The organism is Pandoraea anhela, assembly GCF_902459655.1.
Taxonomy (GTDB): domain Bacteria; phylum Pseudomonadota; class Gammaproteobacteria; order Burkholderiales; family Burkholderiaceae; genus Pandoraea; species Pandoraea anhela.
This window is the reverse complement of record NZ_CABPSB010000002.1, coordinates 1-55326: the sequence shown is the minus strand read 5'-3', so window position 1 is coordinate 55326 and position 55326 is coordinate 1. Positions and strand designations below refer to the sequence as shown.

Here is a 55326-nt window from a genome sequence, read left to right as displayed (position 1 = left end):
GAGCCAGATGTCCACACGTCGCTCGTCGCCCGACTTGCGCGGCAGGCGCCTGAAGTGACGCGTCTCCACATAGCCCCTCGGCGTTTGCAGGGTCTCGCTGCCGACATACTGCACCGGCCACACCTCGCTGCTGTCCGTATCGGCCACCGTGAACTCGTGCGTCACGCCAACCTGGGTATAGCGCTCGGGGTTGCCCCGGGCGTAGCCCGCCAGTTGCATCATCACGCTGAAGCGGTCCTGCGCACCGGGGGCGAGCGGCACGGATTGCCCGGAGCGAGAGAAATGCAGCGTGGGGGCGGCGTCGCGCCGGAAGTCGGTGACGTATTCGGCGCGGCGTCCGCGCTTTTCCACATAACGGGACGGGGCGATGCCATTGGCGTCGTACCCGCCTTCGCTGATGAACTCGAACGTGCCGAAAAAGATGATCGGCACCGAAATGCGCAACTGGTAATGCCCGTTCTGGTTCACCCAATGCAGTTGTCCCGTCTGATTGCGCACGCCGTTCATGAGCGCGTCGTACGTCAACGTGACGGACGGCGGCGGGGCGAACTTGTCGCCGTTCGCCGCGGCGGCGGTGAGCGGAACACCCGGCGGCGCAGCGGCTTCGGAGGCCTTCGCACCGGCGGTGTCGCCCGCGCCCGCCACGGTCTCCGACGCCGCCTGCGGTCCGGGCGTGTCGGCGGTCGCCGGCGCGGCAAGCGTGTCGGGCGGGGCGGGCGGGGCGGTGACGGGGGGAGCAGGTTTGGGTGGACGCGGCTTGGCCACCGGCTTGGGCGTTGGCGGTGCAGGCGGGGAGGGCGGTGCGACCGGCGTGAGCGGGATGAGCGTGATCGGAATGCTCGGTATCGGCGTGTCGTCGAGCCTCGTCCGATGGCTCGCGACCCACAGCGCTAGGCACAGGTGCGCGATGATCACCGTCGTGAGCACGCCCGCCCGCAGCCCCCAGCGTCTGCCGGACCTCGCTCCCCGCGACGGCGTCGAGCGCTTCGGTGCGGGCGATCTGGGCGATCTCTGTGACGGGGGCGACGGGGGCGATGTGGGCAACGAGGGCAACCCGGGCGACGATGGCACCCCCGTCTCCGAAGCCCCGGGCGAAGCCGGGCCGACCGGGTTCGGCGGCGCGTCGGACGCGGCGTGGCGAGAGGAGTCGGGCGAGCTGGGCGGGCGCGAAGACACGAGAATCGATGGGTCAAAACGTCGGGACGTCAGGACGTCGGGACCTTCAGGATCGCACATTGAGATGAATTCGGTTCGACACCGCGCGTCCCGCGTCGTTCATCGCGCAGCGCGCGGCGTTGGGCCTCCCCGCGCAGCGCCCGATTCAGCGTGCGTTCCCGGGCGCGTGCGCATGCCCGAGATCGGCCGACAGATTTTGGGCGAGCGTGCGCAGTGCGGTGTCGATCGGGCCGCCCCAACTCGCATCGAATCGACTCTCCGGACCGAGCGCCATCAGGCCCATGACGAGTTGTCCCGTGGCGTCGAACACCGGCATGCAGAACGCGTTGACGGACGGCAGGACAGTGCCTTCCACGCGCGCGGCCCGGTGCGCCCGCACATCGTCGAGCACGGCCTCGTATTGCGCCCGCGTGGCAGGCAGATGGTGGCGCGACGCATGCTGAAGATCGGCCAGCGCCGCATCGATGAGCGGTGCCGTCTGACGCTCGGGGAGATAGGCGGCGAACAGGCGGCCGGCGGCGGATTCGAGCATGGGCATGACATCGCCCAGACGCAACGGCACACGCATCGGAAACGTCGATTCGAGCCAGTGCACGACGGTCGGTCCCTGATTGCCCCAGACAGCGAGGCCTACGGTCTGGTCGATGGCGTCGCGCAGTTCGGACAGGGCGAAGCGCGCGGCCTTGAAGGCATCGATGCGCGCGAGATGCGCGAGCCCCATGCGCAGCGTGAACGGGCCGAGGTCGTAACGTCCGCTGACCGGATCCTGCAAGATGAGACCGAGCCGCTGGAAGCTCACGAGATAACGGTGCGCCTTGGCGGGATTCATGCCCGCAGCATGCGCGAGGTCGCGCAGCATCATCGCATTGGATGCTTCGGTCAGCACTTCGATCAGACGAAAGCCCACTTCGATGGACTGAATGCCCGAGCGGGTTTTCTCCTCGTCCGGCGCTGCGGTGTGGGCGTCGCCGTCTTGTTCGCTATCGCGACGGGAATCGTTGTCGTGTTCAGGCGCTGTCATGTGTCTCTGTCGTTGTTATCGTGGCCGCTCGCTGCCCGCAACTGTCGCTGTGATTGTCGCCGGCCCGGCGTCTCCGGGCTGCCGACGATACCCTCGGGTAGAATTCCCGGCTTCAAGCGCCATTCTATCGGGCCTGCCTCGTCGGGTCCGGATCCTGAACCCGCTCGCAGACTCCATTGCCATGAAACTCGCTACCCGTAAGGACGGCACCCGCGACGGCCAGTTGATCGTCGTCTCGCGCGACCTGTCGACCGCCTGCATTGCCGACGCCATCGCTCCCACGCTGCAACGCGTGCTCGACGACTGGACGTTCTACGCGCCGCAACTGCATTCGCTCTACACCGAACTCAACCATGGCCGTGCGCGCAATACTTTCGCGTTCGACCCGGCCGAGTGCATGGCGCCGTTGCCGCGCGCGTACCAATGGGCCGACGGCTCGGCCTACGTGAATCATGTCGAACTGGTGCGAAAGGCGCGCGGCGCCGAAATGCCGCCCGAATTCTGGACCGATCCGCTCATGTATCAGGGCGGCAGCGACGACTTTATCGGGCCGACGGACGACATCGTCTGCGCTTCGGAAGACTTCGGCATCGACTTCGAAGCCGAGGTTGCGGTCGTGACATCGGATGTGCCGATGGGCGCGAGCCCGGCCCGCGCGCTCGAAGGCGTGCGTTTGCTGATGCTGGTCAACGATGTGAGCCTGCGTCACCTGATCCCGGCGGAACTGGCCAAGGGCTTCGGCTTCTTCCAGAGCAAGCCGGCCAGCGCCTTCTCGCCGGTGGCCGTCACGCCTGACGAGTTGGGCGACGCATGGCGCGATGGCCGCGTGCATCGTCCGCTCACGGTGAAGTGGAACGACAAGAAGTTCGGCGCGCCGGAGTGCGGCGAGGACATGGTGTTCGATTTCGGCCAGTTGGTGGCGCACGTATGCAAGACGCGCAATGCGCGTGCGGGGACCATCGTCGGCTCGGGCACGATCTCGAACAAGGACCGCAGCCGGGGCAGCGCCTGTATCGCCGAGAAGCGCATGCTGGAGACCCTCGAGACGGGCGCACCGCAGACGGCGTTCATGCGCTACGGCGACCGTGTGCGTATCGAGATGTTCGACGCGCAGGGCAAGACGATCTTCGGCGCGATCGATCAGGCGGTCGCCCCGTTGGACGAGTAAGCGGCGGCGTCCTGCGGCGTCGTGCGGCGCCCTCGTCATCATCGTTCCCCGACTTTCGTCGCCATCACCGTCCGGCGGTGCAAACGACCGACCGTCCGGACGGGAAAATGAACCGGGCCTAACGCCTTGTCCCGCAAGGCGTTGCGGGGTGCCGGACGGTGTCGTCATAGGGTGAACCCGGATATGGCGGGGAATTCCGGCTCCGCTATTCTTTGTCTCCTTGCGTCGGTGCGCACGCCTGGCAGGTTCGTGCACCGGCCCTAACTTTCGCCGGCGCGGCGCGAGGTGTCTGCCCTGAGACATCCGCGTCAGAGAACACCACCAGCGCAGGCCAGACCAGGAGATTTTCCATGCGAAACCCCGTGCGCACTGCCCTGCTGGGTGCGATGTTGCTGGCGTTGGCCGGCGGCGCTGCCGCTCAGGTCAAGATCGGTGTGAGCATTTCGCTCACCGGCCCCGCCGCTTCGCTCGGCCTTCCCGCGCGCGACACGATCAGCATGTTGCCGAAGGAAATCGGCGGCGAGAAGATCGACTACATCGTGCTGGACGACGCGTCCGACACCACGACCGCCGTTCAGAACACCAAGAAGCTCATCTCCGAGAACCGCGTCGACGCCATCATCGGCTCGTCGATCACGCCGAACACGCTGGCGATGCTCGACGTGATCGCCGCCGGCACCACGCCGACGATCTCGCTCGCCTCGTCCGCACGCATCATCGAACCGGTCGACGCCAAGCGTTACTGGATGTTCAAGACGCCGCAGACCGACGCACAGATGGCCTCCGCCATTGCCGAGCATGCGAGCCGTCACGGCGTGAAGACGATGGCGTTCATCGGTCAGGGCGACGCGCTGGGTGAGGCCTTCTACGAGGAAGTCGCCAAGTTCGCCGGCCTGCACAAGATCAAGATGGTCGCGAGCGAGCGCTTCGCCCGCACGGACCCGAGCGTGACCGGCCAGATCCTCAAGATCATGGCGCAGAACCCGGATGCGGTCGTGGTGGGCGCGGCGGGCACGCCGGCCGCCCTGCCGCCGAAGGCGCTCGCCGAGCGCGGCTACAAGGGGCTCGTGTATCACAACCACGGCGTGGGCAATAACGACTTCCTGCGCGTATGCGGCAAGGACTGCAACAACACGTATCTGCCGGCCAGTCCGGTGCTCGTGGCGGCGCAACTGCCGAATGATCACCCGGCCAAGGCCGTGGCGACGGACTACATCAAGAAGTTCGACGCCCGCTACGGTGCCGGCAAAGTGGCCGCTTTCGGCTCGTACGCCTGGGATGCCGGCATTCTGCTGCAACGCGCGATTCCGATCGCGCTCAAGAGCGCCAAGCCTGGCACGCAGGAGTTCCGCAAGGCGCTGCGCGATGCGCTGGAGACGAGCAAGGACGTTCACGTCTCGAACGGCGTCGTCAACATGAGCCCGACCGATCACCTCGGCCTCGATCAGCGCGCCCGCGTGATGGTCAAGATCGACAACGGCAAGTGGGTGATCGCGCCGTAAGGTCGATGACGACAATTTGAATGCCGTAATGCGGGAAGGTCGTTAATGTCTCGCATCGACCTGTTGACCGTCGGCGGCGCTGGCCTTAGTCGGTGCCGCTGTTCCATCCCCGCCTGTGCGGGGATATTTTTTTGGAGCGGTAAGCCATGTCGCAAGACCCGTATCAACACTATCAGTCGCTGCAATTCAAGCGGCATCCGAACGGTGTGCTCGAACTCGTGATGGGCGCCGGTGCAAACAAGAGCGGCCTGTCGACCGCCGATCATCGCATGCATCAGGAATTGGCCGACGTGTGGCGCGACATCGACCGCGACACCGAGACGCGCGCTGTCGTGATTCGCGGCGAAGGCAAAGGGTTCTCGGGCGGCGGCGATCTGGCGCTCGTGGAGGACATGGCCGACGACTTCGCCGTGCGCGCCCGCGTGTGGCGTGAAGCACGCGATCTGGTCTACAACGTGATCAATTGCAGCAAGCCCATCGTCTCGGCGATGCACGGCCCGGCGGTCGGCGCGGGGCTGGTCGCGGGCCTGCTCGCGGATATCTCGATCGCGGCGAAGACCGCCCGCATCATCGACGGACATACGCGTCTTGGCGTGGCGGCGGGCGATCATGCCGCCATCGTCTGGCCGCTGCTGTGCGGCATGGCGAAGGCGAAGTACTACCTGCTGCTGTGCGAGCCGGTGACGGGCGAGGAGGCCGAGCGCATCGGACTCGTGTCGCTCACGGTCGACGAGGCGGACCTGCTGCCCAAGGCGTTCGAGGTGGCCGACAAACTCGCGCGCGGTTCGACGACGGCGATTCGCTGGACGAAGTATGCGCTCAACAACTGGCTGCGCAGTGCGGGACCGTCGTTCGACGCCTCGCTGGCGCTCGAATTCATGGGATTTGCGGGACCGGACGTGCGCGAAGGCATCGCCTCGCTGCGCGAGCGCCGCGCCCCGGACTTCGGCGGCGACGCGCCGTTCTGATGGCACGGCGCGGCATCGCGTGTGGGCGATCGCGACATCCCGGCGCGGGGCGTCCCTTTTTGACACACCACTGGCGCACGCTCGGCGTATGATCGATAGCCATACGCCCCGTGCGCGTGGCTTGACCGACGCGCCGTGCGTCCCCGACCGTGACTGGAGATCGTAATGAGCGATTCGACGAGTGCCATGCCGAACGGCTTCGACATTCTCAAGAAGATGTGGGAGGCGTTCAGCCCGCCCGCGACTTTCACCTCGCCGCTCACGCAGTTGATGCAGAGCGCCGCGCCGTTGCTCGATCCCAACGAAATCGAGAATCGTATCGCCGAGATGCGGGCTGTCGAACAGTGGCTCACGCTCAATCTGAACGTGCTGCGCTCGACCATTCAGGCGTTCGAAGTGCAGCGCGCAACTTACGCGACGCTGCGCGCGTTCGGCACGGGCAACTTCGGTGCGGCCGGCACGGCAGGCGAGACGCACACCGGCGCTGCCGATGCCGGGGATGCCGGAACCGCTCACTTCTGGCGCTCGCCGTTCGCCACGTCGGAGCCTGCGCAGGACGTCGAACCCGAGCCGCAGGCGAGCGCCGACGAGCCGGAGATGCCGCCTGACACCGCATCCGAGACGGACGCGGAGCCGCAAGGCGCCGCCGAGGGCGCAGGTGCGTCGGCGGCGCCCTTCGCGCAGGCGAGCAGCGCTTACGGTGCGCTGGACCCGTCGATGTGGTTCAACGCGATGCGCGCCCAGTTCGACCAGATTGCCGCCGCCGCGCAAGCCGCCGGGGTGTCGGCGGCGCAGATGACGGAAGCCGCCGCCGCGCATATGTCCGAAGCGGCCGCCAAGGCGACGCATGCCGCGACGGGCGCCGCGTCGTCGACGCCTGGCAAGGCGTCGGGGAAGACAGCGGGGAAGACAGCGGGGAATGCGGGAACGGGCGCCCGGAAAACCTCAGCGAAGACCGCCACGAAGACTGCCGCAAAGCGTGCCCCGGCGAGCAAGAAGACGCCGGCGAAATCGGCGGCTGTGAAGACGTCGGCCAAAACGTCCGCTAAAGCGTCGACGAAAACATCGGGCAATGCGAACGACAAGACGAACGACAAGACGGCCAGAGCGCCGGCAGCGACCGGCAAGCAGGCTGCCTGGAAATGGTAAGCCCGGCCCGGGAGCGACTGTCGTCGCAAGCCCGGTGAATCGAACGCCGAGCCGTGTGGGAGGGGTAGCGCAAGCGCCGTTTGACGGGCAGACGCCGGCGGCGTTGGCGCAGGGATTCGCCGACACGCCTGGCTGACGGGGCATCGAGCACAACGAGAACGAAGGCAGGAGGAGGCCCTCATGATCTCAGGCGAACGTACCGGTCTCGTCCTGATGGGCGGTGGCGCACGCGCGGCGTATCAGGTCGGCGTCCTCGCGGCGATTGCGGCGATTCAGCGCGAGGTCCTGCCGTCGCGGCGAGCGATCCCGTTTCCTGTCGTGTGCGGCACCTCTGCCGGGGCGATCAACGCCGCAGCGCTGGCCTCGCACGCAGACGACTTCCAGCACGGCGTGATGAAACTCGATGCCGTCTGGCGTCAGTTTCACGCCGGTCAGGTGTTCCGCGCCGACTCGTTGGGCATGGCCGGCACCGGCGCGCGCTGGCTCGCCGCCATCTCGCTGGGCTGGGCGTTGCGACGCTCGCCTCGCTCGTTGTTCGACTGGTCACCGCTGGCCGACATGCTGCGTCAGGCGATCCGTCTCGACCGGTTGCCGGACGTGTTCGCCTGCGGCGCGCTCGAAGCGTTATCGGTGACGGCGCTGTCGTACTCCTCCGGCAAACACGTCACGTTCTATCAAAGCGCCGAGCCGATTCAGGCATGGAAGCGCTCGTTGCGGCTGGCGCGTGCCGTGCCGCTGACGGTGGAGCACTTGCTGGCGTCGAGCGCGATTCCGTTCCTGTTCCCTGCCATCGAACTCGATCTCGACGGGCAGTCGGAGTATTTCGGCGACGGTTCGATGCGGCAGATCGCGCCGCTAAGCCCGCCGATTCACCTGGGCGCGACGCGCGTGCTGATTATCGGCGCCTCGCACGGACAGTACGGGCTCGACAGCAGCGGCGAGCGCATCGGCGGCTATCCGAGCCTTGCGCAGATCGGCGGTCAGGCGCTCGCGAGCGTGTTCATCGACGGCCTCTCGGCGGACCTGGAGCGCTTGCAGCACATCAACAACGTGTTACGTTACGTCCCCGAGGCGCAACGAGAGTCGAGCGGATGGCGTCCCATCGAGACATTACTGATTTCGCCGAGTCAGCGGCTGGAGCCGATCGCGGCGCGTCACCTCAAGCAGTTGCCGCGTGCGGTGCGCACGATGCTCGGGGCGATCGGCGCCGACGCCGAACGCGGCGCGGCGTTCGCCAGCTACTTGTTGTTCGAGTCGGCCTATACGCAGGAACTCATCGCGCTCGGTGAGGCGGATGCCTACGCGCAGCGCGATGCGATTGCCGCATGGCTCGTCGCCGAAGCGGACGGCACCAGCCCGCTCGACGACGTCGAAGCCGGTGCAGTGGGCGGCGCCGAGCCGCCGGCGAACTCGCCGCTGTCGATCGATCCGGCCGCAGCGGTGGCAGACACCGGAAAACCGGCGGCGTAACGCGCGGCGCCCGTTGCTTGCGGTTCGCGGCTCGCGGCTCGCTGCTCGTCACGGGCTTGTCACCCGCACGGCGCTTGCCGCCCGTCGTGCATCGTCTTATTGTTCGACAGGTTCACCGCGTTCGCTTCGCCGGTCGTGCCGGATTTCCCGCATGTCCCTTTAGTCGCGTTGATCCCGATTGTCCCGGTTATCCCGTTGCCGCCCTTGTTGTCATCGAATCCAGCGCCTATGCCGAAGTTCTCACGCGCCGTTGTCGAATGTCCGTACCCGTCGACGTTCTGGCGCGACCCGTCGCTCCCGTTTCTCGAAGCTCGCGAGGTGCGCGACGGGCGTCGTGTGTGCTACGCGCTGCACAGCCATGAGACCTTCTCCATCGGCGTGGTGACGGGCGGGCGCAGCACTTATCTCAATGGGCGCGCGCGGGAAACCGTGGGGCGCGGCAGCGTGGTCGTCATGAACCCCGACGCGGTGCACGCCTGTAATCCCATCGGCGACGAGGCGTGGGCCTATCGGATGCTGTTCGTCGATACGACGTGGTTGCGGGATTTGCAGCGCGAGCTGGGGTTCGGGCATGGGCAGGATCTGCATCTCTTCGATCCGATGTCATCGACCGATCCGGCACTTTACGGCGGGCTGAACCGGCTTTACGACGTATGCACCGATGCGTCGCACGACGGGCTGGCGCGGGAGAGTGCCGTGCAGCAATACTTCATCGACGTGCACGAGCGTTTGAACCCTGCGCCGAAGCCGATGCGGGACGACCCGCACAAGCTCGGCAAGGCGGCCGACTTCATCCGCGCCCATTGCTGCGAGGCGCTCACGCTCGCGCAGATTTGCGCGGCGGCGGGACTGTCGGCATCGTATCTCACGCGTGCGTTTCGCACGCAGTACGGCCTCACCCCGCACGCGTTTCTCATGAACCAGCGCATCCAGTACGCGAGAGCGCGCTTGCGTCGCGGGCACGCCATCGCGGAGGTGGCGCTCGATGCAGGCTTCGCCGATCAGGCGCATTTCCAGCGAACCTTCAAGCAACTGCTCGCCGCCACGCCCGGGCACTACCGCGAGACGCGCGCGACGTGACTGGTCCGCCAGCGCTTTCGCTGACATGCGCGCGGTCGCCGGCGTGCGGGCATCCGGGCGGTTCGCGCCGTGGGCTTTCGCTACGCCGCCACCAGATACACCGCGCTTGCCGCCAGCAGTGCGGCCATCCCCCGATTAAGATAACGCACGCGTTGCGGGTCCCGCATGCGATGCCGCAACATCGCCCCGGCTGCGGCCCAGCATCCCACCGATAACCAGCAGATCACGAAGTAGATCGCCGCGAACTGCCAGATGCGTGCGGGGTCGCCGCCGGTGTATGCCCCCATGCCGGCCAGCGCCGCGAGCCACGCCTTCGGGTTCAGCCATTGCATCACGGCGCCGTGCGACAGCGTGGGGCCACGTTGCGTGCGCGTGTCGCCGAGGTCGCCGTCATCGACTGCGAGCTTGTATGCCATGTACAGCAGGAACGCCACGCCGAACCACTGGATTGCGTGCATCAGCGCGGGCAGGCGTTGCAACAGTTCGTAGACGCCGAAGCCCACCGCGACGAGCAATGCCACGAATCCGACCGTCGCCCCGGTGACATGGCGCAGACTTGGCAAGAGACCATAGCGTGCGCCGGCGCCGAGTGCGACGACGTTGACGGGGCCGGGGGTGATGGAGGCGGCCAGCGCGAATGCGGCCATCGAATAGAAAAGGGTCATCGGAATCCTCGTGGAGGCACATCCGCAGCGTTGCGGCGAGTGCGAGGCGCCGACTGTAGATCGTTGGGCGTGACGCGTATTGAAGAAAACTGCCCTTGGCGCGCCGGAGTGCGCGGGTGCGTGCGGCGATGGTCGTGTGACGTTGCCTCAAGCGTGCGATCCGATCGCGGCGGCTCCTGATTGCCGGCGGGTGATGGTCCGGAGGGGGAGGCAGAAGGGGAGGCGGAGGGTGAGGCGGAGGGTGAGGCAGCGAGGGCGCCGAATCCGAACGTTGGGGAACGGCTGCCGCGAAAGGGGCCGCACAGAGCGTCGGCTGATTTCCGATTCGCCGGCCACGGCGGCCACGGCGGCCAAGGCGATTCACCCGCTCAGAGAAACAGCCGATGGCGCAGCAAACGTATCAGACGGCCGAGGACGGGAAGTTTCAGATAGAGGTCTTCGGTGGCGTCCCAATAGTCGCGCTGATACGCGACGCGCCCGTCCACCGCGAGTCGCAAATGTGACGCCCCGTGAATGACTTGCTCGTCGTCGAGCCAACGCTTCGTGTGGAAGTGGAGATTCCAGACAAGCAACGCCTGATTGTGCTGCAAGAGTTGCGCTGTTACCTCAACGTGCGGCACCTCCAGGCGGTCGAAGAGGCGAGTGAGGAGTCCTGCGGCCTCGGCGGCGCTGCGGACCTCGTGGAGCGGTGTCTTCACGTAGACGTTGGGCGTGTAGAACTCGCCCAGATTGCCGATGCTCTGACGGGTCAGGGTCTCGAAATAATGCGTGAGGCGCGTGAGCGCAGCCGTGTGGTCGATGTCCATAGGTGCGTCGGTCCGCAGGTCCATTGATCCGGTAGGTTCCGCGTGTGCTGCACGTCCGGCATGTTCAGGGCGTCGCGTCCTTCCCGCCTGCGCCCCGTCAGTCCCATCAGCCTCCTGGATCCGACGGCATGCGGATCCCCGGCGCGCCGCGCGGACGCTGCCGTTCGGCGTCAATGGCGTGCCGTCGTTCTGTCGTGCCACCGCGCCACCGTGCGGGCCGTTCGCCCGGCCGGCGCCGCCAACTCGCTCAACGCGCGTCGCTGATCAGTTCCGCGCGCAGGTCGGGGGCGCTGGTGCGCGGGTCCAACCAGATCGAGAAGAAGGCGCGGCCGAAAGCGTCGCCCGCAATCTGGCCAATGAGCTTGCCGTCCGAGAAGAACCGCGTGCCGTCGCCCGGCCGGAAGACGCCCGTGAGATGCTGCCCCGCCGAGACGTCCGGCAGAATGCGGGCGAGTTCGTCGGCCCAACGCTGCCGTTCGGCGTCCGTGCCCATTTGCAGCTTGCTCATCTCGACCAGACTGCGTTGCACGAGCGTATGCGACTTGAAGCTGCGCGCGTAGCGTACGTCGAGCACGAGCGGCTGCGCGCTCCAGTTCGCGCTCAGGCGCTCGGCAGCGGAGAACAGCGACGCGTCGTAGAGATGGAAACCTAATCGTGAGAACGAGCCTTGACCGACCAGATGGGCGGCCGGAATCTCCTGTGAGGCCAACTGGCCCACGTCGAATGCGTAAGCGCCAGGGGCCGTCGCCACCGCCATCCACAAACAGGCGGTACGCAGCCATGCGGCAAAGTCGGGACGAAAGGTGACGTTTGCGAAAGACGTCGGTCGTGCCCGGTTTGCCCGATGTGCTCGAAGTGCCATGCTCGGCTCCTTATCGGTCAAGGATCCAGTCGAGTCGGTAGGCCCGTTGGCGACGCCCGGCTCGTTCTGCCGTGGCGTCTGCCCGTCATACGTGTTGCGTAATTGCGACTGAGAACTATCCTCAAAGCGGGAAACCCACTGTCGGAAGGAGGCGTCGCAACTGCGGAACGATTGCTTTCAGGGTAGACCATCGGACGCTGCCCGCGCAGGCCCGTGGCACAAGGACATACCCTGACGCACCGCCCTGGGGCGTCCGGCACAAGGCGCATCGGACGACGGATCGGGCGAGCGTTCGGGGCGGTCTGCACGCGTGTGCGGAAAGGCCCGTCGCCCCTTGAGCTTAGGGGGTTTCCGTGACAATTTGACACGCGTCAAAATTACGACGCATTACCGTCACGTGAGTGTCAAACGTCACGGTAATGAAGGGGAATTGTGTTATGATTCAAGAGTTTGCCCATATTTTAGAAGGGTCGCTCTAAGCCATATCGCCAGGATGCGACCAGCTAACAGGCGTGAAATCGCCGTCCCGATGCGACGGCAGGGTTCAAGACGTGGAACCGGACGGCGGGGGCCGACCGCGACACGCTCACCGTTTTGTCTGTCGAAATTCGGCGTAAACTTTCACAATACTATCTTGAGTCCTGGTGTAAGGTCTCGCGACCTTGGGGGTAATTGAAATGACCGAAATGCTGTATCCCGAACTGTACAAGTCGCTGGAGGCAGTGCGTTGGAACATGGAAAGCGATATTCCGTGGGACAAGTTCGACGCGAGCCAACTCACCGACGATCAGGCGCGCACCATCAAGATGAATGCCATCACGGAATGGGCGGCGCTGCCGGCCACCGAGATGTTCTTGCGCGACAATCGTGACGACAGCGATTTTTCCGCGTTCATGAGCGTGTGGTTCTTCGAAGAGCAAAAGCATTCGCTGGTGCTCATGGAGTACCTGCGCCGCTTCCGCCCGGATCTCGTACCGACCGAGGCGGAACTGCACGCCGTGCGCTTCCCGTTCGACCCGGCCCCGCCGCTCGAGACGCTGATGCTGCACTTCTGCGGCGAAATCCGCCTGAACCACTGGTATCGCCGTGCCGCCGAATGGCACACCGAGCCGGTCATCAAGCATATCTACGAAGTCATCTCGCGCGACGAAGCGCGTCATGGCGGCGCTTATCTGCGTTACATGAAGAAGGCGCTCACGAACTTCGGCGACAACGCACGTGCCGCGTTCGCGAAGATCGGCGTGTTGATGGCTGCGGCGCGTCGCACCGAAAAGCCGCTGCACCCGACCAACCTGCACGTGAACAAGGAACTGTTCCCGAACGACACGGTGCAGTCGCGTCTGCCGGAGCCGGAGTGGCTCGAACACTGGCTCGACGAGCAGATCAAGTTCGACGACAGCTGGGAAAAGAAGGTGGTCGAGCGCATTCTGCACAACATGTCGCTGCTGTTCGAGCGCACGTTTGCGACGGCGCAGGATCTGAACCGTTACCGCAAGGAAATCACCGTCCGTCTGGCGGCGGTGGCCGCACCGGCGCCGGCCGTGGCAGCGTCGGCATAAGTCGACATAAGTCGGCTGCTAAAGTTACTTCGGCGACTTCGGCGACTTCGGCGGCAAGGGGTCGGTAACTGTCGGCGAGTCACTCGCGGTATGTACGAGAAAGGGGCTTCGGCCCCTTTTTTGTTGCGCCGAAGTATCGCTCTGCGCGCAACGGGCGGCGCTTGCGCGTGGGGGGCGTTGCAGGTGTCAGGTCGCCCCGGACGCGATGTCGACGCGATGCCGACGAGGTTTCGACCGGGGGGGCGACGAGGGGGCCCATCGACCCATATAGGGTCGTTCTCCGGCGCCTGACCGGTATCGGCCGTTGTCGCTGAATCGGTCCGCTGCGAATGGGTTGCCCGCGTGTCGTGTCGTGGGACAATAGCGGCCATCGGCGCGTCGGCAGCGAATCGCGCACTCACTTCGATCGATCGTCATGTCATCTTCCCAAGTCATTCCTCAGGCCGATTTCGAGGCCAAGATTCTTTCGCGCGAGGCGCTCGCGGCATTGGCGCCCACGCTGCCTCGTCCGCTGGTGTTCACCAACGGCGTGTTCGACATCCTGCATCGCGGCCATGTGACCTATCTTGCCCAGGCGCGCGCGCTGGGGGCATGTCTCGTCGTCGGTGTGAATACCGATGCTTCCGTGCGAACGCTCGGCAAGGGCGACGACCGCCCGATCAACAACGAGAACGACCGTGCGGCGTTGCTCGCAGCGCTGCAAAGCGTCGACTATGTGGTGACGTTCGGCGAATCGACCCCCGAAGCGCTGATTGCCGCGGTGCGTCCGGATATTCTCGTCAAGGGCGGCGACTACGACATGGACAAGCTGCCGGAGTCCGCGTTGGTTCGCGGCTGGGGCGGCAAGGCGCTGGCCATTCCGTTCGAGCATCAGCGCTCGACGACGTCGCTGCTCAAGAAAGTGCGTGCCCAATCATGACGCTCGCTCCGCTCGTTGAAGTCACGCGAGGTGCGAACGGTGTCGATACGGCCGAGTGCGTGCATTACGGTTCGGTCGCCGTCGTCGATGCGCAGGGGCGCTTGCGTTACGCCGCCGGCGACCCCGCGTTCCTGACGTTCTCGCGCTCCACGCTCAAGCCGTTTCAGGCCCTGCCGTTCGTCGAAGGCGACGGCGTCGCCCACTTCGGCCTGACGCAATCGGAACTGGCATTGCTGTGCGCGAGCCATTCGGGGGAATCGTTTCACGTCGACGGCGTGAAAAGCCTGCTGAGCAAGGCCGGGTGTGAGGAACACCATTTGCAATGCGGTTGCCATGTGCCGACGTTCTACTCGGCCACCGGCAAGCGTGCTCCGGCCGATCTGAAACCGACGCCGCTGCATCACAATTGCTCGGGCAAGCATGCGGGCTTCCTCGCCTATTGCGCTCAGCATGGATTGCCGCTCGACACTTATCTCGATCCCGCGCATCCGTTGCAGCAGAAGATTCGTGCACGGGTGGGCACTGTCGTCGGCGTCGATGGCGATGCGTTGCCGCTCGGTATCGACGGTTGCTCCGCCCCGAACTACGCGCTGCCGCTCGACAAGCTGGCCGCCGCCTATGCACGCCTCGCCGCCAGCGACGATGCGGCGCTCTCGACGCTCTTTGCCGCCATGACGCAACAGCCGGAAATGGTCTCGGGCACCGCCCGCAACGATCTGGCGTTCATGCGCATGGCGCCCGGCGACTGGGTGGCGAAGATCGGCGCAGACGGTGTGCAAACCATCGGCATACGTTCCGCCGGACTCGGTATCGCGATCAAGATCGTCGACGGCAACATGCGCGCGCTCTACACGGCGGCGGTGGCGGTCCTCAAGGGGCTTGGCCTCGTGGACACGCCCGAGGAAACGGGCCTCGCGCCGTGGGTGTCGCCCGTCGTGAAAAACGCGCGCGGTACGCGCACGGGCGTCGTGCGACCGGTGGTGGAACTGAAGCACGTCGGCTGAGATATCCCGGCCGGCCGGTGTCGCCCGCTCATGCGCATGGCGGGCGACGAATGCCGACGACTTGTATGGCGATGGATGCCATTGGCCCGCCGCATTTGGCGCATGCCGAGCCGCTTCAAAACTTCGGGCGAACGGGCGTAAGCCGCAAGACCCCGAGACCCCGAGACCCCGAGACCCCGAGAGACCCGCACGCGTCGCGGCATCCTGAACCCTGGTGCCGCCCTACCCCGAATGCCTCCTCAACGACTCGCCGCAGGCGGGCTGCCCGAGGGTGCCGGGCAAGCCTTGAGCAATTGTGCCGACCATTGTTGCGTCACTACGCCACGAACCTGCGTTGCCGCGTTCGCATTGATGCCGGCAATACGATAGACGATGCGGCTCTTTGCATTCGGCCGCTCGCTCAACTGCGGCGTGAGCCCTTTTTTCTGCGCGATCGCCATCAGACGCGTCGCACGATCCTTATCGTTGAACAGTCCGAGCGAGACGACCAGCGCCGGGCCTTCGTCGTTCACGAGGAAGTATTCCGTCACGCCCGCCGAGCGCAATTGCGCCACTTGCTTGTCGGCGGCGGCCTTGTTCGGTACCGGGTCGAGATGCACCCAGTAGCGCTTGTCGACGGCGATGGATTGAATGTCGCCCTGACCGGCCGGCAGGGCCGCGAGCAGCAGGCCGCGTGCCTGCTGGGCGTCGCTGGCGGCGAACGGACCGACATCGAGACAGCTCGATGCCGCGACAGCGGCGGCGGCTTGTGAGGCGGCAGCGTCGCCCGACACGGCGGCCGGGGCCGTGGCGGCAAGGGCCTGACTCGCGGCGGTGGCCGACGACGCTGGCGCCGACGAGGCGGGCGCCTCGCTTTCGGCGTGGCTTCCGCTGGCGCTGTCCGGCGTGTCGGCGGCGCTCGCGGCGGCACTCGCGGGCGTCGGGCGACTGATGTCTGCGCCGGTGAGGCGAATATGCGCAGGGTCGAGTTGTGTGTTGATGCGCGCCGGTTCGCGGCCGGTTTCCGGCAACACGTCGCGCCATTTCAGCCAGCCCAGATGCACAGCGGCCAATGCCGCGTTCGCCGCGAGAAACATGACGAGCAACAACGCACGCAACATCTCAGACTCCCTTTCGCGCATGTCCGGCAGCGCGCGATGCGCCTGCCGGGGTGTCGGTTGCTGCGGTGCCTGCCGCAGGTGTGTCGGGCGTGGTCGCCTCGTTTTCGCGAAGCGCCACTTCATACAAACCGGCGGGCACGAGTTGATCGTGTTCGGTAAAGGGCAACGTCAGCAGGTGCGCCAGCGCGTGACGCGCGCCACCCGAGAGCACACATCGCACCGGTGCGCCGAGCTGCGCTTCCAATTGCGCGTGACTCCGCTCCACGAGACCGGCCTGCGCAGCGGCGCATCCGCGAAGCATCGCTTCAGCGGTGCTGCGCGCGAATGTCTGTCCGCCCGAAGGCAGGGTGGCGTCGAGTGTCGGGAGTTGCGCGGTCCCCTGCGCAAGCGATTGCAGCATCAGCGCCGGTCCCGGTGCGATCAGTCCGCCGAGATAGTCGCCGTTTCCTTGCAGGGCCTCGACGGTCGTGGCCGTTCCCAGCGTGACGATCAGCAGATGTTCGCCGGGCCAGGCCGCGTGCGCGCCGATCAGACTCGCCCAGCGGTCGCTGCCCAGTTGGGTTGGCACACGATAGCCGTTGCGCACGCCTGCGCGCGCTTCGCCCGCACGCAGCACCTTGAGCCAGTCGGCCGACGCCATGCCCCACAGGGTTTGCAACGTCATGCGTACGGCTTGTTCGGCAGCGTCGCCGGCGACGTTGGTCAGCCAGACGCCGGCCGGCTGGGGGCAGATAAACCCGTCGCCCTGTCCGCCCTGACCGCCCTGACCGCCCTGACCGCCCTGGCCGCTATCACCGCCATGACCGAGGGCCAGCGGCGCGGCATTCGGCGCGAGGTGTCTGTCGCGGGCCGCGCCGGCGTCATAGGGGGGCTGCCCATCCCGGGTATCGCCCGCGTCCAGCGCCCACCAGCCTGCACGGATTTGCGTGGCGAGGGTACGCCATTGCGCGTGATCCACCGCGCCGCTGGCGAGAAAGGACGGCGAGGCGGCGCACCAGTGCGCGGGCCTTACCGCAGGCGCCAGCGCCCATTTGATCCGGCTGTTGCCCGCGTCGACCAGCAGCCATGGGGGAGCGACGCTCTCGGCAGCGTTCGTGGCGGTGGTCGCAGCGTTGCCTTTGCCTGCCGATATCGGCGGCGTTGATCGTGGTGACGATGCCGACGCGGTCGGCGAGGTTCGGCGGGATGCGACCATTAGCGGACTCCCTGCGCGCCGGCTGTCCCGCGCGCCGGCGGTGCGTCCAGTAAGCGCACCGACACTTCTCCGCTAGCGACGATGCGTTCGCCTTCGTCGGTCGCGATGCGCAGGCAGCCTTGCGAGTCCACGCCAAGCGCGACCCCGTGCAGCACGTCGCGTCCATGTTCGATCACGCGGATCGACGCGCCGCCATAGGCATGCATCGCCTCCCAGTCTTCGCGAAACGCGCCGAATCGCTGTTCTGCGAAGCGCGCCAGCATGGCGGCAAGCCGCTGTACCAGGGCGATGAGCACGGATGTCATGTCCGGGTCTACGAGAACCGTTTCGAGGGCGGCTGGCGGAGTAGCCGGCACGGCGGGCGCCGCTGATGCCTTCGTGTCGGCCCCCGCAGCCGTGGCGTCGTCGATGCGTGTGGCCACATCGCTTGCATGCCGCAGGTTCACGCCGATCCCGATCACGACGCCGATGCGTCCCGGTCCGGCGGGGACCGTCTCGATCAGAATGCCCGCGAGCTTGCCGCCGCGCAGCAGCACGTCGTTGGGCCATTTGAGACCGAGGGCTTGCGGCGCCGACAACGGCAGGTCGGATAAGCCCTCGACGACAGCGACGCCCGTGGCCAGCGACAGCCCGGCCAATTCTGCCGGACCGCCGGGCATCACGTAGGCCAGCGAGAAGGTGAGGCTGTCGCCCGGCAAGCTCTGCCAAGCCCGGCCGCGCTGACCGCGTCCGGCCGTCTGTTGCAGCGCGGCGCGCACGATGGGCGCACACGCGGCGTCTTCACGAAGGCGGGCGAGAAGGTCGAGATTCGTGGAGCCGGTCGTGTCGACGACATCGATCTGCCAGCCACGGCAGCCGGCGGCCAGACGCGACCGTACGCGATCACCGTCGAGCCGACGTGCAGGCGTGCCCGTCAATGGCGGGACGCCCGCGCCGGCTGGGCGTCCCGACGTATCGGAAGCCGTTGTGGCGAGAGGGTTGTCGGGCGGGAAAGGTGCGGCGTTATTCATGGCTGCTATTGTAGCGGCGAGGTCGATCCTGCGCCGCGCTGTCCCGCGTCTCGCCTTGTATTTCGGCATTATCTGAGCCGTGTGTCGGACAATTCCGGTAGGTTTTCGGTCTGCGCCGGGTTGTAATAGCCGGGTCGCGCCTGTACCGTACAATGACCGCGTTTTGCCATGCGTCTTGTATGGATTCATGCCGGATTCCGGCGGGTTTGTTGTCAGGAGAACCACCGTTTTGAACCTCGATGCCGTGCCCACTCTCGAGCTGACCACCTCGGCGCAAGGCCCTGTGGTCATGCTGCGCGGCCTGTGGACGGCGCTGGCGCTCTCGCAACGCAAGAAGACGCTGCTGGGGCTGGTCCGCGCGCTGCCGCGCGGCGAGCTTGCGTGGGACCTCACCTGCGTAGAGCGGCTCGATCACGTGGGGGCGCAGGCGTTGTGGCGGTACTGGCAACGTCGGTACCCCGAACGCGTCGCGCTCACACCGACCCAGCGGGCGCTGTTCGATCACCTTGCGGAATTCGACCGCACGCGCCAGAGCCCGGTGCCGGCGCGCCGCATCGATCCGATCAGCCGTCTGGGCAACTCGCTGTTTACGCTGGGCGAGCATTTGCGCGACGGCATCACGATGTTCGGTCGCTTTGTCATCGACCTCGGCCGGATCGTGCGCCATCCGTCGCGGGCGCCGTGGCTGGAAATGTCCGCGAACATATACAGCGCCGGCGCCAAAGCGCTCGGCATCACGGCGATGGTGGCGTTCCTGATCGGCATCGTGCTGTCCTATCTGTCCGCCCAGCAGTTGAAGCTATATGGGGCGAGCACGTTCATCGTGAACATTCTCGGGCTTTCCGTGATTCGCGAACTGGGGCCGGTGCTCTCCGCGATTCTCGTGGCCGGACGCTCGGGGTCGGCGATCACTGCGCAACTGGGCGTGATGCGCGTGACCGAAGAGCTCGACGCGATGCGCGTGATGGATATCCCGCACGGGCTGCGGCTCGTGTTGCCGAAGGTCATTGCGCTGGCGATCGCGATGCCGCTGCTCGTCATGTGGACGAACATCGTCGCGTTGCTCGGCGGCGCACTGGCGGCGAAATACGAACTTGGCATCGGCTTGCACTACTTCTTCACGACGCTGCCTAACGCCGTGCGCATCGCGAATCTGTGGATCGGTCTGGGCAAGGGCGTCGTCTTCGGCATGCTGATCGCGCTCGTGGCCTGTCATTTCGGCATGCGCGTCAAACCCAATACGCAGAGTCTCGGCGAAGGCACCACGCAGTCCGTGGTGACATCGATTACGGTCGTGATTCTGGCGGACGCCGTGTTTGCGATTCTGTTCCGCAATGTGGGGATCGGCTGATGAGCGACGCCATTGTGCGGGATGCCTCCAAATCCCTCGGAACGCCGCCTGCGTCTTCGCCCGGAAGCGACTTGCTGTCCGGGGCGCCGGCCGGATGTCCGCCGGTGTCCTCTACGCTGCCGGGCGAGGCGCAACCGGTGATCGAGGTGCGCGACCTCACCAAACGGTACGGTACGCACACCATCCACGAGCATCTGGATCTGACCGTGCGCCAGAGCGAGATCATTGCGCTCGTCGGCGGCTCGGGCTCGGGGAAGACGACACTGATCCGGCAGATCATCGGCCTGGAAGCGCCGACGAGCGGTCATGTCAGCATTTTCGGTCACGACATCACGATGATCGACCGGCGCACCGCGCACTTGCTGCGCCGCCGATCGGGCATGCTGTTCCAGCGCGGCGCGCTGTTCTCCGCGATGACGGTGTTCGACAACATTGCGCAACCGCTGCGCGAATTGCATACGCTGTCCGAGGATTTGATTCGCGATGTCGTGATGTACAAGCTCGAGATGGTCGGATTGTCGGGGCGGATGGCCAATCGCATGCCATCCGAGTTGTCGGGCGGGATGATCAAGCGCGTGGGTATCGCGCGGGCCATTGCGCTGGAACCCGAACTGCTCTTTCTCGACGAGCCGACCGCCGGTCTCGATCCGCAGGCCTCCGACGAATTCGTCGATATGATTCGTGGCCTGCATCGCTCGCTGGGGCTGACCGTGGTGATGGTCACGCACGATCTCGATACGGTGATGATGCTCGCCACGCGCGTTGCCGTGCTGGCCGATCGCAAGGTGCTCGTCAATGCACCGGTCGAAGACGTGGTGTGCGTGGATCACCCGTTTATTCACAGTTTCTTCCTCGGTGAGCGCGGTAGACGCGCGTTGCTGGCTTTGCCTGCGGCACGGCGCGCCAAGATTTCGGAGTTACTCGACGATGGAAAATAAATCGCACGCTTTCATGGCGGGCCTCTTCACGCTGGTGTTGCTCGCGGCGGTCGCCGCGGCGGTGTACTGGTTCAATCGCGATAACCGCGTGCGCGTGCCGTATGACCTGGTGTCCGGCACCAACGTGACCGGTCTCAACCCGGAGTCCGCCGTCAGGTATCGCGGCCTGAGTGTGGGCAAGGTGGAGTCGATCAAGTTCGATCCGCGCAAACCGGGGCAAATCCTCATTCGCATTCTCGTGAACGAAGGCACGCCGATGACCCGATCGACGTTCGCCACGCTGAGCTATCAGGGCGTGACCGGGCTCGCGTTCGTGCAACTCGACGACGATGGACACGACCGGACGTTGTTGCCGTCGTCGCCGACGCAGGTCGCGCAGTTGCGTTTGCGACCGAGCTTCGTCGATGAGCTACAGCGGCGGGGGAACAACCTCGTGCATCAACTCGAAGAGGTGACGTCGTCGGTCAACAAGCTGCTCGCGCCGGAGAATCGTCAGGCCATTCTCGATTCGATCAACAGTGTGAAGGCCGCGGCGCAGAGCGTGAATCGCGTTGCGACACAGCTCGAACCGGTGACGAAGCAGTTGCCCGAGACCGTGCGTGAATTGAACGGCACGCTTTCGGGAGCCAACCGGCTCACGAACCAGTTGACCGACCCGCAAGGGCCGCTCGTGCGCAATCTCGACAGTGTGGGACGTGCGGCGGATCAGGCGGCGTCGAGCCTCGCGGCGTTCCAGGGCACGATGCAGACGTTCGAAGGCTCGCTGCAACAGGAAGCGTTGCCGCGTCTGAACCGGCTCTCCGATGATCTGCGGTTCACGTCGCAGGCCGTGGGGCAGGCGGCAGAGACGATCAACCGCAATCCGCGCGCGCTGCTGTTCGGCACGTCGCCCCCGCCGCCGGGACCGGGTGAGGCCGGATTTGCCTGGCCGAACGGCACACGCGGGGCGGCGCAGTGAGGCGCGATAGCGGCATGCAACGGGAGAGCGAGATGACGGAACCGACCGGACGGGGCGAGGTGATACCAGTGACGCAGATGACAGAGACGGCGAAGGCAATGCGTGGCGCCCGCGACAACAACCGCGGCTTCGCGATGGCCTTGCGCCGCGCGGGACGTTCGGTGGACGGTGCGAGCACCTTGGGCACGCGTCTGGCCGCGACGCTGGGTGTGGCGCTCGGGGCGGCTGCCCTGGTGGCCGGGTGTGCGGCGCCTGCGCCGTCCGGTTCGCTGGCTCGCTTCGATCTCGGACCGCCGGTCATTCCTGCCGCCGCGCTCGCCGCAGCGGACAACGCAAGCGCCCCCAGCGCCCCAAGCGCCCCAGGTGTCATGAAAGGGTCTGCAGCACCGGCATCCGGAGTCGCTGCCGCCGGAGTACCGCACCAGTCGCCGCTCAAGGTCGTGGTCAACGCGCCTAGCTGGCTCGACTCCGACATGATCTATTACCGCCTGCCGGCCAGCGAAGGCGATCAGGCGCGCGTCTATGCGAACAGCCGCTGGCTGGCGTCGCCTGCAAGGTTGTTCGGGGATCGTCTGCGGGCGGCGTTGTCCGTGGACCGGGCGGTGCTCGCGGCGGGCGATCCGGCGGCAGCGCCTGCGCTGCGCGTCGAGATCGAAGAGTTTGCCCAGTACTTCGACAGCACGTCGGCGAGCCATGGCGTGGTGCAGGTGCGCGCGACGTTGTTCGACGGACCGAAGCTGCTCGCGCAGACCACCTTGCGAGCGCAGGCGCCTGCCGCCACGCTCGACGCTGCGGGCGGCGCAAAGGCGCTCGCCGCCGCCAGCGACGCGGTGCAGACCCAACTGATCCAGTGGCTGGCGGGACGCGTGCCGTCACCGTCCGCCACGACTCGCGCACCGGCGCAATCGCGTGCGTTGCCTGCCGCATCGGCGGCATCGGCGCGATAGCAGGTCGTCTCGCCGATGCCCGAGCAGGACATCAAACCCTGGCAACGACGCGCTTCTCCCCTTACGCGTCAGGCATTGCTGTGCCTGATTCTGCTGGTCGCTTATGCCAGTCTCTACCCGTTCGAGTTCCAGCGCGCGGCGGTCGGGCCGTTCGATTATCTGTTCGCGCCGCTCCCGCGTTGGATGACGACGTTCGATGTCGTCACCAATGTACTGGGCTACATACCGCTGGGCATGCTGACCGTACTGGCGCTGCATCCGGCCTGGCGGGGGACACGGGCCGTGCTCGCCGCGTTCGTTCTCGGCACATTGCTGTCGTGCGGGATGGAAGCGTTGCAGACGTACTTGCCCACGCGCGTCGCATCGAATGTCGATCTCGCGACGAATGCGCTCGGCGCGCTCATCGGCGGAGCGATTGCCGTGCCGCTCACCAGTCCGCTGCTCGATCGCGGGTGGCTCCGGCATTTGCGCTTCGCGTGGTTCGAGCGTCATGCGAGCGTGCTGCTGGTATTGCTGGCCCTGTGGCCTTGGGCGCAGGCATATCCGCAGCAATTCCTCTTCGGCGATGGGGATCTCGTGCGTCAGATCTGGCTTTGGCAGGACCCTGACGTCACGGATCTGGTGCTCGACTGGGTGCCGAAACTCGGACAGTTACAGGACTATCTGTCGGATCTCGATGCCGTCGCCAGCCATGCGTTGTGGGAGACGGTCGTGACGGCCAGCGGCACGATTCTGGCCGGCATGCTCGCCACGCTGGCGATGCGTCGATCGGCGCCGCGTGTGCCTTTGCTGTGCGCGATGTTCGTCAGCGCCTTCGCGATCAAGGCGATCGCCTCTGCGTGGCAGTTCTCGCCGGCGCAGGCGTTCGACTGGGTGACGGCCGGGGCGATCTACGGACTGGTCATCGGCGCAATCGTGCTCGTCGTGGCCGGGCGAGGGCCTCGTGCGCTGCGAGGGGCCGTGGCGTTGGCAGCGCTTGTCGTGCTGCTCGTCTTCGTCAATGTCCTGCCCGCGAATCCGTATTACGAGGCAGCGCTCCAGTCATGGCGGCAGGGGCAATATGTCCACTTCAACGTGCTGGCGCGCTGGCTCGCGTGGACGTGGCCGTACGTCGTGCTGATCTATCTGCTCGCGATGTTCGATCCGAGCCATCGCGGCCCCGCGCGCAGCGTGGGCAAGCAGAACTGACCTTCGCGCGATGTTGCGATGTCGGCCGGTCGTGGATGGCGCCCTTATGCGCAGAATTCCCGCTCAGGCCCGTCAGGCATGGATCTTCGGGCGAAATGATCGTCTCATTGTTGCCAATTTGGCAATAGCGTATTGGCCGTCGGCCCATTGGTGAGACGGCGCGCAAATTCTAAACTCTCATGTAAGGCACGCTGATACTTGGTGTGCCGCGACCGCCCGGCATCGACAGGCAGATCCCGGGCGGTTTTCATTGGGAGAAAAGATGAGCACCTGGGGATTGGCGTTTGCGCACAAGACGCGGCAGCGTGTGCTGATGGCCGTGATCGCGGCGGCCACGGGCATCGAAATGCTGGAGAACGGCATGTTCGTGTTCGCGTCGTCGCATATCGCGGGCGGTGTCGGCGCCGCGCCGGAAGAGTACGCGTTCGTCTCCACGCTGTATGCCGTCGCCGGCATTCTCGTCATCCTCAAGCAACGCTGGCTGGCCTCGCGCCTGGGCTATCGCATGTTCCTCGCCGGCGCCCTCACGCTCATGGCGTTCGGTGCATGGCTGTGCGGGATGGCGCATAACCCGACGCAACTCGCTGTGGCGCGTTTCGTGCTCGGGCTGGGCGCCGGCTCGCTGTTCACGGCGAGCCGCATCCTCATCAACCTGTGCTTTGCACCCGAACTGCGGCTGCGTGCGCTGCTTTTCTTCACCTATGGCTTCTTCGGCGCTCAGATATCGGCGCCCTTGCTCGCGAGCTATCTCGTCGATCACTTCCTGTGGTCGTCGGTGTTTTTCACGGTCGTGCCGATCGCGCTGGCGGGGGCGTTGGCGTCCTGGTTGTTCATCCCGGATTTTCGCGAACGGCTGCAAGACGAAGGTGAGTTCGAGATGCGCGGCATCGTGTTTTTCGCCGCCGGTGTGCTGATCGTCGAAGTGATGATGCAGCGCTCGCGTTTCGACTTCTTCTCGAATCCGCTGCATCTGCTAGAACTGTGTCTGGTCGGCGCGGTGTGCGCAATCGGCTACATGTGGCATCAATACTCGCATCACAAGCCGCTGATCGACTTTCGCGTGCTGGTGCGCAATCCCGTGTATGTCCTCGGGCTGGGCGGGTATGCCGTGTACTACTTCTTCTCGTACTCGACGTCGTATCTGTTCCCGATCTACATGCAGCAAGGGTTGCACTGGAGCGTCGAGCACACGGGCTATCTGCAAGCCGTCGCGTCGGTGACGAGTCTGGGGGTCGCCGTGGCGTACACGCTGGCGCGCCCGAAGTTCGTGCAGCTCAAGCCGTTCGTATTGCTCGGGTATCTGTGCCTGCTCGGCTATGCGTTCCTGCTCTCGCAAAGCTATCAGGGCGTGTCGAGCGGGTGGCTGATTTTGCCGATGGTGCTTAGCGGTCTCGGCGGCGTGTTCGCCATGATTCCCATCGCTGAGCTGACATTTCGCGGTATGGACGAGTATGTCTTCCAGCATGGCTATCAGACGAAGAACATTGTGCGTCAGTTGGTGAGTTCGATGTCGGTGTCGGTCATGGCCGTGCTGATGCAGGACCGTCAGGCGGTGTTCATGCATCAACTCACGCCCGCGATGACGCCGCTCAACCCGGCCTACAACGCAGCGGTTTCGCAGGCGCAGCAGGCGTTCTCGGCAAGTGTCGATCCGGTGACGGCGGCACATATGGCGTCGGCGTGGGTGGGCAGCCTCGCCTCGCAGCAGGCGCTGGTGCTCTCGTGTGTCAACGTGTTCTTCGGGTTCGCCTGCCTTGCGGCCTTCTGTGCCGTGTTCATGGCGGTGCAGCGGCGTCTGCGCTGAACTTCCGCGCGTTCCGGAGCTTCACGTTCTCACGTTCGGCGTCCCGGAATCCGTGTTTTGGCATCCGCGTCGCCCGATGCCCTCGCCCGGCCATCGGGCGCGCCCGCAATGGCGGGGCAGGTCGGTTAGAATGGCTCGCAACACGCCCGAAGCCGGGCTTTCGGCTGCCAAATCCCCCATAAAACACCGACATGGCTACCCCGTCGCAGTACTACAAGCATCACGTTTTTTTCTGCCTCAACCAGCGCGAAGCCGGTGCCGAGCGTCCCTCGTGCGCCAACTGCAATGCGCAGTCGATGCAGGAATACGCCAAGAAAAAGGTCAAGGAACTCGGTCTCGCCGGTCCCGGCAAGGTTCGCGTGAACAAGGCCGGATGCCTCGATCGGTGCGAACAGGGGCCGGTCGTCGTGATCTATCCCGAAGGGACCTGGTACACCTATGTCGACGAGACCGACATCGACGAGATCGTCGAGAAGCATCTGGCGCAAGGCGAGATCGTCGAGCGTCTGCTGATCGACTGATCGGGTCGGCGCAACGGTCCCACGATTTTTCGTCGGCCGCGCGTGGCGTCCGGGCGCGATCGCCCGAATCGCATGCTTGCGGCACTTCAGCCTAACATCGCACATGAACGCTCAGACTGAACGCTTCACCATCGACGGCCCGGTCGGCGCCATCGAAATCGCCATCGACCGGCCCGCAGGCGCGCCGCGCGGTATCACGCTCGTCGCACATCCGCATCCGCTGTTCGGTGGCTCGCTCGACAACAAGGTGGCGCAAACGCTCGCACGCGCCTTCGTCCAGCTCGGTTACGCCGTCGTGCGTCCGAATTTCCGTGGCGTGGGCAAGACCGAAGGCGAGCACGACAAGGGCATCGGCGAGCGCGACGACCTGCTCGCCGTCATCGCCTGGATGCGTCGGCAGCCGGGCTGGGAAAGCCTGCCGCTCGCGCTTGCGGGATTTTCGTTCGGCACGTTCGTGCTCTCGCACGTCGCCAAGACACTGGAAGCCGCCGGCACGCCTGCGCAGCGCCTCGTGTTCGTCGGCACCGCCGCGAGCAATTGGGACGTGGCTACGGTGCCGGCCGACACGCTCGTCATCCATGGCGAGCAAGACGAGACGGTGCCGCTGCAATCGGTGCTCGACTGGGCGCGTCCGCAAACCTTGCCCGTCGTAGTCATCCCCGGTGGCGAACACTTTTTCCACGGGTTGTTGCCTCTGCTGAAACAGATCGTGGTTGACGCGTGGCGTCATTGAGACATCCGCCGCGAAATTTGCGTAATTTCGACAGCCAGCGCTCGCTTCGCTGGGGACGTCAAATCGTGACGGGTATAATTCGCGTCTGAACCATGTCGTGCCACGTCGGGTCTATGTTTCCGACGGGCATGGCCCAGGCGCTCCGGCGCCGCCGTCTTCTTCGCCGTGCCGCGCTCGCCAAAGCGTGGGTTGCACGGCGCTCCTTCAAGCGCAGATGCCTCTGAGTTTTCCTTCGCTCACTTCGTTTTTCTCATCGCCAATGAAATTCAACGCTTCGCTGTCCCGTGCCGCCGTCGCCGCGGCGATTGTCGCTTGTGGCTCGCTCGCTACGCTTCCCGCCCGCGCTCAACAGATCCCGCCGCCGCCGATGACGGCCAAGGCATGGACCATCGTCGACGTGACGAGCGGTCAGGTCCTCGCCGCCGGTGATCCGGATGCCCGCGTCGAGCCGGCGTCGCTCACGAAGATCATGACGACGTATCTGGTCTTCGAAGCGCTTCGCGACAAGCGTATTTCGTGGGAGCAGACCGTCATCCCGGGCGAATCGGTCCGTAAGGTGGGTCGCGACGAATCGCGCACGTTCATCGAAGCCGGCAAGCCGGTCTCGGTGCACGATCTCGTGTACGGCATGATCATCCAGTCGGGCAACGACGCCTCCATCGCGCTGGCCGAACTCGTCGGCGGCTCGCAGCCGGGGTTCGTCGAGCTGATGAACCGCGCCGCGCAGCGCATGGGCCTGAAGAACACCCACTACACGAACGTCGACGGTCTGACCGACCCGCAGCACTACACGACCGTGGCCGATATCGCCACGCTGTCGACGCGCATGATTCAGGACTTCCCCGAGTACTACAAGGTCTACTCGGAGAAGAGCTTCACCTACAACAACATCCGTCAGCCGAACCGTAACCGTCTGCTGTATCTCGATCCGACGGTCGACGGCCTGAAGACCGGCCACACGAAGGAGGCCGGCTACTGCCTCGTGTCGACGGCGTCGCGACCGCTGCCGGGCGCGCCCGGCGTGAACCGCCGTGTGCTGTCGGTGGTCGTCGGTGAGCCGTCCGAGCGCGCCCGCGTGCAGGACAGCCTCTCGGCGCTGAACTACGGCTATCAGAACTTCGACACGCTGCGCGTGTACGGCGCGAATCAGGTCGTGGCCACGCCCAAGGTCTGGAAGGGCAAGGACAGCGAGCTGAATATCGGTGTGAAGAAGGACACCTTCATTACCGTGCCGAAGGGCATGGCCGACAAGATCAAGCCGCAGCTTGAACTGCGCGAGCCGCTGATCGCGCCGATCGCCAACGGCGCGCAAGTGGGCACCGTGAAGGTCATGGCCGACGGCAAGCAACTGGCCGAGTTCCCGGTCGTGGCGCTGGGCGACGTGGCGCAGGCCAGCTTCATCGGCCGTGCATGGGACGCCCTGCGTCTGATGTTCGTGAAGAAATCGTAAAGACGTCAGCATCATGAATAACCCCACCGTCTGGCTCAATGGCGAACTGATCCCGCTCGCCGACGCCAAGATTTCGGTCCTCGACCGAGGCTTTCTCTTTGGCGACGGGATTTACGAAGTCGTGCCGGTCTATCGCGGCAAGCCGTTCCGTCTTGCCCGGCATCTCGACCGGCTGGAGCGCAGTCTCGCGGAGATCCGCATCGCGAACCCGTACACGCGAGCCGAATGGGAAGCGCTTTTCGCGCGTCTGTCGGCCACGTGTGCGGCCGATCCGCACAGCGTCTACGTGCAGGTCACGCGCGGGGTCGCGCCGCGTCAGCACACGTTCCCCAAGGACGTGACGCCGACCGTGTTCGGTATCGCCACGCCGCTCGCGTTGCCGAGCCGCGAGAAGGTGGAGCAAGGCGTGGGGGCGGTCACGCATGAAGACCGCCGCTGGCTGAACTGCCACATCAAGTCGACGTCGCTGCTGGGCAATGTGCTGATGGCGCAGTACGCGGCGGATCACGAGGTCCAGGAAACCATCCAGTTCCGCGACGGGCTGCTGACGGAGGCGTCGTCGAGCAACGTGTGGGTCGTCAAACGCGGTGCAATGGCTGCGCCGCAGCGCGATAATCGAATCCTCGAAGGTATCCGTTACGGCGCGCTCGAATCGCTGGCACAGGCGTGCGACATCGCATTCGAGGAGCGAGCCGTCAGCGAAGCGGAAGTGCGCGATGCCGACGAACTGCTCATCACGTCGGCCACGAAGGAAATCCTGGCGGTCGTCACGCTCGACGGCAAGCCGGTGGGCGACGGCAAGCCCGGCCCGGTCTTCCGCGCACTTTACGCCGCTTATCAACGCGCCAAGGAGGCACTATGACGACCGAAGAGAAGAAGAGTCTGATCGAGTTTCCTTGCGACTTCCCGATCAAGGTGATGGGGCACGCGCAAGACGGTTTTGCGCAAGCCATCGTCGAGTTGCTCCGTGAGTTCGACGCGCAGTTCGATGCCGCCAAGGTGGAAATGCGCCCGTCGAGCTCGGGCAAGTATCTCGGCCTGACCGTCACGGTGCGCGCGCACTCGCAGGCGCACCTCGACGATATCTACCGGAAGTTGACCAGCCACCCGATGGTCAAGGTGGTGCTGTAAACGCGGCGAGACGGTGCCTGCGCGCGCGAAGGTCACGCGTGCGTCGGTGCACCGTCGTCAGGCGGTGGCATTTTGGGGTCCAGCCCCAGTTGGGCGTGCGTCGTCATCTCTCCTGCCGTCGCGGCCATGCCGGCCGCCAGCGCGGCACGGCTCGGCTGCGTCGGACGCCGACGCGTGTCCTTCACCAGGTCGAACGCGGCGACCTCCTCCAGAAACCACGTCCGGAATGCCTGAACGCGCTGCGTCGCCAGCGCGGCGTGCGGGCATACGAAGAAGTAATCCCAGCCGCATGGCGTATCGACGTCGGACAGGCGCACGAGGCGACCGGCCATGATGTCGCCCACGGCCAGCGAGCGACGCACCAGCGCAACACCCTGACCGACGATCGCCGCCTGCGAGAGCATGCCCGAATCCTCGTACATCATCCCCTGCATCGGTTCCGGCAGATCGAAGCCGGCGGACGCGAACCAGGGGGCCCACGGTTCGTCCTGCGAGCGCAGCAGCGTGCTCGCGCGGAATTCCTCGGCGGTCTGTGGCAGCTTGCCGTCGTTGTACGTCGGGCTGCACGCGGGGAAGAACACGTCGTCGAGCACCTTCTCGATGTGCAGCCCCGGCCAGTTGCCGTTGCCCATGCGCAACGCGACGTCCACGTCGTCGTGTTCGAAGTCGGTCAACTGCGCGCTGCACCTCAATTCCACTTCCAGTTCCGGATGCCGGTCGATGAAGCGGCCGATGCGCGGCGTCAGCCAGCGGCTGGCGAACGACGGCATCGTGGTGAGCACCAGTCGTCGCTCACTGCGCGTGCCCGCTTGCAGCTTGCGCGTGGCCTGTGCAATGTCGGTGAGGGCGGTGCGGATCGACGCAGCGTACTGGCGTCCCGCAGGCGTGATGCTGATGCGCTTGCCGTTACGGGCGAAAAGCGTAGTGCCCAACTCCTGCTCCAGCGCGCGGATCTGATGGCTGATGGCGCCGTGCGTCACGAACAGCTCCTCGGCCGCACGTGAAAAGCTCTCCAGGCGGGCGGCCGCCTCGAAGGCGCGCAAGGCGCTCAGGTTGGGAAGTCTCCGAAGGTCCATGTGAGCTCTATTCGCAAGGCCGTGAAAATATGTCGTTTGGTGCGGCGCCTGCCAGTCCCTATGATTCAGTCATTGTCTCGCACTGCGTGGGGGTCGTAAAATGCAAAACCATTTGACAAAGGTTCAGTACGTCTACGGACTTCGTCCGGGCGAAGTCATCAGTCTCGATCTGCACCATGAGCATACGCTTGTCGCGCGCGGCGCGTCAGTCTGGGTGACGCGTGCGGGCGATCCGCGCGATTACTGGCTCGCGCCCGGCCAGCGTCTGGCCATCGAGCCGGGGCGCCGCTACTGGGTGTCGTCGGAAGCTTCCGGCGAAGCCGAACTGGAGCGCGAAGTCTCCCGTCGTTTCCCCCTCGCCCGAGTCCTTCGCCAGTGGCTGGCCGGTCGCCGGGCCGCCCGGGAAGCGAACTCCTGCACGGCCGCCGCCTGACGGTCGTTGAGGACTCCCGGGCGTTTGCCCACCCCGAATACACGCGCTCCACGGCGATGACCGCCAAAGAGCGCGTGTTGCATTTCGGGCGTGCCCCGTGTGGCGGATGGGCCATAGCGACAGGGCCTCGCGTGTGTCAATCGAATTCACAACAAGACGCGCAATAATCCAAGTCGGAACACCCTGATAACGCGTCGAAACAAGAGAAGTCGTTCCCCGATGAGCCAAGTCTCGCCCCCCGCACCGCTGTCATCCTGCGCCACGCCGAATCCCCACGCCGACGAACGCCTCGGTCGTTTGCTGATGGTTGCCGCCATGGTGATCTCGGGCACGATCGGCGTCTTTGTGCTGATGTCGGGGCAGCCCGCGTTGAACGTGGTGTTTTTCCGCTGCCTGATCGGCGCGCTCAGCCTGTGTGCATGGTGTGCGTGGCGGGGATACTGGCGCGGCTTGCGGATGACCCGCAGCCAAATCGTGAACGTCACGCTCGGGGCCGTGACGCTCGTCTCCAACTGGTATTTCCTGTTCACGGCCTACCGCATGACGTCCGTGGGCATCACGACCGTTGTCTACAACGTGCAGCCGTTTCTGCTGGTGCTCGCGAGCGTGATCGTCACGCGCGAGCGGCCGTCGCTTGCCACACTGGCGTGCCTTGGCACGGCGTTCGCCGGGCTGGTGATTCTGGCCGAACCGGGCGGCGTGCATGGCGCGGGCTATCTGCTGGGGGTGGCGAGCGCGCTGGCCGCCGCGTCGCTCTATGCCGCGACCACGCTGTTTACCAAGAAGCTCGCCGGGACGATCCGGCCCGAGATCATCGCCGCGTTGCATATGGTGATCGGCGCCGTCGTCTTCGTCTGGATGGCCGATTTCCAACACCTGCCGTCCGCGCCGCGCGAAGTGGGCGCCATTGTGACCCTGGGCCTCTTTCATACGACGTTCATGTACCTGTTGCTCTATGGCGCGTTTCAGAAGGCGTCGACCGCCAGCCTCGCGGTATTCGGCTTCGTCTATCCGGTGGTGGCCGTGGCCGTCGACTTTCTGGCGTTCGGGATCGTGCTGCATCCCACGCAATGGCTTGGCGGCGCGATGATTCTGCTCGCGGCCGGGTGTTACGCCCGCGGGCTGGGCGTCTCACCGGCGAAGAAGGTGGCCTGATCCCGTGGCGGTACTGGCCGGGGCCGAACGCTGCAAACCGTTGCGGCGGGGCAACACCGGGCCTCGCAAGCCCGATGGGGTTGATAGCGGGCATGGGGGCATGGTGTGCGTGGAGTGGGGAGGGCGAGCACGACCGGCGGGGTTTCGTTAAAATTACGCCCATGACCTCCCCGATCGAAGTTTGCTGGCGCGGCAAGGAAGACTACGCCACATCGTTCGACGCCATGCGCGCGTACACCGACACGCGTGGCCCGAACGGCCCCGACCAGCTTTGGATCGTCCAGCATCCGCCCGTCTACACGCTCGGACTCGCCGGCGATCCCGCTCACCTGCTCGTCGCCAACACCGGTATTCCGCTCGTCAAAGTCGACCGCGGCGGCCAGATCACGTTTCACGGCCCCGGTCAGGTGGTGATTTACCTGCTCGTGGACTTGCGCCGCCGCAAGCTCGGCGTGCGCGAAATGGTGCGGCTCATTGAGCAGGCGGTGATCGACACCCTGGGAGCGTATAATCTCGACGTTGAGCGCCGGGCCGGCGCGCCGGGCATCTATGTGAGCCAGGGCGACGGTACTGTGGCGCACGCCGGCGCGAAGATCGCTGCGCTCGGGTTGAAAATCCGCAACGGATGCAGTTATCACGGCGTGTCGCTGAACGTCGCCATGGATCTGCGCCCGTTCGAGTGGATCAATCCGTGCGGTTACGCCGGTTTGCAAACGGTAGACATGGCCACGCTAGGCGTGGCCCCCCGCTGGGACGAAGTGGCCGCGCGACTGGCGCAGCAACTCGGTCATCACCTCGAACAGCACCCCGCGACGACCGATGTCGCGCCGAAGGCCGATCAAGAGACGGCCTCGAGCGCAAACGCCGCCGCCTGATTGGACGTCTGGAAAGCCCCCATCATGACCACCGTGACTCAGAACGTTATCGAGAACGACGCCGCGAACAAGGAAGTTCGCACGATCGACGGCGAATACGACGCCACCGCCAAACAGAAATCGCAGGCCAAGACCGCCCGCATTCCGATCAAGATCGTGCCGATCGAGCGTCTGAAGAAGCCGGACTGGATTCGCGTAAAGGCGGCGACCCACACTTCCCGTTTCTACGAGATCAAGCAGATTCTGCGAGAGCACAACCTGCACACGGTGTGTGAGGAAGCGAGCTGCCCGAACATCGGCGAGTGCTTCGGCAAAGGTACGGCCACGTTCATGATCATGGGCGACAAATGCACGCGTCGTTGCCCGTTCTGCGACGTCGGTCACGGCCGTCCGGATCCGCTCGATGCCGACGAGCCGCTCAACCTCGCGAAGACCATCGCGGCCATGCGTCTGAAGTACGTTGTGATCACCAGCGTGGATCGCGACGATCTGCGTGACGGCGGCGCTCAGCACTTCGTCGACTGCATTCGCCACGTGCGCGAGCTGTCGCCGCAAACCCGTATCGAAATCCTGACGCCGGACTTCCGGGCTCGTCTGGACCGCGCGCTGGGCATTCTTAACGCCGCGCCGCCCGATGTGATGAACCACAACCTGGAAACGGTGCCGCGCCTGTACAAGGAAGCGCGCCCGGGGTCGGACTACCAGCACTCGCTCAATCTCCTGAAGGCGTTCAAGGCGGCGCATCCGGATGTCTCGACGAAGTCGGGCCTGATGGTCGGTCTGGGCGAGACGGACGAAGAAATCCTCGAAGTGATGCGCGACATGCGTGCGCACAACGTCGACATGCTCACGATCGGTCAGTACCTGCAACCGTCGGAGCACCACCTGCCGGTGCGCCGTTACGTGACGCCGGACACGTTCAAGATGTTCGAGGAAGAAGCGTACAAGATGGGCTTCACCCACGCGGCCGTCGGCGCGATGGTGCGTTCGAGCTATCACGCGGACGTGCAGGCGCACGAAGCGGGTGTGGCCGACGCTATCTGATCGGCCCCGAGCGGCGCGCCGGCTCCGGCACGCCGACCTCATCGGAAGTTCGAAAGCGCGGATCGTCGTCAGGACGGTCCGCGCTTTTGCTTTGGGACGCGCCGCCATGACGCGTTCTCTCTCACCACGCCGCGAGCGTTAGTCGCCCGCCCAAAGTCGATTACGACACGTCACAAGCCTCGCCGGGTTCGATAGACGATACCTGCCGCAGCCATTGGCGGATCCCGCTGAACGCGTTCGATACGCACAGCGATCTGCACCGATCGTCGCCGAATGCCCCGTCTTAGCCCGGTGCCTGGCCCCCAATTTCTCCGAAATATGTTGTAACAACCGTCACCTTGTCGCCTTTCTGACGTTGTCTCAGAATATTTGAACATTGTTTTGCTTGGCAAAACATTGCGCCCGATGGGGTTATTCCCGGGCGGAGGTTTCGGATGCACGCCAGGAGGCGACATGTCCCGTCAGGTCACTGAGGGCCGATTTTTTGTGGAAGCACCGCAAGGTGGCCAACGTGGCCCGGGTCGCGCCGAGGGCTTCGGGAGGCACTTGCCTTTGGTGATCGATGCACCGCACAGCGGTCATGTGTTTCCGCCTGATTTCGACACGGTTGCGCCGACGGCCGCGATCCTCGCCTGTGGCGACGCTTATGTCGACGAACTCTGGTCTGTCGCCACCCATCACGGCGCAACGCTCGTCGCGGCGCTTTTTCCGCGCGCCTACATCGATCCGAACCGTGCCGAGCACGATATCGATCCCGAATTGATCGCGAGCCTGTGGCCGCACGACGCGCGACCGCAAGCCTACAGCGAGCGAGGCGTCGGGCTGCTGCACCGTTTCGCTGCGCCGAATGTGCCGCTTTACGACCGGCGCCTCACGGTGGCCGAAGTCGAGCGCCGGATTCACGACTACTACCGACCCTACCGCCATGCGCTTCGCGATGCGCTCGATGCCGCCTGGCGACGCCACGGCGTGGTCTGGCATCTCGATTGCCATTCGATGAGCTCGCGTGGTGGCGCACTCGATCCCGATGCGGGCATGTCGCGCCCCGACGTGATCGTGAGCGACGGGGACGGCACGACGGCCGATCCGGCGTTCTCGCGCTGGGTGATGGCGCAATTCACGCGACTGGGCTTTCGCGTGGCCTACAACGTGCCGTATCGCGGCGGCGATCTGGTGCGCCACTTCGGGCGTCCCGCCGAGCGGCGTCACAGCGTGCAGATCGAACTGAACCGGGCGCTCTACCTGGACGAATCTCGCGTCGAGAAGCATGACGGCTTCTCGACGCTGCAAGCGCAACTTGGCCAATTCGCGGCGTCGCTCGCCGCTTATGCCGAACAACATAGCGAGGAAGTTTGATGGACTACACAGTCGCTTCGGTCGACACGGCGCTTTCGCTGTTGTCGCTGGTTGGGGAATGCCCCGGCCTGGGTGTGACGGAACTGGCGCAACGCGCCGGCCTGAACAAGTCGCGGGCGTTTCGTCTTTTGGCGACGCTCGAACAGCACCGCTGGGTGGTCCGCGAGGGCAGCCCCGTCACCTACGTGTTGGGTGCGCAGGCGCTGGTGCTCGGCGTGGCGGGGCACGAGCAGGTCAATCTCGTGAAGGTGGCACACCGTCATCTTCAGGCGCTCAATCGCGCGCTGAACGAGAACATCCAGCTGCGCGTGCGCGACGGACTCGAATCGTTGTGCGTCGCGCGCGTCGAATCGACGCACGAACTGCGCGTGCACGGCGTGGTCGGCAATCGTCGTCCGCTGTACGTGGGCGCCTCGGGGCGTGTGTTGCTGGCGTTTGCGTCGGACGACATCCGCGCGCAAGTGCTGGGTCGTCCGCGCAAGCGCTTTACGGCAGGCACGCTCATCGAGCGCGACGAACTGGCTGCCGAACTGCTCAATGTGCGACGTCAGGACTGCGCCGTGAGCTTCGGCGAACTCGCACCGGAAGCGGTGTCGGTCGCGGTGCCGGTGCGCGATGCGTCCGGCGAAGTCATCGCGTCGTTGTCGGCGTCGGGGCCGTCCTCGCGCATGACGCGTGCGTTGCTGCCCGACATTTCGTCGCGCCTGTCGGCCTGTGCCGCGGAAATCTCCGCCGCGCTCGGCTATCAGACGCCGGTGCCGGAGACGTTGTCCGCCTGAACGCGGGACGACCTCACGTCGGCGGGCAGCCACGTGCCCGCCACCGTCGAAACCGCTTCCTGATGCGCGACGCTGCCGCCGCAACAAGGCTTCAAGGGCGGTTTCGATTTTTTCAACGGACCGTTGTGCCACCGCCCGTCCCGCGTGGGTGCCGATATTGCCGGCACGATCGCGCGAAATGGCCCCGTTTCCCCGGATTTTCCGGAAATCCAGAAACATTCAAGGGCCATTTTCTGGTTTCTTGTATAACCAGACATCGGGTTTTCCACAGCTTCCCACAATAAAATCAAAGACTTGCATCGTTGGCATAAGTATTGCTTTCTAACGCGCGTGCTGCCGGGACGTCCGAATCCCCTTCAGGAATCCGGAAACCCAGAGCAAGCCGTTCTAATAAGAGAGAGGAGACCTTATGTTCAAGCAATGTCTTGCCGCCGCTGCGCTGTGTGCGGCCTCGCTACACGCTTTTGCCGACGATCTGGTGCGTTTGGGGAATCTGAAGTTCGCCCACTACGGTGCTGTGTCGTACATGAAAGTGATCGGGCCGAAGTACGGCCTGAAGATCGAAGAGCGCATGTTCGCCAAGGGAGTGGACATCATGCCGGCGATCGTTGCGGGGCAGATCGACGTGTCGGCAAGCGCGCTTGACGCCGCGATCGCAGGTCGTGCGCAGGGCGCACCGATCTATGCCGTGGCCGGTTTCGCCAAGGGGGGTGTGCGTCTCGTGGCGAAGAAGGGTCTGCCGATCGCGAAGGTGGCCGATCTCAAGGGCAAGAAGGTCGGTGTCGCCCGTGGCGGCGCTCAGGAACTGATTCTGTACGCGGAACTGGCGAAGGCCGGTCTGACCTGGTCGGATCAGCCGGGCAAGGACGTGCAGATCATGTTCATGGCTTTCGCCGATCTGAATCAGGCGCTCGCCGCCGGTAGCATCGACGCGATGTGCCAGTCCGAGCCGCAAGCGTCGCAATCCATCAACAAAGGCTTCGGTGTCGAAGTCCTCAAGCCGTACGACACGCCGATCGGCGAGCCGGTGCGCGCGCTCGTGATCACGGAGAAGCTCTACAAGGAGAAGCCGGACGTGGCGCAACGCCTCATGTATGCGTTCGTCGAAGCGACCGACTACTTCATCAAGAACCCGAAGGCGGCCGAGAAGTTCGTTCGCGAGGACATGTTCAAGAACCAGATCACCGAGCAGGATTTCACGGACGCTATCGGCAACTCGCCCTACAGCTACGACCTGAGCCTCTCCCACGTGCAACTCACCACCGACCTGATGAAGAAGTACGGCGTGGGCAAGTTGCAGGATCCGGTGCCGAAGGCCGAGGACTGGGTCAAGCTCGACCTGCTCGCCAAGGCGAAGACCAAGCTGAACATCAAGTAAGGCGAGGCGAACGGATGTCCGCAGTTCTTCCCAATTCGGGGGTCTCTCGCCCCGCGCGCCTGCTGCGCGGCGTGCTGATTCCGGTCGCGGTCGTGGTGATCTGGCAGATCGTCACCGGCCTCGGCTGGATCAACCCGATCATTCTTCCGTCGCCGGTCGCGGTCGTGGCCAAGTGGTGGCAATACCTCAAACCGACCGTCGCGATGGCCGACGGTTTCCATGCATGGCTGCAGTCGAGCGAGTTGCTCATGGACGCCACGCACAGTTTGTATCGCGTGGTGATGGGGTTCCTCGTGGGCGCGGGCATCGCGTTGCCGCTCGGCTTGCTCATGGGCACGAGCACCCGCGTCTACGGTCTGTTCAATCCGCTGGTGCAGGTGGTGCGTCCGATTCCCCCGATCGCATACATTCCGCTGGCCATCCTGTGGTTCGGTCTGGGCAATCCCCCCGCGTTTTTCCTCATCGCCCTGGGCGCGTTCTTCCCAGTGCTGATGAACACCATCGCCGGCGTGCGTCACGTCGACGGTATCTACCTGCGTGCCGCGCGCAACCTCGGCGCCGGTCAGCTCACGATCTTCCGCCGCGTGATTCTGCCGGCGGCCACACCCTACATTCTGTCGGGCGTGCGTATCGGTATCGGCACCGCGTTCATCGTGGTGATCGTGGCCGAGATGATCGCCGTGAACAATGGTCTGGGCTACCGCATTCTGGAAGCGCGCGAATACATGTGGTCCGACAAGATCATCGCCGGCATGCTGACCATCGGTCTGCTCGGTCTGGTGATCGACCTCGGCATGGATCGTCTCAACAACCACCTGCTCAAGTGGCACCGTGGTCTGGAAACCAAGTAAGGCGAGGGAGACGATCGACATGCTGATTCAAATCGACCAAGTCAACAAACAGTTCCCTGTGCCCGGCGGTGTCGTCGATGCTCTCAAGGACATCGACCTGAGCATCGACGCGGGTGAGTTCGTCTGCCTGCTCGGCCCGTCCGGCTGCGGCAAGTCGACGCTGCTCAACGCGCTCGCGGGCTTCGTGCAACCGACGTCGGGCGCCATCCGTATCGATGGTCGTGCGGGTGCGGCGGCCGAACCCGGTCCGGATCGCGGCATGGTGTTCCAGGAGTACGCGCTGTTTCCGTGGATGACGGTGGTGCAGAACATCGCCTTTGGGCTGGAAATCAAGGGAATGAAGCGCGCCGAGATCAACGAGCGCGTGGACCTGCTGCTCGGCAAGCTCAACCTGCGCGAATTTCGCGACCGCTTTCCGCGCGATCTGTCGGGTGGCATGCGTCAGCGCGTGGCGATTGCCCGCGTGCTGGCGCTCGATAGCCCGATCATGCTCATGGACGAGCCGTTCGGCGCGCTCGACGCCCTGACGCGTCGCACGTTGCAGGACGAGCTGCTGCGCATTTGGGAGGAATTCAAGAAGACGATCATTTTCGTCACACACAGCATCGAGGAGTCGATCTATCTGGCCGACCGGGTCGTCGTCATGACGTACCGGCCGGGCACGGTCAAGCGGGACGTGGTCATCGACCTCCCCCGTCCGCGCGACACGGCAGGCAGCGAATTCAATGAACTGAAGAAGGCGCTGGCCCAGATGGTGATGGAGGAGCAAATGCGCTTCGCGCAAAGCGAGATTCGCGGGGTCACCGCGGATTGATAACAAGGGTGGTGGCTTGCCCCGCCGCCTGAAGAGGAAACAACATGCAAACCCAGACCAAAAAACCTTTTTACCGCATCCTGTACGTGCAGGTGCTGTTTGCCATCGTCATCGGTATTTTGCTCGGGCACTTCAAGCCCGATCTCGCCGTCGAGATGAAGCCGCTCGGTGACGCGTTCATCAAGCTCATCAAGATGATCATCGGTCCGGTGATCTTCTGCACGGTCGTGACCGGTATCGCCGGCATGGAAGACATGAAGAAGGTCGGCCGCGTGGGCGGCAAGGCGCTGATCTACTTCGAAGTCGTATCGACGCTGGCATTGGTGATCGGTCTCGTCGCCACGCACATCCTGAAGCCGGGCGCCGGCTTCAACGTCGATATCAACTCGCTCGACCCGAAGGCAATCGCGGGCTACGCCGCGAAGGCCGCGCACGGCGACACGTTCACCGACTTCCTGCTGCACCTGATTCCGAACACGATCACCGATGCGTTCGCCAAGGGTGAAATCCTTCAGATCCTCGTGATCGCTATCCTGTTCGGCGCCGCACTGGGCGCGATCGGCGAGCGTGGCCGCGTGGTGACGAGCTGGATCGACAGCGTGTCGGGCGTGCTTTTCCGCGTGGTGCACATCATCACCAAGGTGGCGCCGCTGGGTGCCTTCGGCGCCATGGCCTTCACCATCGGCAAGTACGGTATCGCCTCGCTGGTGCCGCTGGCCAAGCTCATGGGCACGTTCTACCTGACGTCGTTCCTGTTCGTGATCGTCGTGCTGGGTCTGATCGCCAAGTTCACGGGCTTCTCGATCTTCCGCTTCCTCGCCTACATCAAGGAAGAACTGCTGATCGTGCTGGGTACCAGCTCGTCGGAAGCCGCGCTGCCGCACCTGATGGAAAAGATGGAAAAGGCCGGTTGCTCGAAGTCGGTGGTGGGTCTCGTGATCCCGACCGGTTACTCGTTCAACCTCGACGGCACCAACATCTACATGACGATGGCCGTGCTGTTCATCGCACAGGCGACGAACATCGACCTGACCTGGGGCCAGCAGCTCACGCTGCTCGCCGTGGCGATGCTCACCTCGAAGGGCGCTTCGGGCGTGACCGGCGCGGGCTTCATCACGCTGGCCGCCACGCTGGCCGTGATCCCGACGATTCCGGTTGCCGGGATGGTGCTGATTCTCGGTATCGACCGCTTCATGAGCGAATGCCGTGCGCTGACGAACATCGTCGGCAACGGTGTGGCGACCATTGTCGTGTCGGCCTGGGAAAAGGAACTGGACCGCAAGAAGCTCGCCGACGCCATGTCGGGCAAGCAAGGTCCCGAGCTGGCCTGACGGCCCGTGGCAGGGGCAGCGGCCCGGTCTCGCATGACACCGCCGCGGCCCCCGCCAAAGTACCGTTCGCCACCGGGCGGCGCGGCACAGGCACAATAGCGCCTGAGCTTCGCCGCCCGGTGGTCCTTGATCCAGTGGATACGCAATGGTTTGGCGATGCCGACAGGCGGTGCCCACGCGCCGCCTGCCGCCATCGTACGGACCGGCAAACGACGTCAACAAGGCGTATTTCCTGACTCACGCCCCAATGGCCACCCTGCACGACAACGTGATCCGCGCCCGTTCGAGCGACACCCCGCAAGGGGCCGCGTCGCCCGCGAGCGCAGCGGACCCCCGGCGCGACGAAGTCCCCATCGATTTCGAGAGGACTGTCCCGATGCGCCGTTGGTCATGGATCGTCGTCATGTTGCTGGCGAGTGTCCTGTTCTGCTGGTTGACGTACGCCCTGAGCTGGCAGCGCGGCGTGGCCGATTTGCGCGTCAACGCCGGGGCCCGCGTGGAGCGCTACGCCGGCAGCCTGCGCAGCACCGTCGATCGCTACGAATTCCTGCCGTATCTGCTCTCGCTGCATCCCTATGTGCATGATCTGCTGCTCGATCCCAGGAACAAGGCCGTGGTGCAGCGGGCCAACGATTATCTGTTCGACGTGAACCAGCGCGCCAAGGCGTCGGCGGCGTATGTCATCGATGCCAACGGGCTCGCGCTCGCCGCCAGCAACTGGCGTGAGAAGGCCACGTTCGTCGGGCAGGAGTATCGCTTCCGTCCGTATTTCATCGACGCCATCAAGGGCGCCTTCGGCCGCTTCTATGGTGTGGGCACGACTTCCGGCGAGCCGGGGTATTTCGTCTCCCAGCCGATTCTGGTCGACGGCAAGATCCATGGCGTGGTCGTGGTGAAGTTGAATCTGGAGTGGTTTCAGCGCGCCGGGGCCGATGCCTCCGAGCCTGTGGTCGTCGCCGACGATCATGGCGTGATCTTCCTGTCGTCCGAGCCGCGCTGGCAGTATCGCTCGCTCACGCCGCTCGCCCCGGATGTGAAGGCGGCGCTCGACAGCACGCGTCAGTATTACAACCAGAACGTGACGCCGCTCGCGTGGAGCGAGGACGAGCGGCTCGATGCCGACGGCGAAGTCGTCACGGTTCGGGACATGAGCGCAGGTCGCGGCTCGGGCAAGACCCGGCGCTTTCTCGCCGTGCAGCGCAAGCTGGGCGAGCCGGACTGGACGCTCATGTACTTCGCCCCGCTCGATCAGGTGATCGCCAACGCACGGATCGCGGCGGTGGCGGCGGCGTGTCTCGCGGCCTTCACCTGCCTGCTCGGCGTGGCGTGGAATCAGCGGCGTCAGCGAGTGCGCGACATGCTCAAGAGCCGCGAGTTGTTGCAGTCCGCGTACGCCGAACTGGGCGAGCGCGTGGCCGAGCGCACGGCCGATCTGCAATCGGCGAACGAGCGTCTGCAAACCGAAGTGCAGGAGCGCTCGCGCACCGAACATGAGTTGCGCGAGGCGCAGAGCGAACTCGTGCAGGCCTCGAAACTCGTGGCGCTCGGCCAGATGGCCGCCGGCATCACGCACGAACTGAACCAGCCGCTCTCGGCGCTGCGCAGTTTCTCGGACAACACGCGTGTGCTGCTGGAGCGCCGGGAGTATGACGCGGCGCAGGAGAACCTCGAAGCCATTGCGTCGCTCACAGACCGCATGGGCAAGATCACCGGCCAGTTGCGGCTTTTTGCCGGACGTGCGCGTCGTGGCGATATGGAGGCGTCGGTGCGTCGCGCGCTCGACAACACGCTGATGCTGTTGCGCGGACGCCTTGCCGGCATCCATGTGAGCACGACGTTCGCCAACGCCCGCGAGGACGTGCAGGTCGCCTGCGAAGGGCTGCGCCTCGAGCAAGTGCTGATCAATCTGGTGGGTAACGCGATCGACGCGGTCTCGGGCGCCGTCGGCGCGCAAGCCTCGCCGTCGATCTGGATCGATGTGGATGCGGACGACCTGTGGGTGCGCATTTACGTGCGCGACAACGGGCCGGGGATTTCGTCGGCGCATATGCCGCGTCTGTTCGAGCCGTTTTTCAGCACCAAGGAGGGCGGTCAGGGCATGGGGCTCGGACTCGCAATTTCGTCGTCCATCGCACAGGAGAACGGTGGCCAGCTGGTCGCGCGCAACGTTCCGGGCGGTGGCGCAGAATTTCTCGTGACGCTGCGCCGCGTGCAACGCGCCGGCGCGACAATCGCATGATGTACAAGAACCTCCAGATCCTATTTGTCGAAGACGACGAACTCGTGCGGCGCGCCACGCTGCAAAGCCTGCAACTCGCCGGGCTCGACGCCTTCGGGCTCGCCTCGGCTGAAGCGGCGCGCGAGCGTATTACGCCGGACTTCGCCGGCATCGTCGTATCCGACATTCGCCTGATCGGCATGAGCGGGCTCGAACTGCTCGCGCATCTGCGTCAGCACGCGCCGGAAGTGCCGGTGATTCTCGTTACCGGTCACGGCGATATTTCGATGGCCGTACAGGCCATTCGCGACGGCGCCTACGACTTCATCGAAAAGCCCTTCGCGCCGGATCGTCTGATCGAGTCGGCCAAACGCGCGCTCGAGACGCGCAAGCTCATGCTGGAGAACCAGGCGCTGCGTCGCGAACTGGCGGAGCAGGGCGGACGCGCATCGCGCATCATCGGTCGCAGCCCGTCGATGGAGACGCTGCGCACGCTCATCGCCAATGTCGCCATGACGGACGCGCCCGTGCTCATCAACGGCGACACCGGGACCGGCAAGGAACTGGTCGCGCGCAGCCTGCATGAGCTGTCGCGCCGGCGCGATGCGCCGTTCGTCGCCCTGAACTGCGGTGCGTTGCCGGAAGCGATTTTCGAAAGCGAGATGTTCGGCCACGAAGTCGGTGCGTTTACCGGCGCGGCGAAGCGTCGTATCGGCAAGCTGGAACATGCGTCGGGCGGCACGCTGTTTCTCGACGAGATCGAGAGCATGCCGGCGGCATTGCAGGTCAAGCTGCTGCGCGTGTTGCAGGACGGCGTGCTGGAGCGTCTTGGCTCGAACCAGTCGATTCGTGTGGACTGTCGTGTGGTGGCGGCGGCCAAGGGCGACATGGAAGCGCTCGTGCGCGAGGGGACGTTCCGTCGCGACTTGTATTACCGCCTGAATGTGGTGACGCTGGCGCTGCCGCCGCTGCGCGAGCGGCGCGAGGACATTCTGCCGCTGTTCGAACACTTCATGCTCGACGCCGCAGTGCGTTACGGACGGCCTGCGCCGGTGGTGTCGGATCGGATGCGTCAGGAGCTGATGCAGGCGGACTGGCCCGGCAACGTGCGTGAACTGCGTAACGCGGCGGACCGTCTCGTTCTGGGCGTGGCGAGCGCGCCGGAAGGCGACGGCACGCTTGCGCCACTGCCGCTCAAGGAGCAGGTGGAGCGTTTCGAGCGCGCCGTGCTGCAAGAGGCGCTGGAGCACAGTAAAGGCAACGTGGCCGCCACGGCCGAGGCGCTGCATGTGCCGAAGGCCACGCTGTATGAAAAGCTCAAACGCTATGGCCTGCACACGCGTGGGCACGGCGAGGGTGGCGACGGTCGCTGATCACAGCGGCCGATGACCGGTGCATCGGCCGCCGACCCCCTCATCCGATCAGCTCGACCTTGCCGCTGGCGAGGCGGTACATGCCACCCACGATCTTCAACGTCCCTTTCGTTTCGCTCTCCCGCAAGATGGCGGACGTCTCGCGCAAGGCGCTCACGTTGTCCAGCACGTTCTGTGCGATGGCCGCATCCAGCGGGTCGGGGCCGGTGCGGTCGATCTTCTTCACCGAGGGCTTGATGCGCTGTACGAGCGACTGAATGCTGCCGGGATACATCGTGCCTTTCGCATACGCGCCGAGGGCCGCATCGATCGCACCGCATTTGTCATGGCCCAACACGAGAATGAGTGGCACCTTGAGAACGCTGACAGCGTATTCGAGGCTGCCCGTCACTTCCTCGCTGGCGATATTGCCCGCCACACGTGTGGTAAACAGGTCGCCGCGCACGCTGTCGAACGCAAACTCCGGTGCGACGCGCGAATCCGCGCAACTGAGCAATGCCGCGTAAGGGTTTTGTCCTTCCGAGAGCGTTTCCCGCTCCGATGCGAAATCATGGCGACGCATGAGTCCGGCGACATATCGTGCATTGCCTTGCATCAATCGTGCGATGGCGTCGTCCGGTGTGACAACGTTGTGGGGCTTGGGCGGTTGGGTGGCGAAGGCCGGGACGGCAGCACCGCTGGTCAGTCCCGTGACGGCGGCCGCGAGCGCGCCGGAGCCTCGAAGAAATTTGCGTCGCGCAGAGGCCGGCACCGCAGGGAGTTTTGTCTCGCACATCATGCACCTTCAAAAGAGGGAGAGTGATGTGGATTCTGCGAGGAATGCCGTGACGCGATCGGGGGGGAGATTGCGGCATTTTGACGCGCATTCGCGACGCGGTTTATCCACGTGCGTTTGGCGGCGAACGCATGCTGCGTGACTGACGGATATTGGGAAAATGCTTTGCTTTTTTGGCGCGGAGTTTTCGATTGCGTGCGATGTCGTGCCGCTGCTTAATGCGTCTGACTTCGTCATGAAAAACACCCGGAAGATTGGCGTTACATCCAACTTCTGGGGTGCAGTTCACGCAGGGCGTTTTTCTGTTCGGGGCATGACGATGCCTGGTGGCGGTATGGCGGGGCTACGGTGGGCGATAGCGTCGCGATCGCGGTGCGTCAGGCCTGCTTGGCCAGCGCCGTCTCGATGAGCTTGTTCAGCTCGGCGTACTCCGGCTCGCCCACGTACTGCTTGAGCACCTTGCCGTTACGGTCCACGACGAAGGTCGTCGGCGTGAGTTGCACGTTGCCGTATTGCTTGGCGACGCTGCCGTCCGAGTCCATCGCCACCTTGAAGGGCAACTGACGCGTCTGTGCGTAATTCATCACGTACATCGGCGGATCGTAGCTCATCGCCACGGCGACGAATTCCAGCCCCTGATCCTTGTACTTCTCGTACGTCTTCACCATCGTCGGCATTTCCTTCATGCACGTGACGCAGCTCGTCGCCCAGAAGTTGACCAGATAGACCTTGCCCTTGAGTTGCTCGGTGCCGAGTTTCTGGCCCGAGAGCAATGTGAAAGTGGCGTCAGGGGCGCGCTTCTGTCCGGCGAAGGTGAAGTAGGCGGCGATGGCCACGGCGGCGACGATCGCAATCGCGATGATCTTGCCGAGAGGAGACTTGCGGGAGGTCGTAGCGCTCATGACACAGCCGAGTGATGGATTGCGGGAGGACGGATCGACGTCGATTCTACTCTGAATCTCAGCGTGTCGTGGTTGCGCTCCCCGTGGGCAGACGGGCGCGGCCATGGGCGATGGCGTCGTCGAGATAGGCGCCGTAGAAGTCCGGCAGGCCAGCGCCGATCAGCGGGTCGGCGACGGGGCGGCCGTTCGTGTCGAGGAACAAAACAGTCGGCGATACCTTGACGCCGTGTGCGCGTGCCCAGGCGACGCCCGTGGTCGTCGCCCCGTCGAAGTCGCGCACCGGCGTTGTGCTGTCCATGCCGATCTCGCGCACCTCGTACTTGCCGCTGCGCACCAGCGGTGCGAGTTCGCGTTGACGGATCGGGCCGCAATAGACGCAGTCGCGCAACGACACCAGCACGATCAACGGCGCGTCGAGCGAGGCGGCCCGACGCGCGTGTGCCGCGAAGTCCGTGGCGAGCGGCACGGCTGCGGGTTGCCGCGTCGCGCTCCTGCTGTCGGGTGGCACCGGTGCGCCCGCGCCTTCACGCGGATACGTGACGCCGGTGGCCTGCGCCAGTTCAAGCCCGGATGGCACGGCAGCGGTGAGGTTCGCCGTTGTGCCGGCGTTGTCACCGCCGCCAATGCTGCCAATGCTGCCAATCCGACCCACGCTACCCATGCCATCCATGCCACTCATGCCATTGCCGACCTCGGCACCGACGTTCGAGCCGCCCATCGCCGTCCCGGCGCCGGACGGCGGCGCGGCGATCGCGACGCTTGCAATGCATGCAACGAACGCCGAGGCGATTATGACGAGCGCCTTTACGGACGTCTGCGATACCGAACCGGACAGGCGAACACGCGAGCCAATGTCGCGCCAAGCCACCGCAGCAAAGCGTGTGAGCCGGCGGGCGGTCCACGGCCACTCGGTCCTCGCATGACGCATGACCGGTAATGGCGACGAGCGGCTAAGGCGGGCGGGGAAGGATTTCATGGCGTCGATCATACCGGGATCCGCTCCGACGCGTTTTCCCTGCGGCGACGCCTGGCGGATAATGAGGCCCTTCACATCTCCGACCTCCGTCCATCGCCATGAATCGCGTTGTCCGTGCCTGCGTAATGCTTGCCGCAACTGCCCTGCTTGCCGCCTGTTCTCCTCGCTACGATTGGCGCGAGGTTCACGATAAGGACGGCGCGTATGCCGTGACCTATCCCGCCAAGCCCACGCAGGACGAACGCGAAGTGAAGTTCGCGTCCGGGCCGCTGCCCATGCGGATGCAAGCCGCCCGCGTGGATGCTGCGCTCTTCGCCGTCGGCGTGGTCACGCTGCCGAACGACGACGCCACGCTGCGCCAGACGGTCGTCGACGAACTCCGGCAAGGCTTGCTCGCCAATGTGAACGAGAGCGCCGCTGTGCCGTCGCAGGTGATGGTGCGTCAGGCGGGCGACGCGCCCGCACTCCCCGGGCAGGCGATCTCCGCGCAAGGCGCGGCGGGCGGGAGGGACGAGCGGGGCGAGCGGGCCGAGCGCTTCGTGACCGCGCGTTTCGTCGGGCGCGGCAATCACGTCTATCAGGTTGTCGTGATGGCGACAAAGCCCCCAACGAAAGAACAGGTCGATCAGTTCCTCGACTCCTTCATATTGGAGTAAGGCGCTCGCATGCGCGCGGCGGCGCACACCCGGGCGTGCTTATGGGGCATTAAGCGGGCTTATGTGGGCTTATGTGGACTCATGTGCGCTTAAGCGGGCTTATGTGCCTATGGGCTTATGCGGGCGCTTCGCGATACTGCACGGCTTCGGCGACGTGATGCGCATCGATGGCATCGTGACCGGCAAGGTCGGCAATGGTGCGGGCGACACGCAACACGCGGTGATAGGTTCGCGCAGACCAGTGGTGTTGCGTCACCGCATGGTGCAGGACTTCCTGCGCAGCAGGCGCCAACGCGCATTGCGCCTCCAGCGCGCGATTGGACAGGCCGCAATTCAACTGACCCTGACGCGACACCTGACGTTCTTGCGCGCGCCGTACCCGCTCGGCCACCGCTTCGCTGCGCTCGCCGGTGGCCGGCGCGGCGAACGTGTCGGCACTCAGCGCGGGGACTTCCACATGCAGATCAATGCGATCGAGCAACGGCCCCGAAAGACGATTGCGGTAGCGCGCCACCGCCTCGCTGGTGCAACGGCAGTTTCGCGACGGATGACCGAGGTCGCCGCATGGACACGGATTCATGGCGGCCACCAGTTGGAACGTCGCAGGAAATGTTGCATGTCCCCCTGCGCGTGAAATCGTCACATGGCCCAGTTCCAGCGGTTCGCGTAGCACTTCAAGCACACGCCGTTGAAACTCGGGCAGTTTGCTTTAAGGCACAAAATTCGAGAAATGTTGCTCAGAACTGTCGACGAGCAGGTCTTTCGGCCCTTTCTAAATATGAGGCAAGCCCCGAAAGGGGCGCGTCAGTGTTCGAGTGTGGGCAAGTTCGGCACCCCGAAGGGGCTGTCCACAGCCTTGTGCTGTGGGCAGCGGACTTGTCCACACGGGGTGCGCCGTAAAGCACGATTTTCATTTGAGTTGTTTCGCGTGCTTTATACGCGCTGCACTGAATCGCACCTCCACTCGCGTGCTGCGACTCTATACGGAGTGGGCGCCGGCATCGTAAATACCCCTTGGTATGCTAGGCAACAAGTTGCCGGCTACCGGGTCAGGAGTCGTTGAGGCGGCAAAATTCGGCCTGCAGTTACAGACTGATTCTTGGTAAGCGCCGACCACCGTTGCGTCGCTATAAAGCTTGACGGTAAGAGAGCTGCCAAGTTCGTTAGTGGGCTAATCCGGAAACTAAGCTGTCGCAGGCCATCATGACTTCTTCTCGAGCAACCCCTTCGAGAACAGCCTGTTCTCGATAATGTAGCCAATCTCCTTCTTGTCAGCTTTAATCAGGTACGGCCAAGAGAGGAGAAGCTCCGCGAGTTCGTCGTTGTCGCAATAGAGGTATGCCGTCGGAACCTTGAGTACCTTCGCCAACTTCTGAGCGATTTCAACCGGAGGTTGGTGAACTCCGCTCTCGTATCGGCTGATGCGTGCGCTCGCAGAAGTTTCGTCCAGGCCAATTTCAACGCCAAGCTTGTCTTGGGGAATGCCGGCGCGCCGTCTTGCCTGTCGCAATCGACGTCCGAATACAGTAACCGGCTCTTTCTTTCCCATTCTGCGAATATCGTAGATTTTGCATTGCGCTTCTCTACGAAATTCGTAGAATCTGGAAGGCGCCACGAACGACCAAATCAGCTTGACAAATCGCCATTTCATGGTTCGTTCGTCGCCGAAAACGCTATGAACAATCTCAGGGGTTGACGCTCTCGCATGCGTGAGACGGCACTCCCGACATACCCGCCAGCAGCTGCAGGAGCCCAAGAAATGAACCTGAATGACATACCCGACGACTTCCCACGGCCGACGCTTCCAACTGTGGTTCCCGGCGGGCAGCCCAAAGCTGGCGTCGCCTTGTCATGGAACGTCTACGTTGCAGGCCTGACGCCAGAGGAGAAATACGAGCGCTGGGTGATATGCGAGGACCTAACCAAGCAATTGCTTCTCACCGCTCAGAAGGATGCAGCGAAGTATCCCCATCATTCGCCCGATGAGACGCTTGAACGGGTACGCGTGTCGGTCGCATCGAAGGGGTGGGTATCGCCAGCTGAGTTGGACTGGCTCCTGCAGCGCATGAAGACACTGCTCCAGTGGTAGCAGCGGAAATGCAGGCTTGGGACCAAGTACCGGGAGTGAACAACATGCAATCTCGCGGCGATGAATGTGGAGCTCCGCTCCAGCGTCACGTGCCGGTCCCTGCGCTATCGCTCGGGAAGATAGTCGCAGACATTCCGCCAATAGTTCAGGCATTGGGTAAGGCAAAGTGCAAAACGCCGGACGAGTTACTGGCCAGCCGGGCGCGCTTTGGCAATCCCACGTACGCCGTCGAAGACTCTGACGACGGTGTTACCTGGTACTTCTCGAACGACTTGCAGGAGGCGGTTGCGCTCGGGTTGAAGTGGGTCGAAAGAGGTTGCGCCCTGGAGCAAATTCCAGAAGACCAGCATGGCGAGGTCGTCTATTCCTATGCTGTGTGTGGCGTCGAGGCGGACTGCGACATCGAATACCTTTTGTATAGCCATCGTCTTTGGCAAGCTGCGGGCGCGGACTTGAATGAGGCTGCCACGCCGGAAATCATGACTCGCTTACGTATGGAGTTCTTCAAGTTCGTAGCCCGATGGCGGACGCAATTCACCTTACTCGACTTCACACATCCAGCTTCAGTAACAGCGTACCTTGAGGATTGGGAAAGTGACCTGCAGCCGTAGACCGAATCAAGTGCAGGCGTTCTTGCATACGCCACAGCGATGACTTCGCGACTGACCGGTGTTATCCGGAGACTATATCGGCAGCCGAAGGATGGCATCCGCCAGGTCTTCGTGTTGTCACGAGCGGAAGCGGAAAGCCGACTATGAGCTCAAGCTCTCTGAACCCTCTGGCACTGAATGGCGTCGCACTGGGTCAACTTGTGCGCCAGCAGCGCATTGCATGCGGACTCAGCACAGCCGACGCCGCTTCCTACCTGCGCCTCTCCCCTCGTTCACTCAACCGGTTGGAGGACGGAGAGCCGGTGAACACTGACATCATGTTTAGGGTGTTGAGAGAATTCGGCCTGGCCATGATGGTCATGCCCAAGGCTCGCGCCGGCATCGCTCTCGCGGCCTTGGGTCACAAGGCAAACTGGCTCGCGGAGTCACCAGACACTCTGCCGGCGAAGAAGCGCGCGCGTACAGCGGAGCTCCCGCCGGAGAATCATACCCCCACGCTCTTCCTCGACTTCGACGGCACATTGCATGTCGGCCACGCGTTGATTGACTCTCAGAATCAAATATCTCTCGATTCCGGCCGACCATTGTTCGAATTTGCCTCACTGCTTGTCACAATGCTTGCGCCATATCCGTCGGTGGAGATTGTGCTCACTACGTCCTGGCTGCGAACACTGCCGCTCGATGACGTGGTCGCGTTTCTACCACCCGAGCTCGCACGCCGAGTAGTCGGAACAACCAAAGACATCAAGCCGCGCCTGGGTGACTTGAGAAGCGGGACAGACCGGACTGCTGCCATCGCGAGCTATGCGTACGGGAAAGGCTTAAAGAACTGGTTGGCCATCGACGATTCCGTCCACGGAGCCTATAAGTTCGGTCGGGAGCCTGGAGAACTGCAACACCACTTCGTTCTTCTCGACGCCGCGCGTGGCATCAGCGACGAACCGGCCCGACAGCGGATTCGTTCATGGCTCGCTGGAGATTGGGGCAAGTCGTGACGCGAAGACACCTTACACCAGGGGAAATGGAAGCCGAGATAGGTGGCTATCTGAAAACTTACCGCATCCATCGCAACATCGACCAGGCCACCCTCTCGGAGCGCGCTGGCATTAGCGTTCGGGCGCTACGGAATCTCGAGGCTGGCAACGGGTCGTCGTTGCGCACCCTATGTTCTGTGCTTAAGTCTTTGGGCCGCGAAGCGTGGCTGGACACAATTGCGCCGGTTCCTTCTATCAACCCGCTGATGCTCACAAGGCAGGCCAAACCGCGCCAGCGCGCAAGCAAGCCTCGACAAAAGAAGCAGTCGCTCAACGAAGCGTTGTCTGCAATACCAAAAGCGGGAAAGGACTAAGACGTCGCCGTCGTTTCGATTTCCGCACCCGAGCGTCCGCCGCCAGGTTCACGATGTACTTGCTTAGGAACGGGCAGCTGTGTCTTGCCGGGATGTCGAAACCCGTTCACCCGCCGTGAGCGGGCTTTTCATGCAGGCTCGCGGATTCAAGGCTTTCCTCCGGCAACGCCCTTCCTTTGCGCCACCGGACCACCGATTCGGCGCTCATCAGCGTTACAATCGCGGTACATTTTTCTCTGGCGAGTCAACCCATGGAACGTAAGTCCGACACCCTGAATCTCAGGGTTACGCCCGAGCTGAAGGAGTTGATTCGATTAGCCGCAGAGAGAGAGCACAGAACGATTGCCAATTTCATAGAAGTGCTCGTCCGGCAACACTGCGGCGAACACGGTATCGCTATTCCGACAAAACGGCCACAGAGCCGCTAAATCGACCGGGGGAATTGATGGACGTCTTTCAGTTTCGCGAGCACATTGTTGCCGAATACGAGCAGTTCACTCGCAGCTTCACTCGCATCCGAGCCGACGACATTCGGGACTACGTCGATGAGCAATACGCCAGCCAGAAATACTGGCCAGAACCGCTCATTCAAATCAACCCGAACTTCAGGTCTGGTGGAACGGTCGAGGAGTTCGTCGCCGCCGCTCAACTGAGCGCCCAGTGCGCCGACATCTTCCGCCTTGGCAAATCGCCTTCATCGGCTGGGGTCTCCTTGCCGCTGCACAAGCATCAAGCGGAAGCCATTAGCCTGGCTGCTGCCGGCGAAAGCTATGTGCTGACCACCGGTACAGGTTCCGGCAAGTCTCTCAGCTACTTTATTCCCATCGTCGACGCGTGCCTTAAGGCCAAGGCCGTCGACCCGGCCCCCAAGACCAGGGCTATCGTCATTTATCCGATGAACGCTCTGGCCAACTCCCAGCTGGAGGAGTTGAAAAAGTTCCTTGGGTCGAATGCGGCGGAACGGGCGGTGACGTTCGGGCGCTACACCGGCCAGGAGTCCGACGAAGAGCGGCAGGCCATGGCCGCGAATCCGCCAGACATCCTACTAACGAACTTCATGATGCTCGAACTGCTGATGACCAGGCAGAACGACATCGACAAGGCAGTGATGCGCAATGCCAAGGGCTTGCGCTTTCTGGTGTTGGATGAGCTCCACACCTACCGGGGACGACAGGGTGCGGACGTGGCGTTGCTGGTGCGCCGTGTTCGTGAGGCCTTGGCGGAGAACCTTATCTGCATCGGTACGTCCGCTACGATGGCTACCGAAGGCACCCAAATGGCAAGAAACGCCATCGTGGCAGACGTTGCTTCGCGGCTATTCGGTACGAGAATCCCCGACCGCAACATCATCACGGAGACGCTTCGTCGCACCACGCCGGAAGAAGAGACCATTGCGACGGTCTCGACTCGCTTGGGTAACGCCATTCGCGCAGGTATTCCAGAACAGACTGACTTTGCTTCACTGGCATCGCATCCGGTGTCGGTCTGGGTAGAGCTGACCCTCGGCCTGACCTATGAGGATGACAAGCCACGGCGCGCACGTCCACGAACATTGGCGGAGGCGGCCCAACTGCTGCATGAGGCATCAAGTGAACCGGTCGGAATCTGCCTGGACTATCTGCAGAAGTTCATGTTGCTTGCTTACGCCGTCAAGGACGACGCAGACAAGTCGCTCTTCGCGTTCAAGCTTCACCAGTTCATTGCTGGCGGCGGCAAGGTCTATGCGACATTGGAAGCGCCCCGCCACCGCGCCATCACCCTCGAAGGTCAGCAGTTTGTCTCGGGGGACACCAATCGCATCCGTCGCTACTACCACGTCCACTTTTGCCGTGACTGCGGCCAGGAGTACATGCCCGTATGGGACACCGAGAGTCCGGAGGGGCGTACCTTCAACGTGCGCGGTATTGAGGAGCGGCAGCATGACGATGAAGAGGTTAAATTTGGCTACCTGCTTCCTGGTTTGGAGAGCTGGGACCCATCAGACCCAGAGCGATACCCAGAGGGTTGGGTAGAGGAGCGTGCGGATGGCGAGTGGCGCGTTAAACCCGACAAGCGCAAGTTCATCCCTCAGGCAATCACCGTACGCCCTGATGGCGTTGTTACTGATGGTCTGGGCCTGGGTGCCTGGTTCATCCCTGGCGCTTTCCGCTTCTGTCCGGTCTGTGGCACCACCCACACTACGTCCGGCAAGGATGTTCTGCGGCTGACGTCTCTGTCCGGCGAGGGTCGTAGTTCAGCCACGACGATGCTGACTTTGTCAGCGCTTCGCTACCTCTATGAGCAAGACCAGCAGTTGGACTCGGAGGCGAAGAAGGTCCTAGGTTTTTCCGACAACCGACAAGATGCCGCACTGCAGGCGGGGCACTTTAATGACTTCCTGCAAGTGCTCCTGACGCGTTCCGCGTTGCTCTCTGCGGTCCAGAAGTCGCCTTTGAAGGTCTTGAGCGAGAAAGAGGTCGCCAACGCTGTTTTCGAAGCCTTGGGCTTCCACCGTGATGACCCCGGCGTACGCGCCGAGTACATGCAGCAACCAGAGGTCAAAGGCAAGTGATTCGCGCTGGGTACGAAAAGCTATGTGGTGGCGCGGTATGACACCGCTGGAGCGCCTTCGCCTGGAGAAGGCCGCTGCAGACTGCGGCTTTGAGCGCACGCCCGTGTTGCTGAACGATGGCGGGATGGAGCTGCGGTCCGCGCAGTTTCCCGAAGCGATTCTTGTGCATGTCGTGGGAGGCAGTTTCCGCGTCTCAGCTTCGGCTGCGTTACTGCTGGATGGCGCCGATGGCGGTGCCGCTTCCGTGTCCGACCTGGACCAGCTCTACGCCGTGCTCCAACGCGCCTCGGCCATTGCCAGAACCATGCCAAACCGTGTGGCCGACCAGTTCCGGCGCGAGAAGATGCGCCTCCCGCAATCCACAGAGGCCGAGCGCCTGGTGGTACAGCGTGTGGGGCAAGACCTGTTTCGAAATGCGCTGATGGATTACTGGCAGGGCCGTTGTTGCGTGAAGCGACCAAGAGCATTGCCGCGAAAGTTCGAACTCTTTCTGGTTTGGACGGCGATGGTGCAGACCTGGTCCAACGTGCCTTTGCCTTGAGCAAAGAGGGTCCTCCAATATTAGCCATCAACAACCTTCAGACAGAGACTGAACGGGGAGAGCAGCGTGGATTTGTGAACCTCGTTGTGGGGTTGTTCGGTACTGTTCGGAATCCGCTGGCGCATAACCCGAAAGTGGAATGGCCGATGTCAGAACAGGATGCGCTTGATATATTGACGCTTGCATCGTTGGTTCACCGGAAGCTGGACGGCGCCAAGCGGTCCAGGCCTTGAGTTAGGCATTCGGCAGGCTGCTAGTCACCAGCTTTGCTTTTGCATCGAGCTGTTCTAGCTCGCCTGGGGCTGTCGGTGCAACTCGAACTGGCAGTAGACGTTTCGCCGCCGGAACGTGGCTCTCGGCCGCGCAAGCCCTGACATGCCCCCTTCAATCGGGCCAATGGGCTTCTAGCAAAGTCCCTTTAAACCAACTCCTGGAAAGCGGCAGGAGCGTCCGCGGTTGCTCGATGTTTCGCCGCAAACTCTGACGGCGCAAGGTAGTTCAGTGCGCTGTGCGGCCTTT

The 55326-nt window shown here is 64.1% G+C and carries 56 protein-coding genes (1 of these 56 only partly in view); 41 read left to right on the top strand and 15 right to left on the bottom strand.

Features of this window, described 5'->3' with window-relative positions; translation table 11 throughout:
• Both PAN31108_RS03355 and PAN31108_RS03350 read right to left on the bottom strand, forming a co-directional pair.
• On the bottom strand, positions 1-927 hold the 5' portion of the coding sequence (locus PAN31108_RS03355; protein WP_150667487.1) for a DUF3108 domain-containing protein. Its footprint begins 96 nt before the window's first position; only the first 927 of its 1023 coding nucleotides appear in the window; it begins with the start codon at positions 925-927; its stop codon lies beyond the left edge, outside the window.
• 394 nt (positions 928-1321) lie between these two features.
• On the bottom strand, positions 1322-2197 hold the full coding sequence (locus tag PAN31108_RS03350; RefSeq protein ID WP_150667486.1) for an IclR family transcriptional regulator: 876 nt from the start codon (positions 2195-2197) through the stop codon (positions 1322-1324).
• 181 nt (positions 2198-2378) lie between these two features.
• Here PAN31108_RS03350 and PAN31108_RS03345 point away from each other — a divergent pair, with 181 nt between their 5' ends.
• The 6 genes from PAN31108_RS03345 (at position 2379) to PAN31108_RS03320 (ending at position 9534) form a co-directional block, all read left to right on the top strand.
• Complete coding sequence (locus PAN31108_RS03345; protein WP_150667485.1) at positions 2379-3365, top strand: fumarylacetoacetate hydrolase family protein; 987 nt, start codon at positions 2379-2381, stop codon at positions 3363-3365.
• A 350-nt stretch (positions 3366-3715) separates the two neighbouring features.
• Positions 3716-4867, top strand: a complete 1152-nt coding sequence (locus PAN31108_RS03340) for an ABC transporter substrate-binding protein (protein ID WP_150667484.1) — start codon at positions 3716-3718, stop codon at positions 4865-4867.
• A gap of 146 nt (positions 4868-5013) precedes the next feature.
• Positions 5014-5835 carry an enoyl-CoA hydratase/isomerase family protein gene (locus tag PAN31108_RS03335; RefSeq protein WP_150667483.1) on the top strand — a complete coding sequence of 274 codons (822 nt, stop codon included), beginning with the start codon at positions 5014-5016 and terminating at the stop codon, positions 5833-5835.
• Positions 5836-6000: 165 nt separating this feature from the next.
• Positions 6001-6984: a PhaM family polyhydroxyalkanoate granule multifunctional regulatory protein gene (locus PAN31108_RS03330; protein WP_150667482.1), complete on the top strand. Its 984-nt coding sequence runs from the start codon at positions 6001-6003 to the stop codon at positions 6982-6984.
• 180 nt (positions 6985-7164) lie between these two features.
• On the top strand, positions 7165-8454 hold the full coding sequence (locus tag PAN31108_RS03325) for a patatin-like phospholipase family protein (RefSeq protein WP_150667481.1): 1290 nt from the start codon (positions 7165-7167) through the stop codon (positions 8452-8454).
• Positions 8455-8682: 228 nt separating this feature from the next.
• The gene (locus PAN31108_RS03320; RefSeq protein WP_150667480.1) at positions 8683-9534 is read left to right on the top strand and encodes an AraC family transcriptional regulator; all 852 of its coding nucleotides are present in this window, start codon (positions 8683-8685) and stop codon (positions 9532-9534) included.
• 80 nt (positions 9535-9614) lie between these two features.
• Here the strand turns inward: PAN31108_RS03320 and PAN31108_RS03315 are convergent, their stop codons facing one another.
• The 3 genes from PAN31108_RS03315 to PAN31108_RS03305 form a co-directional block, all read right to left on the bottom strand.
• Entirely contained in the window at positions 9615-10199 is a 585-nt protein-coding gene (locus PAN31108_RS03315; RefSeq protein WP_150667479.1) for a LysE family translocator, read from the bottom strand.
• A gap of 368 nt (positions 10200-10567) precedes the next feature.
• Positions 10568-11005 (bottom strand): nuclear transport factor 2 family protein, encoded by a 438-nt coding sequence (locus tag PAN31108_RS03310; RefSeq protein WP_174994833.1) that lies wholly within the window; start codon positions 11003-11005, stop codon positions 10568-10570.
• A gap of 247 nt (positions 11006-11252) precedes the next feature.
• On the bottom strand, positions 11253-11867 hold the full coding sequence (locus PAN31108_RS03305; RefSeq protein WP_150667477.1) for a chalcone isomerase family protein: 615 nt from the start codon (positions 11865-11867) through the stop codon (positions 11253-11255).
• Between the two features lie 686 nt (positions 11868-12553).
• On the opposite strand from PAN31108_RS03305, the gene PAN31108_RS03300 reads away from it, so the two are divergent.
• The 3 genes from PAN31108_RS03300 to PAN31108_RS03290 all read left to right on the top strand — a co-directional run bounded on the left by PAN31108_RS03300 (position 12554) and on the right by PAN31108_RS03290 (position 15349).
• On the top strand, positions 12554-13426 hold the full coding sequence (locus PAN31108_RS03300) for a ferritin family protein (protein ID WP_174994861.1): 873 nt from the start codon (positions 12554-12556) through the stop codon (positions 13424-13426).
• A 415-nt stretch (positions 13427-13841) separates the two neighbouring features.
• On the top strand, positions 13842-14345 hold the full coding sequence (gene rfaE2, locus PAN31108_RS03295; RefSeq protein ID WP_150667475.1) for a D-glycero-beta-D-manno-heptose 1-phosphate adenylyltransferase: 504 nt from the start codon (positions 13842-13844) through the stop codon (positions 14343-14345).
• Positions 14342-15349: an asparaginase gene (locus PAN31108_RS03290; protein ID WP_150667474.1), complete on the top strand. Its 1008-nt coding sequence runs from the start codon at positions 14342-14344 to the stop codon at positions 15347-15349. The genes rfaE2 and PAN31108_RS03290 overlap by 4 nt, the downstream gene beginning before the upstream one ends.
• A 239-nt stretch (positions 15350-15588) precedes the next feature.
• Here PAN31108_RS03290 and PAN31108_RS03285 read toward each other — a convergent pair whose 3' ends face one another.
• From PAN31108_RS03285 to PAN31108_RS03275, 3 genes are read right to left on the bottom strand one after another with little or no spacing between them, the layout of a single operon-like run.
• Positions 15589-16449 carry an SPOR domain-containing protein gene (locus PAN31108_RS03285; RefSeq protein WP_174994832.1) on the bottom strand — a complete coding sequence of 287 codons (861 nt, stop codon included), beginning with the start codon at positions 16447-16449 and terminating at the stop codon, positions 15589-15591.
• Between the two features lies 1 nt (position 16450).
• Positions 16451-17644, bottom strand: a complete 1194-nt coding sequence (locus tag PAN31108_RS03280; RefSeq protein ID WP_150667472.1) for a type III pantothenate kinase — start codon at positions 17642-17644, stop codon at positions 16451-16453.
• Complete coding sequence (locus PAN31108_RS03275) at positions 17644-18654, bottom strand: biotin--[acetyl-CoA-carboxylase] ligase (protein ID WP_174994831.1); 1011 nt, start codon at positions 18652-18654, stop codon at positions 17644-17646. The genes PAN31108_RS03280 and PAN31108_RS03275 overlap by 1 nt, the downstream gene beginning before the upstream one ends.
• Before the next feature lie 229 nt (positions 18655-18883).
• Here PAN31108_RS03275 and PAN31108_RS03270 point away from each other — a divergent pair, with 229 nt between their 5' ends.
• The 11 genes from PAN31108_RS03270 to PAN31108_RS03220 all read left to right on the top strand — a co-directional run bounded on the left by PAN31108_RS03270 (position 18884) and on the right by PAN31108_RS03220 (position 29675).
• Positions 18884-20005, top strand: a complete 1122-nt coding sequence (locus tag PAN31108_RS03270) for an MlaE family ABC transporter permease (RefSeq protein ID WP_370819563.1) — start codon at positions 18884-18886, stop codon at positions 20003-20005.
• Positions 20005-20943, top strand: coding sequence for an ABC transporter ATP-binding protein (locus tag PAN31108_RS03265; RefSeq protein ID WP_246183756.1), 939 nt, complete (start codon positions 20005-20007; stop codon positions 20941-20943). The genes PAN31108_RS03270 and PAN31108_RS03265 overlap by 1 nt, the downstream gene beginning before the upstream one ends.
• Complete coding sequence (locus PAN31108_RS03260) at positions 20933-21901, top strand: MlaD family protein (protein WP_150667470.1); 969 nt, start codon at positions 20933-20935, stop codon at positions 21899-21901. The genes PAN31108_RS03265 and PAN31108_RS03260 overlap by 11 nt, the downstream gene beginning before the upstream one ends.
• Positions 21902-21933: 32 nt before the next feature.
• Positions 21934-22848 carry an ABC-type transport auxiliary lipoprotein family protein gene (locus PAN31108_RS03255; protein WP_246183755.1) on the top strand — a complete coding sequence of 305 codons (915 nt, stop codon included), beginning with the start codon at positions 21934-21936 and terminating at the stop codon, positions 22846-22848.
• Positions 22849-22863: 15 nt separating this feature from the next.
• Positions 22864-24036, top strand: coding sequence for a VanZ family protein (locus tag PAN31108_RS03250; RefSeq protein ID WP_150667469.1), 1173 nt, complete (start codon positions 22864-22866; stop codon positions 24034-24036).
• A 262-nt stretch (positions 24037-24298) separates the two neighbouring features.
• Positions 24299-25840: an MFS transporter gene (locus tag PAN31108_RS03245; RefSeq protein ID WP_150667468.1), complete on the top strand. Its 1542-nt coding sequence runs from the start codon at positions 24299-24301 to the stop codon at positions 25838-25840.
• 191 nt (positions 25841-26031) lie between these two features.
• On the top strand, positions 26032-26361 hold the full coding sequence (locus tag PAN31108_RS03240) for a (2Fe-2S) ferredoxin domain-containing protein (protein WP_150667467.1): 330 nt from the start codon (positions 26032-26034) through the stop codon (positions 26359-26361).
• Between the two features lie 103 nt (positions 26362-26464).
• Complete coding sequence (locus tag PAN31108_RS03235; RefSeq protein ID WP_150667466.1) at positions 26465-27094, top strand: alpha/beta hydrolase; 630 nt, start codon at positions 26465-26467, stop codon at positions 27092-27094.
• Between the two features lie 259 nt (positions 27095-27353).
• On the top strand, positions 27354-28544 hold the full coding sequence (locus PAN31108_RS03230) for a D-alanyl-D-alanine carboxypeptidase family protein (protein ID WP_150667465.1): 1191 nt from the start codon (positions 27354-27356) through the stop codon (positions 28542-28544).
• 13 nt (positions 28545-28557) lie between these two features.
• Positions 28558-29406 (top strand): D-amino acid aminotransferase, encoded by an 849-nt coding sequence (locus PAN31108_RS03225; protein ID WP_150667464.1) that lies wholly within the window; start codon positions 28558-28560, stop codon positions 29404-29406.
• Positions 29403-29675: an HP0495 family protein gene (locus tag PAN31108_RS03220; protein ID WP_150667463.1), complete on the top strand. Its 273-nt coding sequence runs from the start codon at positions 29403-29405 to the stop codon at positions 29673-29675. The genes PAN31108_RS03225 and PAN31108_RS03220 overlap by 4 nt, the downstream gene beginning before the upstream one ends.
• Positions 29676-29707: 32 nt before the next feature.
• Here the strand turns inward: PAN31108_RS03220 and PAN31108_RS03215 are convergent, their stop codons facing one another.
• Positions 29708-30751: a transcriptional regulator GcvA gene (locus tag PAN31108_RS03215; RefSeq protein ID WP_150667462.1), complete on the bottom strand. Its 1044-nt coding sequence runs from the start codon at positions 30749-30751 to the stop codon at positions 29708-29710.
• Positions 30752-30863: 112 nt separating this feature from the next.
• On the opposite strand from PAN31108_RS03215, the gene PAN31108_RS03210 reads away from it, so the two are divergent.
• The 6 genes from PAN31108_RS03210 to PAN31108_RS03185 all read left to right on the top strand — a co-directional run bounded on the left by PAN31108_RS03210 (position 30864) and on the right by PAN31108_RS03185 (position 36393).
• Positions 30864-31184: a DUF2917 domain-containing protein gene (locus PAN31108_RS03210; protein WP_174994829.1), complete on the top strand. Its 321-nt coding sequence runs from the start codon at positions 30864-30866 to the stop codon at positions 31182-31184.
• Positions 31185-31403: 219 nt separating this feature from the next.
• Positions 31404-32339 carry a DMT family transporter gene (locus PAN31108_RS03205; protein WP_150667460.1) on the top strand — a complete coding sequence of 312 codons (936 nt, stop codon included), beginning with the start codon at positions 31404-31406 and terminating at the stop codon, positions 32337-32339.
• A 161-nt stretch (positions 32340-32500) separates the two neighbouring features.
• The gene (gene lipB, locus PAN31108_RS03200) at positions 32501-33214 is read left to right on the top strand and encodes a lipoyl(octanoyl) transferase LipB (protein WP_150667459.1); all 714 of its coding nucleotides are present in this window, start codon (positions 32501-32503) and stop codon (positions 33212-33214) included.
• Between the two features lie 24 nt (positions 33215-33238).
• Positions 33239-34258, top strand: a complete 1020-nt coding sequence (gene lipA, locus PAN31108_RS03195) for a lipoyl synthase (RefSeq protein ID WP_246183754.1) — start codon at positions 33239-33241, stop codon at positions 34256-34258.
• Between the two features lie 555 nt (positions 34259-34813).
• On the top strand, positions 34814-35614 hold the full coding sequence (locus PAN31108_RS03190; protein WP_246183786.1) for an N-formylglutamate amidohydrolase: 801 nt from the start codon (positions 34814-34816) through the stop codon (positions 35612-35614).
• The gene (locus PAN31108_RS03185; protein ID WP_150667457.1) at positions 35614-36393 is read left to right on the top strand and encodes an IclR family transcriptional regulator; all 780 of its coding nucleotides are present in this window, start codon (positions 35614-35616) and stop codon (positions 36391-36393) included. Before PAN31108_RS03190 ends, PAN31108_RS03185 begins: the two co-directional genes overlap by 1 nt.
• On the opposite strand, the gene PAN31108_RS03180 is transcribed toward PAN31108_RS03185, so the two are convergent.
• Complete coding sequence (locus tag PAN31108_RS03180; protein ID WP_150667456.1) at positions 36360-36650, bottom strand: hypothetical protein; 291 nt, start codon at positions 36648-36650, stop codon at positions 36360-36362. The genes PAN31108_RS03185 and PAN31108_RS03180 overlap by 34 nt on opposite strands.
• 152 nt (positions 36651-36802) lie before the next feature.
• Here PAN31108_RS03180 and PAN31108_RS03175 point away from each other — a divergent pair, with 152 nt between their 5' ends.
• The 6 genes from PAN31108_RS03175 to PAN31108_RS03150 all read left to right on the top strand — a co-directional run bounded on the left by PAN31108_RS03175 (position 36803) and on the right by PAN31108_RS03150 (position 44358).
• Positions 36803-37771: an ABC transporter substrate-binding protein gene (locus tag PAN31108_RS03175; RefSeq protein WP_150667455.1), complete on the top strand. Its 969-nt coding sequence runs from the start codon at positions 36803-36805 to the stop codon at positions 37769-37771.
• 14 nt (positions 37772-37785) lie between these two features.
• Complete coding sequence (locus tag PAN31108_RS03170; protein ID WP_174994828.1) at positions 37786-38622, top strand: ABC transporter permease; 837 nt, start codon at positions 37786-37788, stop codon at positions 38620-38622.
• A 19-nt stretch (positions 38623-38641) separates the two neighbouring features.
• The gene (locus tag PAN31108_RS03165; protein ID WP_150667454.1) at positions 38642-39436 is read left to right on the top strand and encodes an ABC transporter ATP-binding protein; all 795 of its coding nucleotides are present in this window, start codon (positions 38642-38644) and stop codon (positions 39434-39436) included.
• 44 nt (positions 39437-39480) lie between these two features.
• Complete coding sequence (locus tag PAN31108_RS03160) at positions 39481-40767, top strand: dicarboxylate/amino acid:cation symporter (RefSeq protein ID WP_150667453.1); 1287 nt, start codon at positions 39481-39483, stop codon at positions 40765-40767.
• A gap of 247 nt (positions 40768-41014) precedes the next feature.
• Positions 41015-43006, top strand: coding sequence for a sensor histidine kinase (locus PAN31108_RS03155; protein WP_150667833.1), 1992 nt, complete (start codon positions 41015-41017; stop codon positions 43004-43006).
• On the top strand, positions 43006-44358 hold the full coding sequence (locus PAN31108_RS03150) for a sigma-54-dependent transcriptional regulator (RefSeq protein WP_150667832.1): 1353 nt from the start codon (positions 43006-43008) through the stop codon (positions 44356-44358). Before PAN31108_RS03155 ends, PAN31108_RS03150 begins: the two co-directional genes overlap by 1 nt.
• A gap of 40 nt (positions 44359-44398) precedes the next feature.
• Here PAN31108_RS03150 and PAN31108_RS03145 read toward each other — a convergent pair whose 3' ends face one another.
• The 3 genes from PAN31108_RS03145 to PAN31108_RS26695 form a co-directional block, all read right to left on the bottom strand.
• On the bottom strand, positions 44399-45136 hold the full coding sequence (locus PAN31108_RS03145) for a carbonic anhydrase (RefSeq protein WP_150667452.1): 738 nt from the start codon (positions 45134-45136) through the stop codon (positions 44399-44401).
• A gap of 374 nt (positions 45137-45510) precedes the next feature.
• Positions 45511-46035, bottom strand: a complete 525-nt coding sequence (locus PAN31108_RS03140; protein WP_150667451.1) for a TlpA disulfide reductase family protein — start codon at positions 46033-46035, stop codon at positions 45511-45513.
• A 58-nt stretch (positions 46036-46093) separates the two neighbouring features.
• Complete coding sequence (locus tag PAN31108_RS26695) at positions 46094-47011, bottom strand: thioredoxin domain-containing protein (protein WP_246183753.1); 918 nt, start codon at positions 47009-47011, stop codon at positions 46094-46096.
• A 125-nt stretch (positions 47012-47136) separates the two neighbouring features.
• Between PAN31108_RS26695 and PAN31108_RS03130 the strand changes: the two genes are divergently transcribed.
• Entirely contained in the window at positions 47137-47667 is a 531-nt protein-coding gene (locus PAN31108_RS03130) for a hypothetical protein (protein WP_150667450.1), read from the top strand.
• A 115-nt stretch (positions 47668-47782) separates the two neighbouring features.
• On the opposite strand, the gene PAN31108_RS03125 is transcribed toward PAN31108_RS03130, so the two are convergent.
• Together PAN31108_RS03125 and PAN31108_RS03120 are read right to left on the bottom strand one after the other, a co-directional pair.
• Positions 47783-48349, bottom strand: coding sequence for an ATP-binding protein (locus PAN31108_RS03125; protein ID WP_246183752.1), 567 nt, complete (start codon positions 48347-48349; stop codon positions 47783-47785).
• A gap of 519 nt (positions 48350-48868) precedes the next feature.
• Positions 48869-49216 (bottom strand): helix-turn-helix domain-containing protein, encoded by a 348-nt coding sequence (locus tag PAN31108_RS03120; RefSeq protein WP_150667830.1) that lies wholly within the window; start codon positions 49214-49216, stop codon positions 48869-48871.
• Positions 49217-49426: 210 nt separating this feature from the next.
• On the opposite strand from PAN31108_RS03120, the gene PAN31108_RS03115 reads away from it, so the two are divergent.
• From PAN31108_RS03115 to PAN31108_RS03085, 8 genes are all read left to right on the top strand, one after another.
• Entirely contained in the window at positions 49427-49756 is a 330-nt protein-coding gene (locus PAN31108_RS03115) for a hypothetical protein (RefSeq protein WP_150667448.1), read from the top strand.
• A 44-nt stretch (positions 49757-49800) separates the two neighbouring features.
• Positions 49801-50367 (top strand): transposase, encoded by a 567-nt coding sequence (locus PAN31108_RS03110; protein ID WP_246183751.1) that lies wholly within the window; start codon positions 49801-49803, stop codon positions 50365-50367.
• Positions 50368-50510: 143 nt separating this feature from the next.
• Positions 50511-51362 (top strand): HAD domain-containing protein, encoded by an 852-nt coding sequence (locus PAN31108_RS03105; protein WP_246183750.1) that lies wholly within the window; start codon positions 50511-50513, stop codon positions 51360-51362.
• 26 nt (positions 51363-51388) lie between these two features.
• Complete coding sequence (locus tag PAN31108_RS03100) at positions 51389-51715, top strand: helix-turn-helix domain-containing protein (RefSeq protein ID WP_150667447.1); 327 nt, start codon at positions 51389-51391, stop codon at positions 51713-51715.
• Positions 51716-51966: 251 nt separating this feature from the next.
• The gene (locus PAN31108_RS03095; protein ID WP_150667446.1) at positions 51967-52143 is read left to right on the top strand and encodes a type II toxin-antitoxin system antitoxin; all 177 of its coding nucleotides are present in this window, start codon (positions 51967-51969) and stop codon (positions 52141-52143) included.
• A gap of 17 nt (positions 52144-52160) precedes the next feature.
• The gene (locus PAN31108_RS03090; RefSeq protein ID WP_150667445.1) at positions 52161-54266 is read left to right on the top strand and encodes a DEAD/DEAH box helicase; all 2106 of its coding nucleotides are present in this window, start codon (positions 52161-52163) and stop codon (positions 54264-54266) included.
• A 37-nt stretch (positions 54267-54303) separates the two neighbouring features.
• Positions 54304-54807 (top strand): hypothetical protein, encoded by a 504-nt coding sequence (locus tag PAN31108_RS26690; protein WP_246183749.1) that lies wholly within the window; start codon positions 54304-54306, stop codon positions 54805-54807.
• Positions 54708-55040, top strand: coding sequence for a TIGR02391 family protein (locus PAN31108_RS03085; RefSeq protein ID WP_306440128.1), 333 nt, complete (start codon positions 54708-54710; stop codon positions 55038-55040). The genes PAN31108_RS26690 and PAN31108_RS03085 overlap by 100 nt, the downstream gene beginning before the upstream one ends.
• The last annotated feature ends 286 nt before the right edge of the window (positions 55041-55326 follow it).

Excerpts from the sequence above, each read along its gene's own strand:
- PAN31108_RS03110 (WP_246183751.1), top strand. The coding sequence starts at position 49,801 with ATGCAATCTCGCGGCGATGAATGTGGAGCTCCGCTCCAGCGTCACGTG.
- PAN31108_RS03230 (WP_150667465.1), top strand. The coding sequence starts at position 27,354 with ATGAAATTCAACGCTTCGCTGTCCCGTGCCGCCGTCGCCGCGGCGATT.
- PAN31108_RS03100 (WP_150667447.1), top strand. The coding sequence starts at position 51,389 with ATGGAAGCCGAGATAGGTGGCTATCTGAAAACTTACCGCATCCATCGC.
- PAN31108_RS03130 (WP_150667450.1), top strand. The coding sequence starts at position 47,137 with ATGCTTGCCGCAACTGCCCTGCTTGCCGCCTGTTCTCCTCGCTACGAT.
- PAN31108_RS03290 (WP_150667474.1), top strand. The coding sequence starts at position 14,342 with ATGACGCTCGCTCCGCTCGTTGAAGTCACGCGAGGTGCGAACGGTGTC.
- lipB (WP_150667459.1), top strand. The coding sequence starts at position 32,501 with ATGACCTCCCCGATCGAAGTTTGCTGGCGCGGCAAGGAAGACTACGCC.
- PAN31108_RS03280 (WP_150667472.1), bottom strand. The coding sequence starts at position 17,644 with ATGGTCGCATCCCGCCGAACCTCGCCGACCGCGTCGGCATCGTCACCA.
- PAN31108_RS03090 (WP_150667445.1), top strand. The coding sequence starts at position 52,161 with ATGGACGTCTTTCAGTTTCGCGAGCACATTGTTGCCGAATACGAGCAG.
- PAN31108_RS03275 (WP_174994831.1), bottom strand. The coding sequence starts at position 18,654 with ATGAATAACGCCGCACCTTTCCCGCCCGACAACCCTCTCGCCACAACG.
- PAN31108_RS03160 (WP_150667453.1), top strand. The coding sequence starts at position 39,481 with ATGCAAACCCAGACCAAAAAACCTTTTTACCGCATCCTGTACGTGCAG.
- PAN31108_RS03095 (WP_150667446.1), top strand. The coding sequence starts at position 51,967 with ATGGAACGTAAGTCCGACACCCTGAATCTCAGGGTTACGCCCGAGCTG.
- lipA (WP_246183754.1), top strand. The coding sequence starts at position 33,239 with ATGACCACCGTGACTCAGAACGTTATCGAGAACGACGCCGCGAACAAG.
- PAN31108_RS03185 (WP_150667457.1), top strand. The coding sequence starts at position 35,614 with ATGGACTACACAGTCGCTTCGGTCGACACGGCGCTTTCGCTGTTGTCG.
- PAN31108_RS03240 (WP_150667467.1), top strand. The coding sequence starts at position 26,032 with ATGGCTACCCCGTCGCAGTACTACAAGCATCACGTTTTTTTCTGCCTC.
- PAN31108_RS03255 (WP_246183755.1), top strand. The coding sequence starts at position 21,934 with ATGACGGAACCGACCGGACGGGGCGAGGTGATACCAGTGACGCAGATG.
- PAN31108_RS03305 (WP_150667477.1), bottom strand. The coding sequence starts at position 11,867 with ATGGCACTTCGAGCACATCGGGCAAACCGGGCACGACCGACGTCTTTC.
- PAN31108_RS03300 (WP_174994861.1), top strand. The coding sequence starts at position 12,554 with ATGCTGTATCCCGAACTGTACAAGTCGCTGGAGGCAGTGCGTTGGAAC.
- PAN31108_RS26690 (WP_246183749.1), top strand. The coding sequence starts at position 54,304 with ATGACACCGCTGGAGCGCCTTCGCCTGGAGAAGGCCGCTGCAGACTGC.
- PAN31108_RS03120 (WP_150667830.1), bottom strand. The coding sequence starts at position 49,216 with ATGGGAAAGAAAGAGCCGGTTACTGTATTCGGACGTCGATTGCGACAG.
- PAN31108_RS03175 (WP_150667455.1), top strand. The coding sequence starts at position 36,803 with ATGTTCAAGCAATGTCTTGCCGCCGCTGCGCTGTGTGCGGCCTCGCTA.
- PAN31108_RS03150 (WP_150667832.1), top strand. The coding sequence starts at position 43,006 with ATGTACAAGAACCTCCAGATCCTATTTGTCGAAGACGACGAACTCGTG.
- PAN31108_RS03345 (WP_150667485.1), top strand. The coding sequence starts at position 2,379 with ATGAAACTCGCTACCCGTAAGGACGGCACCCGCGACGGCCAGTTGATC.
- PAN31108_RS03350 (WP_150667486.1), bottom strand. The coding sequence starts at position 2,197 with ATGACAGCGCCTGAACACGACAACGATTCCCGTCGCGATAGCGAACAA.
- PAN31108_RS03155 (WP_150667833.1), top strand. The coding sequence starts at position 41,015 with ATGGCCACCCTGCACGACAACGTGATCCGCGCCCGTTCGAGCGACACC.
- PAN31108_RS03260 (WP_150667470.1), top strand. The coding sequence starts at position 20,933 with ATGGAAAATAAATCGCACGCTTTCATGGCGGGCCTCTTCACGCTGGTG.
- PAN31108_RS03340 (WP_150667484.1), top strand. The coding sequence starts at position 3,716 with ATGCGAAACCCCGTGCGCACTGCCCTGCTGGGTGCGATGTTGCTGGCG.
- PAN31108_RS26695 (WP_246183753.1), bottom strand. The coding sequence starts at position 47,011 with ATGAAATCCTTCCCCGCCCGCCTTAGCCGCTCGTCGCCATTACCGGTC.
- PAN31108_RS03115 (WP_150667448.1), top strand. The coding sequence starts at position 49,427 with ATGAACCTGAATGACATACCCGACGACTTCCCACGGCCGACGCTTCCA.
- PAN31108_RS03315 (WP_150667479.1), bottom strand. The coding sequence starts at position 10,199 with ATGACCCTTTTCTATTCGATGGCCGCATTCGCGCTGGCCGCCTCCATC.
- PAN31108_RS03165 (WP_150667454.1), top strand. The coding sequence starts at position 38,642 with ATGCTGATTCAAATCGACCAAGTCAACAAACAGTTCCCTGTGCCCGGC.
- PAN31108_RS03170 (WP_174994828.1), top strand. The coding sequence starts at position 37,786 with ATGTCCGCAGTTCTTCCCAATTCGGGGGTCTCTCGCCCCGCGCGCCTG.
- PAN31108_RS03335 (WP_150667483.1), top strand. The coding sequence starts at position 5,014 with ATGTCGCAAGACCCGTATCAACACTATCAGTCGCTGCAATTCAAGCGG.
- PAN31108_RS03265 (WP_246183756.1), top strand. The coding sequence starts at position 20,005 with ATGAGCGACGCCATTGTGCGGGATGCCTCCAAATCCCTCGGAACGCCG.
- PAN31108_RS03205 (WP_150667460.1), top strand. The coding sequence starts at position 31,404 with ATGAGCCAAGTCTCGCCCCCCGCACCGCTGTCATCCTGCGCCACGCCG.
- rfaE2 (WP_150667475.1), top strand. The coding sequence starts at position 13,842 with ATGTCATCTTCCCAAGTCATTCCTCAGGCCGATTTCGAGGCCAAGATT.
- PAN31108_RS03220 (WP_150667463.1), top strand. The coding sequence starts at position 29,403 with ATGACGACCGAAGAGAAGAAGAGTCTGATCGAGTTTCCTTGCGACTTC.
- PAN31108_RS03145 (WP_150667452.1), bottom strand. The coding sequence starts at position 45,136 with ATGATGTGCGAGACAAAACTCCCTGCGGTGCCGGCCTCTGCGCGACGC.
- PAN31108_RS03235 (WP_150667466.1), top strand. The coding sequence starts at position 26,465 with ATGAACGCTCAGACTGAACGCTTCACCATCGACGGCCCGGTCGGCGCC.
- PAN31108_RS03245 (WP_150667468.1), top strand. The coding sequence starts at position 24,299 with ATGAGCACCTGGGGATTGGCGTTTGCGCACAAGACGCGGCAGCGTGTG.
- PAN31108_RS03225 (WP_150667464.1), top strand. The coding sequence starts at position 28,558 with ATGAATAACCCCACCGTCTGGCTCAATGGCGAACTGATCCCGCTCGCC.
- PAN31108_RS03320 (WP_150667480.1), top strand. The coding sequence starts at position 8,683 with ATGCCGAAGTTCTCACGCGCCGTTGTCGAATGTCCGTACCCGTCGACG.
- PAN31108_RS03330 (WP_150667482.1), top strand. The coding sequence starts at position 6,001 with ATGAGCGATTCGACGAGTGCCATGCCGAACGGCTTCGACATTCTCAAG.
- PAN31108_RS03310 (WP_174994833.1), bottom strand. The coding sequence starts at position 11,005 with ATGGACATCGACCACACGGCTGCGCTCACGCGCCTCACGCATTATTTC.
- PAN31108_RS03180 (WP_150667456.1), bottom strand. The coding sequence starts at position 36,650 with ATGTCTGGTTATACAAGAAACCAGAAAATGGCCCTTGAATGTTTCTGG.
- PAN31108_RS03325 (WP_150667481.1), top strand. The coding sequence starts at position 7,165 with ATGATCTCAGGCGAACGTACCGGTCTCGTCCTGATGGGCGGTGGCGCA.
- PAN31108_RS03105 (WP_246183750.1), top strand. The coding sequence starts at position 50,511 with ATGAGCTCAAGCTCTCTGAACCCTCTGGCACTGAATGGCGTCGCACTG.
- PAN31108_RS03285 (WP_174994832.1), bottom strand. The coding sequence starts at position 16,449 with ATGTTGCGTGCGTTGTTGCTCGTCATGTTTCTCGCGGCGAACGCGGCA.
- PAN31108_RS03250 (WP_150667469.1), top strand. The coding sequence starts at position 22,864 with ATGCCCGAGCAGGACATCAAACCCTGGCAACGACGCGCTTCTCCCCTT.
- PAN31108_RS03215 (WP_150667462.1), bottom strand. The coding sequence starts at position 30,751 with ATGGACCTTCGGAGACTTCCCAACCTGAGCGCCTTGCGCGCCTTCGAG.
- PAN31108_RS03140 (WP_150667451.1), bottom strand. The coding sequence starts at position 46,035 with ATGAGCGCTACGACCTCCCGCAAGTCTCCTCTCGGCAAGATCATCGCG.